The sequence below is a fragment of the Serratia grimesii genome, assembly GCF_900186025.1.
In the GTDB taxonomy this organism is placed as follows: Bacteria; Pseudomonadota; Gammaproteobacteria; order Enterobacterales; family Enterobacteriaceae; genus Serratia; species Serratia grimesii.
On the sequence record NZ_LT883155.1, the window covers coordinates 4,125,401 to 4,183,071 of the forward strand.

The window sequence follows — 57,671 nt, forward strand, 5'->3', positions numbered from 1 at the left end:
CGATGAATCCTAATATGCGGGATAGCTTGTCTCTGGCGATAAAATAGGACAGGATCAACCATTGACTCAAGCCAGTGACAATCAGGGTATGACACCTTTTAACCCCATCGTTTTTCGTAATCAGTTTCCTGCTTTGCAACAAGCAGGCATTTATCTCGATAGCGCCGCCACCGCGTTGAAACCGTTGGCGGTCATCAACGCTACGCAGCAGTTTTACCGTGACGACGCTGCCACCGTGCACCGCAGCCAACACCGCGCGGCGCAAGATCTGACCCTGCGTTTCGAACAGGCACGTCAGCAGGTCGCTAAACTTGTTAATGCTCCGTCAGCCGATGACATTATTTGGACCCGTGGTACGACTGAAGCCATCAACTTAGTGGCACAAAGTTATGCGCGTCCCCGCTTGCAACCGGGTGACGAAATCCTGGTGAGCGAGGCCGAGCACCACGCCAATCTGATCCCCTGGCTAATGGTGGCAGAACAAACCGGCGCACGCGTGGTGAAATTGCCGCTTGGTGCAGACCACCTGCCGGACCTGACACAGTTACCAAGCCTGCTGAGCGAGAAAACCCGCCTGCTGGCACTGGGACAAATGTCCAACGTCACTGGTGGTTGCCCAGATCTGGCGTACGCCATCGATTTGGCCCATCGCGTCGGGGCGCGCGTGATGATCGACGGCGCGCAGGGTATCGTGCACTGCCCGGCAGACGTTCAGCAGCTTAACATTGATTTTTACGCCTTCTCTGGGCATAAACTCTATGGTCCGACCGGCATTGGTGCACTGTACGGCAAAAGTGAATTATTGGCGCAGATGGCACCGTGGCAAGGTGGCGGCAAGATGTTGACTCAGGCGTCATTCGACGGTTTCACGCCGCAAAAACCCCCACACTGTTTTGAAGCCGGTACGCCAAATATTGCTGGCGTGTTAGGGCTGGCTGCTGCGCTGGAATGGCTGAGCAAACAGGATATGACGGCAGCAGAGCACTATAGCCGCGATCTGGCCGATCAGGCAGAGCAACGATTGGCGCAACTGCCAGGATTCCGCAGCTTCCGGTGTTCTGGCTCCAGCTTGTTGGCGTTTGATATTGCCGATATCCATCACAGCGATATCGTTACCCTGCTGGCAGAACAAGGCATCGCAGTACGTGCCGGTCAGCATTGTGCTCAGCCGCTCATGGCAGCATTGGGTGTCAGTGGTACGCTACGTGCCTCTTTCGCACCTTACAACACCCAGGAAGACGTCGATGCCCTGGTGGCCGCACTGCAGAGCGCCATCGACCTGCTGGCCGACTAGATGACTCCCGGAGAGACTATGCTTGCCCCCCACCCCTTTGGTCATGAAATAACTGCCGAGGCGTTGATCGAGAAATTTACCGCGCTGAAACAGTGGGAAGATCGCTATCGCCAACTGATCATGCTGGCGAAACAATTACCGCCACTGCCAGAAGCGTTACGTGCAGCAGAAATGGAGTTGAGTGGCTGTGAGAACCGGGTCTGGTTGGGGCATCAGTTATTGGCGGACGGCACGCTGCACTTTTATGGCGACAGCGAAGGCCGCATCGTACGCGGCCTGCTGGCGGTGTTGCTGACGGCAGTCGAAGGAAAAACGCCGCAGCAGGTTGTGGCAATGGATCCCTTGGCGCTGTTTGAAAAGCTCGCACTGCGTGCCCAGCTCAGCGCCACTCGCGCCAGCGGGTTGGAAGCCTTAGCGAGTGCAGTGAAGATGATAGCCGCTCGCTACGCCTGACGCGCGGCTTTCGCTACCATCTTCTTCAGAGCATGGGAAACAGCGACAAAGCCAAAGGTGGCGGTAACCATGGTTGCCGCGCCAAACCCCGCACTGCAATCCATTCTTTTTGGCCCTTCTGCGGTACTGCGTGATGCACAAACGCTGCCATCAGGCTGCGGATAAACCAGCGGTTCACTGGAAAATACGCAGTCAATACCCAGTTTACCTTTGCTGTTCTTCACCACGTTGAAATCATTTTTCAGCCGCTCCCGCAGCTTGGCGGCTAACGGATCCTGAATGGTTTTCGCCAGGTCGACCACCGCAATCTGGGTGGGATCTATCTGGCCACCAGCACCACCGGTAGTGACTACGGGGATCTTGTAACGGCGACAATAGGCCAGCAACGCCGCCTTCGGCCGTACGCTGTCAATCGCATCGATGACATAGCTAAAATTATTATTCAGTAGCTCTGCGACATTATCGGCAGTAATAAAGTCGTCAATGCACGTCACCCGGCACTCTGGGTTGATCGCCAGAATACGCTCCGCCATCACCTCAGTTTTTGACTGGCCAACATGTTGGCGTAGCGCATGGATCTGGCGGTTAGTGTTAGTGACGCAGACATCATCCATATCAATCAGCGTAATGGCACCGATTCCGGTACGCGCCAGTGCCTCAGCAGCCCAAGAACCCACGCCGCCGATGCCAATAACGCAAATATGCGCCTGGGAAAACAGCGCCAATGCTTGCTGACCGTACAAACGTGCTGTGCCGCCAAAACGTTGCAGGTAGGCTTCAGAATAGGCTGTGTTCATAACGCTTTAATACCTTAACATTGCAAATGATAAGGGCCGGAATGTCCGGCCCTTGCGGGTCAATATCGATATGACTATGGCCGTTAGCGGGTAACCAACAGCGAACCGCCGGACGTGGAATTATTCTGGCTGGTAAACAACGGCGCGTTAACGTTGGCGCCTTTCAATACCCAAACGCGACCATAGTGGTTGTAAAAACCTGCCGAGTGACCGGCATCCGGCCCAATGCCCTGGTACATGTCGAAGTGCTGGCCTTTAATCGCCCCACCCACATCCAGAGCCACCATCAGGCGCATCTCATATTTTCCCGTGAATTTACCCTTGTTGTCCAGCAGCGGCACTTCTGCCAGCAGCGTGGTACCCGCCGGGATCAACGAACGATCGGAAGCCACCGAGGCTTTGGCAATCAGTGGCACTGCACTGGCGCCCCGCACCGGTGCAAAGGACTCCGGACGGAAGAAGACAAAGGAAGGGTTTTGCTCCAGTAGCTCACGCACTTCTGCTGCGCTGTGGGTATCAGCCCACTGACGAATTGCCTGCATCGACATATCCGCCTTTGCCACTTCGCCACGGTCGATCAGCACTTTACCAATGCTACGGTAAGCATGGCCGTTCTTGCCACCATAGCCGAAGAACACCAACGGCTGACCATTGCCATAATCCACATAACCACTGCCCTGGACTTCCATCATAAAGTTGTCCATCAGTGAGTTGGTGTACGCCACAATATAGCGGTCATCCAGCGCACCGGAATAAATGCCTGCGCGATCGGGTAAACGACCTTTTCCTTTTGGCGGCATGCGGTACAGCGGGTAGCGGAACTCACCCTGTTGGGTATAACGCGCCTGCAACACCGGCGTGTAGTAACCGGTAAACTGCACATTGCCGTAGTTGTCCACGCCTTCCATTTGGTAGGCACTGAGGCCGTATTGATTCAGGTTGCGCGTGTCAGCGCCTGAGGCCATCCAACTTTGTACGGCCTGAAACGTCGTGTTGTTGCGATTAAAAAGTGAAGGAGAGGCGTTTTTAATCTCCATCAGTTGATCCGCGTAATCCCTGGCATTAACCGGTACGCCTTTGGCGTTAGGTTGGTTAACCAGCTCCAGCGACTGCTCCAGACGGCCATCTTTATATTGCTGTCCCCGGTCAGTCGGCTTAGATGAACAGCCTGCCAGTACCGCTACCACTAACCCGCCCAGCAGGTATTTGCCCCAACGTCCTTTCATCACGCACACTCTCAACTGATATGATCTACCGGCGAACGATAACAAACGCCCATAGATAAAGGAATCGCTGCAAATAAAAAAAGCCACAGGGCGGATAACGATGAAAAAGACCGCAAATTGCGGACTAATCCACCAGAAAGGCTGTTTTAGTTCAATTAAATGCAAAAAGGGTTGCAACAAAATGCACGGAGAGTATAGTGCGCTTCCATCGGACGCGGGGTGGAGCAGCCTGGTAGCTCGTCGGGCTCATAACCCGAAGGTCGTCGGTTCAAATCCGGCCTCCGCAACCAACCGATACTGCAAGAGCAGTATCAAGTAAGTGTTGGATTCGATGAAAAAGTATTATACGGACGCGGGGTGGAGCAGCCTGGTAGCTCGTCGGGCTCATAACCCGAAGGTCGTCGGTTCAAATCCGGCCCCCGCAACCAACAGATACTGTACCAGCGGTATCTTATGAAATGTTGGTTTCGATAATACAAGCATTAAGACGGACGCGGGGTGGAGCAGCCTGGTAGCTCGTCGGGCTCATAACCCGAAGGTCGTCGGTTCAAATCCGGCCTCCGCAACCAATCTTAATGGCTACAGATAAGCACCTTAACGGGTGTTTTTTTGTATCTAAAATCCGCCAAAAACCGACCGGGCATCTGCCCAGCCGCTTCTGTTGTTACATTATCCTCTGCGCGCTACCGCACCACCGTTGGCAAAATAGGCCTTGATACCCGCAAGAATAGATTCCGCCACCTGCTGCTGGAAATGGGTGGTACGTAATTTACGCTCTTCTTCTATGTTGCTGATAAACGCGGTCTCAACCAGAATCGATGGGATATCCGGTGCCTTTAATACGGCAAAACCGGCCTGATCGACACGATTCTTATGCAAACGGTTAATTTTCCCCATCCGGTTCAGCACTTCCTTGCCGAATTTCAAACTGTCATTGATGGTCGCGGTTTGTATCAGATCAAACATGGTGTGATCCAGATAACGGTCACCGCTTTTACTTACTCCACCGATTTGGTCCGATTCATTCTGGGTTTGTGCCAGGAACTTCGCCGCCGAGCTGGTTGCCCCCTTGGTCGACAGTGCAAAGACCGACGAGCCTCGCGCGGCGCGGCTCGTAAAGGCATCAGCGTGGATCGATACAAACAGGTCGGCACGTTGCTTACGCGCCTTCGCCACCCTCACCTTCAACGGAATAAAGACATCTTCATTGCGCGTCATATAGACTTTCATATTCGGTTCGCGCTTGATTAACGTGCTCAGCCGGCGCGCAATCTGCAACACGATGTCTTTTTCGCGCGTTTTAAATTTGCCAATGGCACCGGGATCTTCACCCCCGTGCCCAGGATCCAGCATGATGACAATCGGTCGGTCACGTCCTGCCTTACCGGCCTGTGGTGCCTCTGCCGGCAAAGTACGCTCAAGATCCCCCTTGTTGTAATCTTCCAGTAACGCCAGCAGTGGATCATAGTCTTCACCGCTCCCCCCCTTGCTCGGGTACAAATCCATCACCAGACGATTACGATATTCCGGTACCGGTGCCAGCGTAAACATATGTGGGCTTACACTCTGTTTGAGCTCCAGCACCAAGCGAACGGTATTTTGATCAAACTGACCAACACGCGCTTGCTTCAGGTAGGGATCGTCGTCCCGCACCTGGCCGACAATGCCCTTCAACACGCTGTTGAGTTGCACGCCTTCGATATCCACCACCACGCGATCGGGATTGGTCAGCGCAAATTGTTTGTATTTCAACTCAACGTTAGATTCGAGCGTCACCCGGGTATAGGTGGAGGAAGGCCAGACGCGGACGGCAATGACGTGCGATGAAGCAGCGACACCTACGCGACTCACACTCAGCAACCAGCTTGCGGCAACCCCCTGTAATAAACGACGGCGGCCCAGATTGTGATTTGAGTTTGGCATGCGACTCCAGCAGTCATAACAGATTAAAACAGATGAATAAAACACCAGTAAAACGGGAATGCCGAAAACTTTAACCAATCATTCCGGCGCTGTCATCAGAAAATCTTTTTATGGTTTTTCAATTTATTAACGATTCAGAGCCCTTAGCAAAGAAATAGAGACAATTTCGTACTTGCCATCAGGACCAGAAAAGAATAAAAATACAAAAATATCGTATAAATATGCAAAAGAGGTTTGGCCGTGAAGGAACGTAGTACAGAGCTGGTTCAAGGATTCCGTCACTCAGTTCCCTATATCAACGCCCACCGCGGCAAGACGTTTGTCGTTATGCTTGGCGGGGAAGCCATAGAACATGAGAACTTTGCCAACATCGTTAACGATATCGGGCTGCTGCATAGTCTGGGGATTCGTTTGGTGGTGGTCTATGGCGCGCGGCCACAGATTGATGTCAATCTGGCGCAGCATAATTACCAACCGATTTATCACAAGCACACCCGCGTCACCGATGCACATACGCTTGAACTGGTTAAGCAAGCTGCGGGTCTGCTGCAACTGGATATCACCGCCCGGCTGTCAATGAGCCTCAACAACACCCCATTGCAGGGCGCGCATATCAACGTCGTCAGCGGTAACTTTATCATTGCCCAACCGCTGGGTATTGATGATGGCGTGGATTACTGCCACAGCGGCCGCATCCGCCGTATTGATGAAGAAGCCATCCACCGTCAGCTCGACAGCAACGCCATCGTGCTAATTGGCCCGGTTGCCGTTTCCGTCACCGGCGAAAGCTTTAATCTGACGTCAGAAGAAGTGGCAACCCAGTTAGCCATCAAACTGAAGGCAGAGAAAATGATCGGCTTCTGTTCGTCACAAGGGGTTACCAATCAGGAAGGGACGATCATTTCTGAACTGTTCCCTAACGATGCACAGAAACGTATCGAGGAACTGGAAGAGCAAGGAGATTACCATTCCGGCACAGTGCGCTTCCTGCGTGGCGCAGTAAAAGCCTGCCGCAGCGGTGTGCGCCGCAGCCACCTGATCAGTTATCAGGAAGACGGTGCGCTGGTGCAAGAACTGTTCTCACGCGACGGTATCGGTACCCAGATAGTCATGGAGAGTGCTGAACAGGTGCGCCGGGCGACGATTAATGATATCGGCGGCATCCTCGAACTGATTCGTCCGCTTGAGCAGCAAGGTATTTTGGTACGTCGCTCGCGTGAGCAATTAGAGATGGAAATCGACAAGTTCACCATTATTGAGCGCGATAACCTGACCATCGCTTGCGCAGCACTGTATCCGTTCCCGGAAGAAAAAATCGGTGAGATGGCCTGCGTTGCGGTTCACCCCGATTATCGCAGCTCATCACGGGGTGAAATGTTACTACAGCGAGTAGAAAGCCAGGCGCGGCAAATGGGCTTACGCAAACTGTTTGTGCTGACCACTCGCAGTATTCACTGGTTCCAGGAGAGAGGCTTCACGCCGGCAGAGGTCGACGTGCTGCCCGTCGAGAAACAGGCGCTGTATAACTACCAGCGGCGCTCTAAAATTCTGCTGGCAGACCTGTAGCCCTTTGGGGGCGCAGCATGCTGCGCCCCGCTTACACAGTGATTTGCAACCGCTCTGCTAACCCACTGCGGCGCTGTGTTGGCGTACGGATCGCTCGTATCAAAACCGCATCAGTGGCATACAACGAAAGCTGCTTGCGTGCGCGGGTGATCGCGGTATAGACCAATTCGCGAGTCAATACCGGCATGAAGTGATTGGGCAGCACCAGCACTGTGTGGTCAAACTCTGAGCCCTGAGACTTATGCACCGTCATCGCATAAGCGGTTTCATGCGCCGGTAAACGGCTCGGTTGCACCGACTTAATACTGCCGTCTGGCAGTTGAAAGTGAACGCGCAGTTCGCCGCTCTCGTCCCGTAAGGCAATACCGATATCGCCGTTAAACAGCCCCAACGCACTGTCATTGCGACCAATCATCACCGGACGACCGGAATACCAGCGCCCCGCAGCACCAGGCTTACGACGGATAAGACCGGAACGTTGCAACCCCGTCTCAATACGCTCGTTCAACCCGGCAATACCAAATGGACCTTCTCGCAACGCGCACAGCACCTGAAAACGGCCAAATGCTGCAAGCACTGCCGTGGCATCCGCACCTTCGGCGACCTGCCGCAGGTAATCGCGATAACCCGTCACACAAGAATCCAATAACACTTGGTAGTCTTGCGTTTCCGCCAACGGATAGCCCGTAACATCGCTGAAACTGCCGTTGAGCGCCGCCAAGGCACGTTTAGCGTCACCAGCATTCACGGCAAAAGCCAATTGACCAATGCCTGAATTGGCATCAAAGCGATAGCTTTTGCGCAGCAGGCACAAGCTGTCGCGCACTGCCGCCTCCGCTTGAGCACGTTGTCCCTGTAATAAACAGCCGGTCAGACGCGAAAGTTGCTCGGCTCGCGGAACGCTGTAGCCTTGTTCGGCAAAGCGGCAAATATCCCCCAATACAGCCCCAGCCTCTACCGAAGCCAGTTGGTCACGGTCTCCCAGAAAAATCACCCGAGCCTGAGCAGGCAAAGCGGCTATCAAACGCGCCATCATTGGCAAGTCGACCATTGAGGCCTCATCGACTACCAGCACGTCCAGATGCAGCCGATTGCCACTGTGATAACGCATACGCTGACTGTTGGGCTGAGCGCCCAGCAGGCGATGCAACGTGGAAGCTTCTGTGGGGAACAGCGCACGCTGCTCCGGGGTTAACGCCAGTTGTTTGCTGGCACTGCCCAGAGATTCGGTTAAACGCGCCGCCGCTTTGCCGGTGGGCGCTGCCAGTTGAATACGCAACCGACGCCCCTCAGCAAGTTGCACCAGTGCCGCCAGCAATTTGGCGACCGTGGTGGTCTTACCGGTGCCCGGTCCGCCGGAAATGACCGCTATACGCCGCGTTGCCGCCACGGCTGCCGCAATTTTCTGCCAGTCCGCTTCATCTGTCGCCTCGCCGAATAGGCGGTCAAGAATAGCGCGTAGCTCCGCTTCTTCAACGGACTGATGGAGGCTATCGCTGCTGATAAATGCAGCAACCTCCCCTTCGTTCTGCCACATTCGCTGTAGGTACAAACGCTGCTGTTGCAAAACCATCGGCATTGCAGTCGTGCCATCACCCACTGCCCCGCAGGCAGAAAGGCGCCGTTGCCAACCGGCCACATCCAACTGCCCTGCAGCCAACCATGCAGCCTGTGCCAGCTCCGGCTGACGTCCGTCAAAAAGGTTTTCCGGCAGCAGCTGCTCCAACATCAGACAAACATGGCCAGCACCAGCCTCTGCGCTGAGACAGGCCGCAGCCAACAGAATATCCGGCTCATCGGCCCTTGCAACTACTCGTGCGAACTGTAGGTCAAGCGGGCGTAACACGCCGAGCGCCTGCGCCTGCTCCAATAGCGTGATCATGATGCATCCTCCGCCGCAATGGTTTCGCCGCGGAATAACAGGTCCATACCTTCCACCAATTTCGCTTCCGGGCGGCAGGCAAAAATGCCGTTGCCAGGATGCTGTGCATCCACTCCGCGCAGGAACAGATAAATCACTCCGCCGAAGTGCCGCTGATAATCATAATCTGGCAACCTATGACGCAGATAGCGGTGCAGGGCCAGTGTGTAGAGCTGGTACTGCAAATCGTAACGATGTTCTGCCATCGCCTGCTCCATCGCCGGTTGGGTATAAGCACTGCTGTCTTCGCCCAACCAGTTTGATTTATAGTCCAGCAGGTAATATTTCCCCTGCCAGCAGAACACCAGGTCGATAAATCCTTTCAGCATTCCCTGCACCTGCTGGAAATCCAACTCAGGGCAGCGGGCAGAAAGCGGATCGTAACGTTTTACCAGCTTATCCAACTCACGCGCCTGCAACAGCTGCTCGATCGGCAGATAAAACTGCAGTTCGGCCTGTTTATGCTGCAGCGCAAGCGACGACAGCGCGACACCGGCATCATTAAGTGGAGTGTTCAACAACACTTGCATCCACGCCAGCAGTACCGGCTGCCAATGCTCGGCAAAACCCTGCTGCTGCAACTGATCCAGTAACCACGCCTCATCGAGCGGTTGGGTAAAATCGATCGTTTCAAACAGGCTGTGCAGGAAAGTCCCCGGACCAGCGCCACGAGGAAAGGTATGCGGTGTAAGCGCTGGCTCACTGTCCTGCGCTAACTCGCCTGCGGCATCAACATCCAGCCGTGGTAACAAATCTTGCATCAGGCCCGCACCGTGCTGTTGCAGGCCTGTATAACTGGTCACACGCCAAAAATCCTGTACCTGACGCGAGAAATGTTTTACTGCCAGTTCGGTTAGCGCCGGGCTATGTGGTTGCCAGGGTTCTTCATCCAGCGTGTTAACTGGCGACAGCGCGATCCCCGCACCGACCAGCCGTTGCAAACATTGCTGTAAATAGTCCGCATCGCCGGTCTGGCCAGCTTGTACCAGATAGCCTAGCGCACTGCGGTGTAAATCGGTGTCACCCTGTTTCTTACGTGTACCCTGAATCAACGGTGCAATACCGATGCTACAGTGGTAGACCGAACGAGTCAGCGCTACATATAGCAAGCGCAAATCCTCCGCCAGCCGCTCTTCCTCCGCCCATTCGATACTTTCTTCGTTGGCATTGAGGTCAAGCAAGGCCTGGAAGCTTTGGCGATCGTGGTACAACACCTGCTGCTGTTGGCGAAAATTACCGACAAACGGCAACCACACCAAATCAAACTCTAACCCTTTAGACTTATGGATGGTGATCACTTGAACCAGGTGACGGTCGCTTTCCAGCCGCAACTGCTGGTTGTCGGATTGGCGATTGGGTTGAGCAATCTGCTGCGCCAGCCAGCGCACCAACGCATGCTCGCTGTCGAGCTGCGCTGAGGCTTCCTGCAACAGTTCCCCCAGATGCATAACGTCGGTCAACCGGCGCTCACCACCAAAGCTGGCCAGTAAGTTTTCTGCCAAATGACGCCGTTTCATCACCTCACGCAGCATCGGCAATACGCCACGGCGTAGCCAATGCGTACGGTACTCATCAAACTCGTCAACCAACATATCCCAGGCGCGCTCGTCATGGTTCAAACCGTCGAGCTCCGGAGCATCCAGCCCCATCAGCCCTGTCGCCATAGCGCTGCGCAGTGTACGCTCCTGTTCCGGAGCCAACACAGCTTGCAACAGCCACAGCAAATCTTTGGCCTCTGGTGTATCAAACACGCTGTCTCGATTGGACAAATAGACGGAGGGGATCGCCAGCGCACTGAGCGCATCACGTACTAACGCCGCCTCATTGCGGCTACGTACCAACACAGTAATATCCGATGCCTGCACCGCACGCCGTTTATCACCGTTCACCAACCAGGCCTGCTGGTTTTGCCCAGCGCTGAGCCAGTCACGGATTTGCGTAGCGCACAAGCGTGCCATCAATTGTTGGTACTCACTAACGCCCACACCTTCCCCCGGTTGCAACCAGAACTGCATCGCCGGTTGCAACTGGTTTTGTAGCTCAAATGCCAACCCCCTATTTTTCTCGGCGGCGGCAACCTCAATAAAGGGAATTTGGCCAAACAGGAAAGGTTTTTCCACCTGTGCAAACAGATGGTTAACACTGTTTACCATCGCCGGTGACGAGCGCCAGTTGGTTTCAAGCGTATAGTGGGCGCTTACCTCTGAACGAGCGCGCATATAGGTAAAAATGTCGGCGCCACGGAAGGCATAAATCGCCTGCTTGGGATCACCTATTAGCAGCAGGCCGCATTCCGGTCTGCCAACATAGAGTTTTTGGAAGATGCGGTATTGCTGTGGGTCTGTATCCTGGAACTCATCGATCATCGCTACCGGGTAACGCTGGCGGATTGCTTGCGCTAGCCGATCACCGCCTTCGCTGCACAATGCGCTATCCAGGCGGCTTAGCAAGTCGTCGAAACCCAGCTCCGCACGCTGGCGTTTTTCTTGCTGGATAGACTGGCGTATCTCACTCAGCGCCCGTGCCATGATCAAGTCACGCAGCGTCAAGGGTTCATCAAACAGTTCGTCGATCGCCACGAACAATGCATGGCGTGGCGGTTCGCCTTTTTTGGTTTTTTCCAGCAGTACCGACTGGCGGAATTTATCCAGCTCTTTCGGCAGTTGATAGTCCTGGGTTTCCAGCACGACCCATTCACCGACTTTGTGCAACCAGTTAGGCAGGTGTTTGCTGCTGTAACTGCGTTTATCAACCCCGGACTGGCTGATCAGCGTTTCCAGCTCGCCCGCGACCGCCAGCCACTGCGCTTTGATGGCATCAATACGCGCGACAATTTGTTCATGGCGCACCAGCACCGTTTCATCATCTTTCGGCGGTCGACGCAGCATTGGCGCTTCGCCATGCAAATAGCCGGAAAGATCGGCCAACAGCGCTTCCGGGCCGCTCCACTCCTGACTCACCGCACGGGCAACACCAATCGGCAATGGATAACAATGACGACGCCAGAAGTCCGCACAGGCCTGACGGCGTAGAGGCAGCTCATCCTGCACCAACGTCTGTTCAAACAGAATGCCAGATTCGAAGGCATTGTGAGTCAGCATCCGTTGGCAAAAACCGTGGATGGTATAAATCGCCGCTTCGTCCATCTGCCGTTCGGCGGCCAGCAATTGCGCGGCGGCATCCGGAAGATTTTCAATTTCTTCCATCAATGAGACAAACAATGGGTTGTCACATTTAGCGCCTTTACCGCGCACACAGGCTATACGCAGCCCATGAATGTTATTACGAATACGTCCGCGTAATTCCTCGGTGGCAGCCTCGGTAAAGGTCACCACCAGGATTTCTTCCACCGTCAGTGGCCGGGGAAAGGCCGCTGCCTGGCCAAGGCCAAGCAGCAGGCGCAGATACAGCGCACCAATGGTAAAGGTTTTGCCGGTCCCCGCCGACGCTTCTATCAGCCGCTCGCCAAACAGCGGCAATGTGAGTGGATCAAGCCGCTGCGGGGCCGTTTCTGTCATGGTGTCGCCACCTTACGCGGTAAGGTTTTCTGCAAAGCAGACGCATTGGGATAAGTTACCCAACCCGGTTGCACAGCGTAATCCGCTTTTTCTTGACCACTGCCGCTGACCTGCGACAGCACAGCCAGCCCTTGTGGCTGGATCACCGCCTGATGGAAATAATCTGCCAGTTTGGTCGGCGTCAACTGCTTGATCTGCTCAATTAGCTTGTGACGGGTATCAAATGCGAAGTTGCCACGGTCGAAGTCATTGGCAAAACGGCCAGCCTCTTCGCTCAGCGTTTGCGGGCGCTGCTTCAGTTCGTTGATCATCGCCTGCTTATACTGCTCGAAATCCGCTTCTTTCATCTCACGCAGACGTTTCTCCGTTTTCGGGTAGAAATCCTGGTAGCGCTGATACAAGTACGCCGGTTGCTTGCTGTTACTTTGCAGCAAGAAACCGATCCCCCATTGCCGGCCCACTGACGTTGGGAAAGCAAATACGGCATAACCCAGTTGCTCCTGAGTGCGCAGTTGGCTGTAGAACCAAGGTTGTATAATCTGGCCTAACAGTGAACTGTATGCCATGCCTGTCACTTCATCGTAGCCCGTCGGCACATACACCGCTGCCAGCGCTGAGTCGGTGCTGCTGCCCGCACGTTGCAGATTGGCCAACTGTTTTTTAGCCACTTCAACGTCTTCGCCATGCCACCACTCAATACCGGTACAGCCCAGACGGTGTTTCAGCGTGGAGGCCAGAGTATCCACCTGTTGTTTGCTCATGTTGCCCACCACCAACAGTTCTGGCGTCGCATCAGCCAACAGGCTGTCGCGGTAAGCCAATACGTCCTTCAGCGTTAGGGTTTTCAGCACTTCACGGCGCTCGCTGCGTTCGGAATAAGGCACGCGGGATATCATTTGCACCGGCTGGATCGCCAGTTCAAACGCTTTACCCTTCTCGGCAGAGTCCAACTGCTCCAGATACCAAGATTTGGCCTGCGTCAGTTGGTCTTCCGTCGGCGTAAAGCTTGAATACCCCTCAATCAATGAAGTCAGCAATTGTGGCAACCGCTGGGTAAAACCGTTGGCGTTGAATACCAGACCGTTGTTCGGGGACGTGGAAAAACTCAGCCCGCCAACCGAAGCCTGATAACTCAACTGATCCAGTGAAATCCCCGCCAGATAGTCGGTCAAAGAGAACAATACCTGATTGCGTGCAGAATCCATGGTTTTTGCATTGCGGAACGCCACTGTGACGTCAGCCTTTGGCTCGTCGGCAAAGTAACGACTCGGCATATACAACACACGCAAACCTGGTTGGTCGACGACCATCTCCGGTTTTTTAAACTCGTGCGAAGGTTTGGTCAGGCTGAAATCATCCGGAATATACGGATTGAGCGCAGGTAACGACAGGCTGATGCCTTTACCCAATTGCTGCCATTGTTCAAAACGCTGCGGGGTGATTTTATCAACCTGATATGGCGCATTGACGAAGTAAGCCATCTTGTTATGCGGCTCATTCGGGCTAACAAACCAGATGCGCGCATTTTGCGGCGTCATGGCGTCTAGACGCTCAGCTATCGCCTTGGCGTCATAGCGATCAGCCAAATAAGGGGCATCCAGCGTATGCTCTACCGGTACACGCAGCATGGTATCCACCAGCCATTCGATATAATCCATATCACGAGTGATCGACGGGTAGCGGAAGTCCAGGTTCAGTACGTGGGAGATCTCATCAAAATAGCTTTGCTTGATGCCTTCAGTACGCAACATTTTCAAGTAGTTGAAAATAGCGGCTACGACTTCGTCACGCTTGGCCAAGCCTTTATCCGTCAGCGAGACACTGATCGAGAATACACCGCCATTGCGATCCACCATCGGATCAGCCCCGGCGTTGATTGCATCCGCCAACCCCTGCTTTTGCAGCCAGTCGGACAAAGTATTCTGACTGCGGTTACCAATCAGATAGCTGATATAGGTGTCGGTCTTACTGCGGAATTCAGCGCTGTTATTGTCGATGCGGAATTCTACTTTCAACTGCTTACGCGGTTGAGCCGGCACATAGTGAATAATGATGCCCTGCTGTTCAGGGGTGACTGCCGGGACGTCTATCGGCGGTACAGTCGCATCACGGTCAGGCACGCGGCCAAAGGTTTTGGCGGCCAGCTCAGCCAACTCTGGCAATGGCTGGTTGCTGTAAAGCACCCCCATCATCAGGTTAGCGGAATAATAGCGTTGGTAGAATGCCGTCAGCTCATCGTGCAATTTGCTACCCGGCTTATCTTTCAAGGTATCGAGGTTACCACCGGAGAAACGCGCGCTCGGGTGAGCCGGGTTCAATGTCTCTGCCCCGACCTGTGCCATGCGCATGCCGTCGCGTGAACGTGCCATGGTCAACTCGGCATTGACTGCATTACGCTCGCGATCGGCATTGCCCGGATCCAGCAGCGGCTCAGCGATAGCGTCTGCCATGCGGTCTACCGCCGGGGCCAACGCGTCGTTTTCCACTTCCAGATAGAATGCGGTGCGATAAGATGCAGTGCTGGCGTTATGGCTGCCGCCATGCTTCTTCAGAAACTCCGAGAGGTTTTCTGGCTGCGGGTAACGCTTTGACCCCATGAGCACCATGTGCTCCAGGTAATGCGCTAACCCCAGCTGGCTATTCGGATCTTCCAACGATCCCACTGGCAATGCCAACGCCGCCAGCGATTTAGGTGCCTGAGGATCGGAAACCAGCAGCACGGTCATACCGTTCGCCAACTTGATCGCCTGATACTGGCGTGGATCGTGATCGCTTTTGTTGATCTTCTCCGCCAGCGGTTGCCATCCCTGTGCAGCCCAACTCAACGGTGCCCAAAACATAACCAATAATACTAACCCGGTGATGCGGGCCAACTGTCTGCGTATATCCAAAATGAACCCCTATTCTGACGCCGTCGCGCCACATCCCTGACGTTGACGGCGTACATCAAAACGACACAATCAAAATCTGTACCCTGTGAATTTCAAGCTGCAGCTTGAAAGGCAACGGGTCTATATGCCTGTACGTTATGTAAGACCGAGGCTAACCCCGATAGTTGAATATAACCCTGATTATTTTTACCACCACAAGGCCATCAGTACCACTGGGGGATTGTTACCCAAGGTTATGCCGTGCCACCGGCAACAGATAACGTTCTGTTTCGGCCAGAATTTGCGCTAAATAAATATTATCCAATTGGCGGAACACCCGCTGTATATAAGGATCCTCGCCTTCGCCAGGAATACGCTGATCGCCCTGCCAGGCTTGCAGCAGTTTAGCCCGAGCCTTGATTTGTACTTCGTCATCCCAATCAATCTGCTGCGTTTCAGGCTGGTAGCACTGGCTCAGCCACGCCCAACCACTTTTATTCAGCAAGAGTAACGGTTGGCACAGGCCACGCTGGTAACCCGTTACCAGCTCAGCCAAGTGGTCGCGAGCCTCTTCCGCGCTTAACGCGGCAAAACGCCAGGCGGCACCTTTGCGTCCATAAATGCGGCTTTCTCCAGTACCACCGACACAGCAGTACACCAGATGTTCCAGCCACAGCAATATCCCATCAACAGCCGACAACGTTGACGGCCGCCAGCGCAATAGCCCATCGTCTTGTACCTGATGCAACCACCCGCTGATGTTCACCCCAGCAATATCGATATCCAGTTCCAGGCTATGTCCTTCCCCTCGTTCAGCGCGCACCTGTTCGGCAAGTTCGGTCATCTCTTCCTGCTGCTTCTGCCAATAAATTTCGCCGAAGGGGCCAAAAGGCAAACCGCCAGCAGCACGTACCCGCTGAAACAGGCGCGTAGCGTCCTCGCCATCGATTAAAGTGTTCAGCAATTGGCTGTTGAACTGATAGCGGCTGAGATTATCTAGCGTGAAGGGTTCTTCATCCGGCAGTTCGGTTTCTTCCAGAATGAAACTGACGCCCAGCCTCAGTTGGAAGAAAGCACGGACAGGATGACGGTAGAAGCGCAGCAAATCATCCAGCGAGACCTGCGTTTGCGCCTCCGGCAATAATGGCTGATTAAACGGTGGATGTGCCGCACCACGCCTATCGGCAGCGGGCAACCATTCAGCCGCATAGCTTTGATCCTCGCGACCAGGCAGAAAATTCTCGGCAGCAAACGGCATGCGCGAATGCCAGTTAAGCAAGTGTTGGCCCACGCGGTGAGCACTGCCATCAGCGTCCAGATGTTCATCGCCCGGCAAACAATAGCTTTGTTCCAGGTACTCCAACAGTTCAGTCACCAAAACAGAAGGGTAACGCTCACTGTTATCCTGGATAGAGCGGCCAATAAAGCTGATATAGAGCCGTTTCTGTGCCGACAGAATCGCTTCAAGGAAAAGATAGCGGTCATCATCACGACGACTGCGATCGCCACGCTTCATCTGTTGTGCCATCAAATCAAAACCCAGCGGCGGCAAAGTACGCGGGTAAACCCCATCGTTCATGCCCAGCAGGCAAACCACGTCGAATGGAATGGAACGCATCGGCATCAGCGTACAGAAGTTGATTTGCCCAGCGAGGAAGCGTTGGCTGATACGTTCCTGATCCAGACGTGCCGCCAGCTCGTCACGCAAAATAGACAACGGCACCTCATCGGGATAGCGCGCCGCCAAGCCGTATTCGAACAGCTTGTTCCATTGCTGTTCAATCAGCGCCAACACGACTTCTGTTTCGACGTCCTGTTCAAAGAAGGTATCAAGTAGTTGACGACACAGTGGCTGCCATTCTGCCAGGGAGCGTGCCTGCCCCAGACGTTGCCGCCAACGACTCAGCGCCGCCAGCAGCTCCGCCAGTTGGCCAGCCAGTTCAGCAACTAACCCACTAGATTCGTCGTATGGCAATACGCCCTGCCAATCACCGGCGTTGCTGTCCATGGCGTAACCCAGCAGCATACGCGTAATACCGAATTGCCAGGTGTGCTGGCCGGTCGCGGGCAAATCCAATTCGCGTACGTTGTCGTCATCCAACCCCCAGCGAACACCAGACTCTCCAACCCAGTGGCGCAGCAGGCGCAACCCTTCCTCACGAATGGAGAAACGCGCAGCCAATGCAGGGACTTCCAACAGTGCCAGCACCTGTTCTGACGTAAAGCGACTCTGCGGTAGATCCAACAGCGAAATAAACGCCTGCAACGCCGGATGTGCCTGGCTGGCCTTTCGGTCAGAGATGGCAAACGGCAAATAGCGTTCAGGTGAAGCATTGCCGAATACCGCCTGAATATAAGGCGTGTAGCTGTCGATATCCGCCACCATCACGATGATGTCACGCGGCGTCAGCTCAGGATCGTTTGCCAGCATGCTCAACAACTGGTCGTGCAATATTTCAACTTCACGCTGTGGGCTGTGGCAGGCATGTAGACTAATTGAGCGATCGTCAGGATCGAGTTGGCGTTTAGTGGCGCTACTTTCCAACGTTTCTGGCGTGGTGCCGATCACTGCACTGTTCTTCAACTCCAGCATATCGTGCTGAATGCTATGCAGCAGATTGTCCGCAGGGACATCAACGAAAGCAAAAACCTCTTGAGAGGATTCGATCTGCGAAAGTAAAAAGTGATGGTCCCGTCCCAGCTTGCCCCATGAGGCCAACAACGGGTTCGGCAAGTCTTGTTCACCCTCTTCATTGAACAGTGAAGCGGCATTATCCGGATCCCTGAATAATGCATATTCCATTTTGTCGCGATAGTGCTGCCGTTTACGGCTCTGTAACTTCGCCAGGAATGATGGGCTCTGAATGTCGCCCCAATAGTAGCGACATGGATTGGTGAACATCAGGTGAATATCGATATGCTTCCCCAATGCCTGCAGCGCTTCCAGGTATACCGGCGGCAAGGCGGAAATGCCGCAGATAAATACCCGCGGCGGTAATCCCGCCGGCGGTTGTTCTGCTTTTTCCAGTGCGCTGATAAAGCGACGATACAGATTGGCACGGTGCCATTCCGGTTGCCCCAACTCCTGGGTGTATTCGACCAGTCGCGCCCATAGTGGAGCCTGCCATTGTTGTGCTTCCGCCAGTCCGTCAATGCGCTCGCCTTTCTGCCAGCTTTCCAGCCATTGCGGGCGATACACCAGATATTGGTCGAACAGGTCAGCTACCCGGCCGGCAAGCTGGTGAATTTTGCGTTTGTCGCCGTCGTCGGTGAGATAATGCTGCAACGGGGAAAATTCAGGTTGGGTGAGCAGATCGGGCAGCAGCCACATCAGCTTCCAGGTCATGGCGTCTTTGCTGAAGGCGCTCTCTTTTGGGATCCCCGGCAAAACTCGCGTAAACATGTCCCAGATGAAGGTGGCCGGCAGCGGGAAAGCGATGTTAGCAGCAATGCCAAACTGTTCAGCCAGTTGCATCTGTAGCCACTGCGCCATACCGGGGCTCTGCACCAATACCACTTCCTGTTGAAAAGGATCGGCCAATGGCTCTCTGGCTATCAACGCGCTGGTCAACGTTTTCAGCAAATCCAACTGGTTGGAATGATAAACCCTAAACATTGGGAGCTCCCTTAAAACAAAATTTCTGCCGGTTCACTGGCGTTTGCAGTACCAACGACTGAGTTTCGCCCACTGTCGCTGGGGCGTTTGTATTTTTACCGTCAGCCGTTGGCAGAAGGGCTGCGGGGTACTCAGCTCTGTATCAAGCAGCCACCCCAGCGTAGGTAACGATAGCCCTGCATCCACGCGTCCAGTTGCGGCGAAAACCTCTAATTGCTGATGCGCTAACGACCAAGCCTGTCGATACTGCCACTGACGCTGGAACGACTGCAACAGCACCTGATGATACTGTAACAATCCCAGCAGCGACACCGCGAACAGCAACGCAGCAATCATCACCTCCGGCAGACTGAAGCCTTGCTGCTTACTCTGCACAATCCACCTGTTTTTTTTCAGGGCAAAAATCCAGCCAGCCCCCCGCTTCTGCAACCAGTCCGATCGAACTTTCCGTCCCGTCAGGCTTCGTCCGTTGATATATCCGCAGCGGCTCCCCATGATTCATCTCGGCTTCACCGCGCACCAGCACAATGCCCGTCTGAGCAGACAATTTTGCGCAGGCACGCAATGCATCAGTTTTCTGACACCACCAATCAGTGGTGACAAGACGATCGCGCGGCCAGGATTGTGCCACGCCCCAACTGAGTGCCGAAACAGCCTGATTGTAGGCCTGTAGGTAGTGCTTCTCGTCGGACGACAGCAGTAAGGCACTGTCCAGTTGGCGATGCTGAGCATTCAGTAACATCAACCCTAGCACCAACAACATCATCACTGCTGCCAGGGTGCTGCCACCTCGTTGCTTGCCCAGACTCATGGTAGCGAAGCCATATTAATTGCCCAATGCAAACTGCGCCGTATACCGCTATTGGCTTTCGAGCGACCAGTCAATGCCAGCGCAACCCAGGTTTTACCTCTGTCGCCCGTGTTGACCTTGAGGTTAAAGGTTTCAATGCGTACCTCGTCGTTATCGAGTAGACGTTCCCAGCCCGTGCCGCTGCAGTGCTTTACACCACGTTGCCCTTCCAGCATGCCCTGTCGAAGACGGTAGCCGAAGTAGCTGGCATCAGCGCCGGAGGCTTCCCAGCGACCGTTGCGAGCGATGTCGTAGGCAACGATCACGCAACTGTCCGCAGCCTCACCGCTGGCATGACTAATCAGCATGGGCTTTCCCCGGCACTGACCCGCACAGAAACCGGCACGGCGTAGATCTTTCTCTATGCCAAAAGCCAGCTGCCGCAGCACCGATTCCAGCCGATAATGCCGGCCAACATCGACACTGTGCTGACGCAAGACCGGATAAGTTTTAGCCGCCGCCAACGCAATCAGGCTGCCGAATGTGAGTGCCAACATTACCTCTGGCAAGGTAAAACCGCGCTCTAAGGCTGACATGTGGCAATCCCTCTTATGCTCACGCCTTCACTGCATAACCGCAGTCGCCCCTTGGCAGATAACACCATCCGAAGGCTACCGGCACCGTTACTCAGTACGATATGCCCAGCTTGTGCATTGTTACGCAGACCATAGAAGCCCATCTCTTTTTGGGTATAACCTGCCAGCTGCACATCCGTGTAATGCGGAATGAAGACATCATCGCCGCTCGCTTTGCAATCCGACGGGGCAAGGCCGTTGCGAATGCACCAGCGCGCACCGGTTTTAACACCCAGCAACGCCGTGCGATTACGCCAGTTAGCGTCCGCTTGCATGCGTGTGAGAAAAGCCAGCAACTGTTGTGCGGTATGTTCCAACCGCAAGGCCTGCTGGTAATCACGCCAATGGCTGATTCCCCAACCGGTTAACAGACCTGCCAAGGTCATAACCACCAACAGTTCAATGAGCGTCATGCCACATTGGCCAGCAGAGTTAAACATCGTTTCGTTATTCATAGCGGCCAGTGTAAGCAAGCATGCCTCAGGAGAAAGGGTGCTTTAGCCGACATGAATTACGCCACGCAACCTTTTGATGTAACGGGAGGAAAAACATAGAAAAATGAGAAACAGAGCGCAGAGATAATCGAGGCGTATGCAGGAAAAAGTAAGGGCGCAACCAGTGCGCCCTTGGGGATAAATTATGCCGAGAAAATCAAATGGCAACCGGTGCCTTGATGGCTGGGTGCGGATCGTAACCTTCGATTTCAAAATCCTCGAAGCGGTAATCGAACAGCGATGCCGGTTTGCGTTTGATCACCAGCTTAGGCAACGCGCGCGGTTCGCGGGTCAATTGTAGTTGGGTTTGTTCCATATGATTGCTGTACAGATGTGTGTCGCCGCCCGTCCAAACGAAATCACCCACTTCCAGATCGCATTGCTGCGCCATCATATGCACCAGCAACGCATAGCTGGCAATGTTGAACGGCAAGCCGAGGAACACATCGCAGGAACGCTGGTACAGCTGGCAGGACAATTTGCCGTCTGCCACATAGAACTGGAAGAACGCGTGGCATGGTGCCAACGCCATCTGATCCAGCTCACCTACATTCCAGGCAGAAACGATGATACGACGCGAGTCCGGATCCTGTTTCAGTTGGTTCAGCACGGTGGTCAACTGGTCGATCTGACGACCGTCCGCAGCCCCCCAGGCGCGCCATTGTTTGCCGTACACCGGGCCAAGATCGCCGTTTTCGTCAGCCCATTCGTCCCAGATGCTGACGTTGTTTTCCCGCAAGTAAGCCACGTTGGTGTCACCGTTCAAGAACCACAGCAATTCATGAATAATTGAACGCAGGTGGCATTTTTTGGTGGTGACCAGCGGGAACCCTTCCTGCAAATTGAAACGCATCTGGTGGCCGAAAATCGACAACGTGCCAGTGCCGGTACGGTCGGCTTTAGGGGTGCCCTCGGCGAGCACTTTGTTCATCAAATCCAGATACTGTTTCATTTGTTCCTCACGACAGTTGTTGCTGCGGGCGACGACGGTACGCCCAAATCATCATAATAATACCGGCCACCACCATTGGAACGGACAGGATCTGCCCCATGCTGACGACGCCGTCGAACAGGCCGAGCTGAGCATCCGGCTGGCGGAAAGCTTCGACGATAATGCGGAATGCGCCATAACCAATCAGGAACAGGCCGGAGACAGCCCCCATCGGCCGTGGTTTGCGGATAAACAGGTTCAGAATGATAAACAGCACCACACCTTCCAACAGCAATTCATACAGCTGGGATGGGTGACGCGGCAGCACACCGTATTGATTCAGGATTGGCAACAGCTGCGGGTCGGCGGCGGCAATCGCCACGTCCTCGCTGCGCGAACCAGGGAACAGCATGGCCCATGGAGTGTCCGTGGTGACACGCCCCCAGAGCTCGCCGTTGATAAAGTTGCCTAAACGGCCAGCACCCAAACCGAATGGGATCAGCGGGGCAATAAAATCAGAAACCTGGAAGAAGGTGCGTTTGGTGCGACGAGCGAACCAGAACATCACCAGGATCACCCCCATCAAACCGCCGTGGAACGACATGCCGCCATCCCAGACCTTAAACAAATAGAGCGGGTTATCCAGGAACAGCGGCAGGTTGTAAAACAGCACATAGCCAACGCGGCCACCGACGAACACACCGAGGAAACCGGCATACAGCAGGTTCTCTACTTCATCCTTGGTCCAACCGCTGCCCGGCTTGTTAGCACGGCGTACCGCCAACCACATGGCAAATACAAAGCCAACCAGGTACATCAGACCGTACCAATGCAGAGAGACCGGGCCGATAGAGAAAATCACCGGATCAAATTTAGGAAACGCCAGATAGCTATTGGTCATCTATCACCACAACATGTCTATTATTCTTCCCCATCCGGGGGCGGCAGGTGCCAAACGCGGTAAAACACAGCAGAAACACTACTTTTCCGCTGCTTTCAACGCAGTTGAGGAGGCGGATAATAGCATAAGCTTAACCCCCTCCGGGCTGGCCTGCTGGGAAAAGTTCTGTAAAAAAATCAGTCAGTCCGTGACCTTACTTACCGCCGCGGATCAAACCGCCCATGCCACGCCGTTCCATAAACGCCGCGACCTGATGGCGCACTTCGGTGGTCATTTGCGCGTTCAGTACCCGTTGCGTCAGCACTTCGGCGTCAGATAACTCAATATGTCGCAGCAGATATTTGATGCGTGCCACGCTGCGGCCGTTCATGCTCAGATTACGATAACCCATGCCCACCAGCAGCAATGCGCCCATAGGGTCACCGGCCAATTCACCACACAAGCTGACCTGCAGCCCGACGGCCTTGGCTTGAACGGCGATCAATTTAAGCACCTGCAACATGGAAGGATGCAGGCTGTCATACAGCGATGCCACCCGGGTATTGTTGCGATCTACCGCCAACAGGTATTGGGTCAGATCGTTGGTGCCCACCGAAATAAACTCAACACGCCTGGCCAGATGCGGGATCATGAAGATCATCGACGGCACTTCTAGCATGATGCCAAGTTTCGGTTTCGGGATTTCATACCCGAGTACCTCTTCAACCTCCCGTCCTGCGCGGTCGATCAAACGTCGAGCCTCGTCGATCTCTTCCAGGCTGGTGATCATCGGCAGAAGAATACCCAGATTGCCCGTGCCTGCATTGGCACGCAGCATGGCCCGCACCTGAATCAAGAATATTTCCGGCTGATCCAGTGTGATACGGATACCGCGCCAGCCCAAACATGGGTTTTCTTCGCTGATCGGCATATACGGCAGTTGCTTATCGGCGCCGATATCCAGCGTACGCAGCGTCACTGGCTTGTTCGGATACAGCTGGAGCATGCCTTGATACTGCGCGACTTGTTCTTCCTCTGAAGGAAAACCGCTTTGCAGCATGAATGGTATTTCAGTGCGATACAGGCCAACGCCGTCGACCCGCCCACCCAGCAATTGTTCGTGTTCCGGGCTAAGACCCGCGTTAAGCATTACCTGAACTCGTTCACCACTTTTGAGTTGGGCCGGCTGCTCAACGTCGTCTTCAGCCAGCTTGCTTAATTCCTGCTCTTCGCTGATCAGCCGCTGGTATTCCTGAACAAGTACCGGTTCAGGATCAACCAGCAGTTCACCGCGATAACCATCGACAATCAGCAGCCGCTGGCTGAGCAGCGCAGGCTGAATATCGGCCCCCATCACCGTCGGCACGCCCATCGCGCGAACCAATATCGCCGCATGGGAGTTGGCAGCACCGTCACGCACGACGACACCTACCAGTCTGTCCTGCGGCATTTCGGCCAACAGGGTGGCGGTCAGTTCATCTGCCACCAACACAAAACGCGCAGGCCACTGAGTGGCGCCTTGGGTGGTGTCGTCGAGGTGGAACAATAGGCGTTGGCCAAGTGCACGCAGATCGCTCGCACGCTCGCGCATGTAGGTGTCTTGTAAACTGGCGAACTGCGCAGCAAAGACTTCAATCACCTGTTTAACCGCCCATTCAGCCACAGAGCCGGCATCAATTTCGGCAAAGAGTTCGCGCTTAAGACGGGCGTCGTTCAACAGGTGAGAGTAAAGATCGAAGATCGCCGCGCTCTCTTTTTGCGAGCTGGCGGCAAAGCGCTTGCTGAAGCGACGGAATTCCGCCCCAGCTTCTTCAAGCGCCTGAGTCAGACGTTCCCGTTCGCTCGCGGTATCGAGTGTCGAGGCCTTATAAACTTGATCGAGAGATGGCTGGCTGCTGTCTTGCCAGCCTTCCGCTACCGCCACGCCCGGCGATGCCGCCAGTGCACGAATACGCGTCTGACGATATTGACCAAAAATAGCGTTAAGCTGTGACTGCGAGAGGATCCCGGCCATCTGCGTGGCAAGCGTCACCATGAAGGATTCTTCGCTTTCGTCAAACTGACGTAGCTCACGCTGCTGCACTACCAGCACGCCCAGCAACTGACGGCGATGAATGATAGGCACGCCGAGGAAGGATCGGAAACGATCCTCCTTCACCTGAGGAATGTATTTGAAGCTGGGGTGACTTTGCGCGTCTGCCAGGTTAATCGGCTCCGCACGACGCCCGACCAACCCGACTATACCTTCATCAAATGCCAACGCGATGGCACGCCCACGCGGTTTTTTTAACCCGCGTGTCGCCATCAGGTAATAGCAACGGCGGTCGTTGTCCGCCAGATAGATGGAACAGACTTCCGTATCCATTGCCAGACAGGTTTCATTAACCAAAAGATCCAGCGCATCTGTCAGACTGGCCGCCGCGGCCACCTTCTCAACAATTTCTCGCAAGCGCGTGAGCATAGTCGGCTTAACTTAACCTCTCTTCCGGCGATAAGCGGGGGTCTGCCGCTGTGCTGCCTGCTCCTGCATTGGCATCACGGTCACGGCGAATTCTTTCATCACCCGGCGGTATACGTCACGTTTGAACGACACCACCTGGCGCACCGGATACCAAAAACTCACCCAGCGCCAGCCGTCAAACTCCGGCGTGCTGCTGCGTTGCATATTGATATCAGCGTCATTGCACATTAACTGCAACAGAAACCATTTCTGCTTTTGGCCGATACAAACCGGCTTTGTGTCCCAACGCACCAAACGTTTTGGCAATTTATAGCGCAACCAGTTGCGGGTTGAGGCCAGGATACGCACATCCTTTTTACTCAGCCCCACTTCTTCGAACAGCTCACGGTACATTGCCTGTTCTGCGGTTTCACCAGGGTTAATCCCACCTTGGGGAAACTGCCAGGAGTGTTGACCGTAACGGCGAGCCCACAGGACTTGCCCCTGACGATTACAGATTACGATACCAACATTCGGGCGGTAGCCATCATCATCGATCACCGGACTACCTCGATAAGCTTAAATTCGCATAGATACCCTGATTGTTTCACACAAGCTACAGGCGGTAAACCACTGCTTTGCGGCCCTGCAAACCGGATAACATTGGGATAACTCACAGATAATGGCAAAGTTATAAACATGTGGGGCCATTTCACCCCGGTTTTATTCACTTTTTCTGTGGATAGGTGTGTGAAGAACTCAAGGGATAAGCCGGTAAAACTCTGGGGAGCTCAAAAACCAAGAAAAAATAAAAATCACATTAATCGTTTTAAAATAAGCAATTACAGCCTTATCAACAGACATGTATAGAGTAAAAATGTGATCTATGTCCGCTTAGGATCCGACGCTGGCGAAAGATCCACCAACGTCGTTTTTATCCACAGATTATTCGCGTAAGTTACGCACAAAACGGACAATTTCGCAAAAAAGTGCCCACGTCAAGGCTGTAAATCGAACCAGTGATCGGCAAAAATTTGGGTTATCCCATAAATCTGTGGATAAATAGGTGTAAGATCCTGTTTATTGTCGGTGGCTTCTGGTGCACAAGCGTCGTCAGGAATTTTTCCCCCGCCATGCGTCAGAAAAAAAGTCATGAAAAATCATGCTACTATTATTCTTTTCCCCAGCCGTTTCCGACAAAAGTTATCTGTGTACAAATGCAGTACGTTTTTCAACCAAATCTAACAGGCTTGTATTATGGCGTTTTTATCTCCTCTGCCCCCTCCTCCAGAAAATGAGCAACAGCTGTTTGAACGGGCGCAGCAGCTAGCCGGTTGTAGTCTGGGTGAACTGGCCGAGCGTGCACAGCTGGCTATCCCCAATGACCTAAAGCGTGATAAAGGTTGGGTTGGCATGCTATTGGAGCAATACCTTGGTGCCATGGCTGGCAGCAAACCAGAGCAGGATTTCCCCGAGTTGGGTATTGAGTTAAAAACGATCCCGATAGATGCCACCGGTAAACCACTGGAGACCACCTTCGTCTGCGTTGCCCCTTTAACCGGCAATAGCGGTGTAACCTGGGCCAGCAGCCACGTACGCTATAAACTGGCGCGCGTATTGTGGATCCCGGTTGAAGGTGAACGGCAAATCCCGCTGGCACAACGTCGCATCGGTTCACCCTTGTTATGGAGCCCGAATGCTGCTGAAGAAGAGATGCTACGCCGTGACTGGGAAGAACTGATGGATTTGATCGTGCTCGGCCACGTTGAACGGATCACGGCCCGGCACGGGGAAGTACTGCAACTGCGGCCCAAGGCAGCCAACAGTAAAGCGCTAACCGAAGCCATCGGCGAGCACGGTCAGCCGATCCTCACCTTGCCGCGCGGCTTTTATCTGAAAAAAAGCTTTACCGGCGCATTATTGGCAAGACATTTTTTCATCTGATCACTTTTGTTTAGACCGCGTTTAGCTAACGGTGTCGCCGTATCAATAAACGGGTATAATTCAGCCTTGGCTTTTTATTAAGGTGTGCTGGGCAATGTTCGAGTGGATTGTGGATCCCAATGCCTGGTTAGCGTTAGGTACGCTGACCATTCTTGAGATCGTTCTGGGTATTGATAACATTATTTTCCTTTCCCTGGTGGTGTCCAAACTGCCTAAAGCGCAACAGAACAAAGCGCGCCGTATCGGCTTGGCGGGTGCAATGTTAATGCGACTGGGGCTGCTGGCCTCTATCGCTTGGGTGATCCGTCTGACCCATCCGCTGTTTACCGTGATGGAACACAGTATCTCGGCACGCGATCTGATCCTGCTTCTGGGCGGGCTGTTCCTGATTTGGAAAGCCAGTAAAGAGATTCATGAAACCATCGAAGGCTCAGAGGAAGAACACAACACGAAAGTGCACGGTTTCCTCGGTGCCATCGTACAAATTATGCTGTTGGATATCATTTTCAGTCTGGACTCGGTGATCACCGCAGTGGGTCTGTCTGACCACCTGTTTATCATGATGGCGGCAGTGGTCATTGCTGTTGGCGTCATGATGTTTGCCGCCCGCCCGATTGGCGAGTTTGTTAACCGCCACCCTTCGGTGAAAATGCTGGCGCTGGCATTCCTGATCCTGGTCGGCTTCACGCTGATGCTGGAAAGTTTCCAGATACATGTGCCTAAAGGCTACATTTACTTTGCGATGTTCTTCTCAATGTCGGTCGAAGCGCTCAATTTGATGCGCAGCAAGAAAAAGCAGGTATCTGAGTAATTCCTCTGCGGGAGCGTGCAAAAGCCGCTCCCGCAATACTGTCTGCCTTCCTCCCTACCGTTCCACCCTACTTTCTCTTACAGAGATAAGGACTTATCCGAAACACGGCACATCTATAGTTTGCTAATCTAAGAAGAGACTTCTTTTCTGCATACATAAACGAGGATCGGCAGGATGAAAAAGTGGGTAATGGCAGTTTCTGCACTGGTTATCGCCGCCGGGTTGGCGGGATGTTCCAGCGATTACGTCATGGCAACTAAAGACGGCAATATGATCCTGACCCAGGGTAAACCGGAAATCGACAAAGATACCGGCCTGATCAGCTATAAAGATGAAAAAGGTAACCACCGCCAAATCAACGGTGATCAGGTTTCACAGGTTATTGAGCGTTAATTCCCTCGCTATCTCTTAAATTATTGGCGCTGCATCAAGGCTGCCAACAGCCAATACAGATGCAGCGTCAAGAATGTACGGTCTGTCCCCCTATGGTGCGCGATAGCCTCCCCTCGCGCTGAATCCACTTCCCCCATCTTCTCCGCTTGGTTATAGTCGAGAAAGGCGGTATACCGCCTTGCAGGTTGTTTGCCACAGCCTGCCCTTTGGCTCCTGTTTCACCGGGCGGTACAGCCCGTAAGCGCTAACATGAAAGGAAGGCCGTTAATGCAATACCACCGTATTCCCCACAGTTCTTTAGAAGTGAGCGTGCTGGGACTGGGCACCATGACCTTTGGCGAACAGAACAGTGAAGCCGATGCCCATGCGCAACTCGACTATGCATTAGCCGCTGGCGTCAACCTGATCGACACCGCAGAGATGTATCCGGTACCGCCCCGTCCAGAAACCCAGGGGCTGACTGAGCAATATATCGGCAGTTGGATCAAGGCACGCGGCAATCGTGAGAAAATCGTGCTGGCCAGCAAGATCGCCGGGCCGGTGCGTGGCACCGATAGCAGCATTCGCCCACAGCAGGCATTAGACCGAAAAAACATCCGCGCCGCGCTGGATGCCAGCCTGAAGCGACTAAACACCGATTATCTCGATCTCTACCAATTACATTGGCCGCAACGTGCGACCAATTTCTTCGGTAAGCTCAATTACCAATACACCGACGATAAAGCCAGCGTTACCTTGCTGGAAACGCTGGAAGCCCTGACCGAACAGGTGCGTGCCGGTAAAATCCGCTATATCGGGGTGTCTAATGAAACGCCATGGGGCGTGATGCGTTATCTGCAATTGGCTGAAAAGCACGAGTTACCGCGCATCGTCTCTATTCAGAACCCCTACAGCTTGCTGAACCGCAGTTTTGAGATAGCCCTGGCCGAGATCAGCCAGCATGAGGGCGTCGAACTGCTGGCCTATTCCAGCCTGGCGTTCGGTACACTCAGCGGCAAATATCTGAACGGCGCCAAGCCGGCTGGAGCGCGTAATACGCTATTTAGTCGCTTTAACCGCTATTCTGCGCCGCAAACGCAGGGGGCAATTGCCGAGTATGTCGCATTAGCCAAAAAGCATGGGCTGGATCCGTCGCAAATGGCGCTGGCATTTGTACGTCAGCAACCCTTTGTTGCCAGCACCCTGCTGGGTGCCACCACGCTGGAACAATTGAAAACCAACATCGACAGTTTCGACGTGGTGTTGAATGAAGACGTTCTTCAAGGGCTGGAAGAAATCCATACCCGCTTTACTATTCCTGCACCATAAATCATGTGGGGCGCGTAAACCGCGCCCCATCTGTTATTTTGCCCGCCGTTGCGACAACCACAACGCACTTATCGCCAGCGCAAACACCACGCCAAAACCTATTCCTACGCCAACCACCGGCACACTAACTTTCACCGCCAGAGAATACAGGCCGAGCATCAGCAACATTGCGGTGTTTTCCCCTAAATTCTGTACCGCGATCGCATTGCCTGCGCCCACCGAGTTTTTGCCCCGCTCCTGTAATAGCGCATTCAGCGGCACCACAAAGAAGCCGCCCAAAACGCCGATAATCAACAGTACCGCATAGGCGTTAAACAGCGTCGTTTGCAGTGCAAATATCGCTACAGCGACACCGATCAGGATCCCGGCAGGCATGCAGCGTTTCACCGTTTCCAGTGTGACAAAGCGTGCAGCCGCACCGGCCCCTATCACTATCCCGACCGCCACCATCGCATTGAGCAACGTCGGCGTAGCGTTGTCGGCGATACCGAGTGCCACCGGCACCCACAGCACTAACAGGAAGCGCAGCGTGACGCCGGCCCCCCAAAACAGGCTGGTACCGATCAAAGAGAAACGTGTCTGACCGTCGCGCCACAACACCACACAGGCGTTGAAGAAAGCCTGTGTCATGGCACGCGGCGTCCAGGAAACCGCCGGATGTGCCGCCGGCAAGCGAGGAATATACAGATTGGCGATCACCGCCGCCGCGTAGACCACCGCACACACCGCCAGCGCCGCCACAATGTGCCAGTCGGCCAATATGCCGCCGGCCACTGAGCCAGTCAGGATGGCTGCGATGGTAGAAGCCTCCATCAGGCCGTTGGCCTTGACCAACTTTTCGCCGCTGGTGATCTCCCCCAGAATGCCGTATTTGGCCGGCGAATAAGCTGCGGCACCTACACCCACCAGGGTATAGCCGAGGAACGGATTAAGCCCAAAACAGATGACCAGTGCGCCGGCCAGCTTCAATCCATTGGCCACCATCATCACCCGGCCCTTGGCGAAACTGTCTGCGACTTGACCAACAAAAGGAGCCAAGACGATGTAGGTCGCGACAAATGCCATCTGCAAAATCGGCTGGCTCCAGTCGGGGTAAAGCTGTTGCTTGATCAACGCCAGCGTGGCGAACAGCAACGCATTGTCGCCAAAAGCGGACAGAAACTGGGCGCAAATCACAGCAATCATACTGCGCGAAAGCAAGGGTGAATCAGTATTCAACGTCGGGTTCATCAGACAGTCTCCGGCTGTTCAGCCATGTTACGCAGAGTCACAAAATCCGGCTTACCGCTGCCCAGCACCGGTAAGGTTTTCAAAATACGGATATCACGCGGTACCGTCAGTTCAGGGCTGCCCAATTCACGTGCCACCCGCAGCAAAGCTTCGCGGGTCATGCCAGTTGCTGTGGTAAACAGAACCAGCGCTTCACCCTTGCTGCTGTCGCTTTTCACCGTGGCAGCGTGCTGCCCTTCTGGCGCGACGCGTTGTGCCAACAGTTCAACGCTCTCTAGCGAAACCATTTCGCCCGCCAGTTTGGCAAAACGCTTCACCCGGCCACGGATCACGCAGTAACCTTGGTCGTCTAATGTGACGATATCGCCGGTATCGTACCAACCCGGTTGCAGGTTACCCTGTTCATCTTCTGCCGCTGGCGGCTCCAACTCACCCGGACGCTCCACCCGCAGATAGCCTTTCATGATATTCGGCCCCTTCAACTGTAGACGCCCGCCGTTATCAATACCTGGCACCTTTATCAGCCGCGCCTCCATGTTCGGCATAATGCGACCCACAGTACCTACCTTGGCCGCCAGCGGTACGTTGATCGACACCACAGGTGCGCATTCCGTCACGCCATAGCCTTCCAGAATGCGGATGCCGTACTTGTCCTGATAAATCTGTTTGGTGCTGTCCGCCAGCTTTTCCGCACCGGCAACCACATAGCGCAAACGAGCAAAATCATACGGGTGAGCGAAACGCGCATAGTTATTGAGGAAGGTCGCCGTACCGAACAACACGGTGCAGTTGCGGTCATACACCAACTCAGGAACCACGCGGTAATGCAGCGGGCTGGGATAGAGGAAAATACGGCTGCCGGTCATCAGCGGCGTCAACAGCCCAACCGTCAGGCCAAATGAGTGGAACAACGGCAACGATGACATAAAACGGTCACGCGGTGTGAAATCAGCGATGGTGCGGATCTGCTCAACGTTGGCCAATAAACTGGCGTGAGAATGCACCACGCCTTTTGGATTGCCTTCCGACCCCGAGGTAAACAGGATCAGCGCTGCATCATTCGGTTGCTGCGGCAGCATGGCCCGTGCCGGTTGGAACAGATGACGCAGGATCCACAGCTTGTCTGTCAGAGTAACGGTGTCTTTCAGATCCTCCAGGTACACCCAGTTAGCTTCAGGTACCTGCTGCGGCAAATGTGTCAGTTTGCCCTTCTCCAGAAACTGGCGCGAAGTGACAATAGTTTTGATATTGGCGGCGGTCATGGCGCTTTTCAGGCCATTGGATCCGGCGGTGTAATTGAGCATCGCCGGAATGCGGTTACGCAGCGAAGCGCCAAAAATCGCCGCGACGGTGATAGTGGCATTCGGCAATAACATGCCGACATGCTCAGCCTCGGCTGTAAAGCGTTGCAGGATACGGCTGACACCCAGTGCCTTTTTGATCAAAGTCTGGTAGCTGTCTTCCTTAAAGTTAATATCCTCGATGCACGGCTTGCCCCTACCGTAGCGGTGTTGTGCCGCCAGCAGGGCCTGAAACAAAGTCTGTGGTTCACGGGTATCCATGCGCGCCTGCATCATAATCTGATGCAAACGGTCTCCAGCTAGCGCACGGCGATCGCGGGCACGTGGTGCAACCGGCATCGGCAGCGACGTTGGGGGTAAGATACGGATGCTTATCTGTGGGAACCAACGAATCTTAAACACCCCAGCCATACGACCAAAGGGGCTGAACTCAGCGCCATCGAGCCGAATGGGCACCAGGGTCGCCCCCGATTTGGCGGCAATAAAGGCCGCACCATCGTAAACCTTCATCAACGAGCCGGTAACGGTAATTCGCCCTTCAGGAAAAACCACAATCGGCCGTCCCTGTTCCACCATGCGCACCAACTGTTTGATAGCCATAGGTTTGGTAGGATCGAGCGAGACAAAATCGATATAAGGTCGCAGCCAGCGCATAAACCAGCGATCGCCAATGCTGGCATAAACAGCAAACACCGGTTTGATCGGTAAGAACAACGCCAACAAAATGCCATCAAGGAAGGAGATATGATTGGGCGTAATCAGCAGTTTTTGCTGATCAAAATGCCGGACGTCACCCTCGACGCGTACCCGGTACAACAGGCGGAACAACACCCGCAGCATAGAAAAAATCATGCCCTTCTCCCTTTGGCCAAGATGAGCGTAAATGGTTGTAGGGAAAAGAATACTATATGGCAGGCAAAAAAAAACCTACGCATCCGCGTAGGTTGGTGCAATTGAAAATGGCTTCAACATACAGAGTATGCTGATTTCTCACCAATCAATACCTCTGGGATCACCTACTCTAGAGAGGTGCCGATTAAGAAACTACCGATCAATCGCAAGAGTTTTGCTCTAAATGCAACCAGCTGTAAATTTCCCGCGTTCAGTGGAAATAACTCAATGAAAGCTAAACAATCCTGTGCGAGAAAAATACAAAATAGGATTTTGTGTAGGTGGGTGGGTTGAGCTTCAGGCAAAAAAAAACCTACGCATCTGCGTAGGTTGGTGCAAATTAATATGGGTTCAACAAACAAGTTGCTGAGACTCACCAATCAATACCTCTGGGACGTTCAATTTACCCTGTGCTGCCAAATACCAGCCAGCAGGCAATCGCAACATTAAGGCGCAAAGTGTAAGCAGCTGTTTATACCCGTCGCCTTTCAAGCCGCAGCGTTGTTATCTGCTTTACAAGATCCATCCATGGGTCTTGCCCCTTCGGGGCCACTGCAAGCAGCGTTCAAATCTGTTCCCGACAGATTTGTCGCTCATCCCCAGTTACTTACTCAAGTAAGCGCCTGGGAATGAGCGAGCTGGTCGCCTAGCTGTGCTGTACAGGGATGTACAAATGCCGCGAGCGCATGGACGCGCTAAAGCGGCCAACTCGAAATTCATAGAGTATATTGCCTAACGAACGCTCACCTCGACCAGGCAGCTCATGGCATTCGGCCCCTGAGTTAACGGCGAGGTGCCGATATCCAGCGTTAATACGTTGGGATTGCCAGACTGTTCTACCTGCAACTGTTGGGCACCAAACCCCGGATCAAACCAGGCACCCGTAGCCATCAATACCACGCCACGCGTGACACCATCAGTAATAGCAACACCCGCCAGACAACTGCCACGCGCATTGCTGACCTGCACTTCAGTGCCATTGGCAATACCTCGTTTTTCTGCATCCTCAGGGTGCATATACAGTGTCTCGCGGCCGGCGGTTTTATTGCCCTGAGCCAGTGGTGCAGGATCCATCTGGCTATGCAAGCGGTCGCTCGGCTGGATAGAAATCAGGTGCAGTGGCCACTCTTTGGCCTGCGGCGACCCCAGCCATTCAACCGGTGGTTGCCACTGTGGATGCGGTGCAAAATCAGCATAGCGATAACCGGCGATTTTCTCGCTGAACAGCTCGATCTTGCCGCTCGGCGTTTGCAGCGGGTTAGCTTTTGGATCGGCACGGAAGTCGTCAAAGAACACAAATTCCTTCGCCGGTGCCGGCAGCTCGACGTAACCTTTATGCCAGAAATCGTCGAATTCGGGCCATTCCACACCGGTCCCTGCCTGTGCCTGCCCGCACTGTTGATAAATAGATTCGATCCAGGCCCGTTCATCACGATTTTCAGTAAATTGCTCGCGATAACCTAATCGCTCCGCCAAATCGGCAAAAATATCAAAATCGTTGCGCGCCTGATGCTGTGGTGCAATGGCCTGATGCATCGCCAACACGTAGCGATCGCGCGATGAACCGCCAATATCGTTACGTTCCAGCGAAGTCGTGACCGGCAGGACGATATCTGCCATCTTTGCCGCTGGCGTCCACCAGATATCTTGTACAATCACCGTATCCGGCTTCTGCCAGCCCTCCACCAGTCGGTTTAACTGCTGGTGGTGATGGAACGGATTGCCACCGGCCCAGTGCACCAAATGAATATCCGGATAGTGCAACGTTTCACCACGGAACTGATAGGATTCGCCGGGTTGCAACAGCATGTCGCAGATACGCGCAACCGGGATCGCCAACCCGCAGGGATTCGCCCCCACCGGCATCATTGGCCCCGGCGTATCCACTCGCGGGTTGCCAACGCCGTTCATGGAGCCATGCCCAAACGAGAAGCCACCGCCGGGCAGCCCAACCTGACCAAGCATCGCCGACAGCGCTATCATCATCCAGTAGGGCTGTTCGCCGCGGTGGGCTCGCTGCACTGAATAAGAACAAGTGATAAAACTGCGCACACCAATCAATTGCTGCGCCAGCAACGCTATGCGCGCCGCCGGAATGCCGGTGATGGCGCTGGCCCATTCTGGCGTTTTCGCCACGCCGTCATCCACGCCCCGCAGATAATTCGCCAGTTGGTCGTAACCGGCACAGTGGCTATAAAGGAATGCTTCATCCTGCGCCCCTCGACGCTGAATTTCATACGCCAACGCCAACATTAACGCCACGTCAGTGTTCGGGCGGATAGGGATCCACTCGGCATTAACAAATGCTGGGCAGTCATCACGCATCGGGCTGATGTTGATCACTGGGGTACCTTTCTGTACCAGCTTCTGCAACCACGGTTTGAGTGAATGTTCCGCAGCGCCGCCAGAGGACACTTGGGCATTCTTTAACGCCAGCCCGCCGAAGGCGACAAACAGCTCGCAGTGCTCGACCACACTGGGCCAACTGGTCACACGCCCGGTCAATGGGGTGAAGGTGCCAATCACATACGGCAGGAAAAACTGCGCCGAACCCCAGCTGTAATTACCCAACTGATCAACGCCACCACCGCCGCTGAAATAAAAGCGCCGCACCAACGAACGCGCATGATGCAAACGACCGGCGGATGACCAACCGTAGGAACCGGTAAACAGGCCTGAAGGGCCATAGCGATCGCGCACACGGCGATTTTCTTCCGCCACCAGATCGAGTGCCAGATCCCAGTCAACCTCAACAAAATCCTCACGACCACGCAACGTGCGATCACTGCCTTCACGCTTTTGCAGCCAGGAACGGCGCACTGCCGGCTTGCGGATACGTTTATCGGAATAGGCCATTGGCGCAATGGAGTCGAGCAGCGGGGAAGGATCCGGATCATCGGCAAAAGGCTCACAACGGATAAGCCTGCCGTCTTCAACCACGGCGGTATATGCCCCCCAATGCGCAAGTTGCGGATAACGTTTAATCGACATGCGGTTCTCAAACAAGAATAGATGCACAAAAGTAACATTAGCCGGTACGCGGATCCAAAGCACAAATTGCGCTATTAATGCGCCCCGTAAGCCTAAGCGCACGATAAATCGCACATATCTGCAACAGCCACCACAAGTTGCGATCGCCAGCGCTTGCAGCACCGGACTTTTTCCGCAAAACTGAGGAATGTAAGCGATTACCCAGGATGTATGACAGATATGGCTACCATAAAGGATGTTGCCAGGCTGGCGGGTGTTTCCGTGGCCACGGTATCCCGTGTAATAAACAATTCCCCAAAAGCCAGCGAAGGCTCACGCACTGCCGTGCAAGCCGCGATGGAACAATTGCAATACCACCCAAACGCTAACGCCCGTGCACTGGCGCAGCAATCGACAGAAACGCTCGGGTTGATTGTCTCTGATGTATCGGATCCTTTCTTTGGCGCCATGGTCAAAGCGGTAGAACAGGTGGCCTACGCGACCCACAATTTCCTGCTGATAGGCAACGGCTATCACGATGCTGAAAAAGAACGTCAGGCGATCGAACAACTGGTGCGCCATCGCTGTGCTGCGCTGGTGGTACATGCGAAAAAACTGACCGATCGTGAATTAAGCGGTTGGATGCAGCAAATCCCGGGCATGGTGCTGATTAACCGTACACTCCCGGGTTTTGAAGCCCGTTGCGTCGCACTCGACGACCGCTACGGTGCCTGGCTGGCAACCCGCCACTTGATCCAGCAGGGGCATCAGCGTATTGCCATCATTTGTTCCACCCACCAGATTTCTGACGCAGCCGACCGTCTGCAAGGCTATCTCGATGCATTGCAGGAACATGGCATCCCGGTGGATGAAAAGCTGATTGCCTACGGTGAACCTGACGAAATTGGTGGTGAGCAAGCCATGACCGAGTTGCTTGGTCGGGGTAAAAACTTTACCGCGGTGACCTGCTATAACGATTCGATGGCTGCGGGTGCGCTATCGGTGCTCAGCGACAACAGCGTCGACGTGCCGGGCCAGATGTCATTGATTGGCTTTGATGACGTGCTGATTTCACGCTACCTGCGACCACGCCTGACCACCATTCGCTACCCTGTCGTGGCCATGGCGACCCAGGCGGCTGAATTAGCCCTGGCGCTGGCCAATAATCTGCCGCTGCCGGAGATTACCAACATGTTTAGTCCGACGCTGGTGCGCCGCCACTCGGTGTCCAGCATCAATAACGTGTACGAGCAAAACTAACCCAACGCCCGGTGATACAACCGTACCGGGCGGTCGGGATAATCCAGCGCGTCGCCGATATAATGCCAGCCGTGGCGTTCGTAATAACCGCTGAAGTCACTGTAGAGATACAGCTTGCTGAAACCGAGCTGCTGGCTGTAATCCTGCACGTGTTGCTGTAACCGCAGACCCAGACCACTGCCGCGCTGGTTTTCGTCTACGTACAACGCCGCCAGCCAAGGCGTTAAATCTTGGCGGCTAATCAGATCGCAGCGCCATAAACCGACAGTGCCAACCAGTTTCCCCTCCAGCAGAGCGATAAAAGTGACGGGCAAATCTGCCCCACGCAGGCTGCTGTCTACCACACTGGCGAAAAATGCTCGACTGCTCTCACTGCCGAACGCCCGCCATTGCCAGTCAATCACCTGCTCACGGTACTGAGGAAAGTCAGCCAAAAGCACAATACTCGTCATTGCGTCCGCTTTTTTCATTGCCTGATTCTCATTTACACACGTTTAACTGCCACACTATCACCACGATAAAAAGCCACACAGCCAACAGCTAACCCTATGCTAGACTGAGCATTATTTGCCGCCAGCGGATGTTGAAAGGGGTAAGCCACTGATGATCACCATGTTGGATGTTTCCATTCGCGCGGGGGTATCTAAAGCCACAGTTTCACGCGTGTTAAATGGCACCGGCCAGGTGAAAGGGAGTACCCGAGAAGCCGTGTTCAAAGCGATGGACGAATTGGGTTACCGCCCAAATTTTCTCGCCCAGTCGTTGGCGAATAAAAGCTCTAATAGCATCGGGTTGGTCGTGTCCAACTTCGATGGCCCCTACTTCGGCCGCCTGCTCCGTCGTGCCGCTAAGTTGATTGAAGCCAGCGGCAAGCACCTGATTGTCACCGACGGCCACGATACACCGGAAGATGAACTCCAGGCAGTGCAGTTGCTGGCCGATCGGCGCTGTGATGCCATTATTCTCTATACCCGCTTTATGTCCGAATCTGCACTGATGGATTTACTGGACAGGCTGCCAGTCCCGATCATGGTGATCAACCGCGATTTGCCGCAAGCACGAGCACGCTGCGTGTTCTTCGAACAACAAAAAGCCGCCTTTCATGCTGTTGATTATCTGATTCAACAAGGGCATCGCGAGATCGCCTGTATTACCGGCCCCATCAGAACACCTACCGCTCAAGCGCGACTGGCAGGTTATCAACAGGCGCTTGAGCATCACAAGATTGCCTTCGATGCCTCTCGTGTCGCCTATGGCGACAGCAGCGTACAAAGTGGTTATCAAGGGGTGCGCCGGTTACTGGATGAAAATAGCAATTTCAGTGCGCTGTTTGCCTGTAACGATGACATGGCGGTGGGGGCGATGAAAGCATTGCACGATGCGGGCAAACGCCTGCCGCAGGATGTCTCACTGTTCGGCTTCGACGACGAACCCAGCGCCGCTTATTTACAACCTGCGTTATCTACCGTTTATCTGCCGATCGACGTCATGATTGAAGCCGCTATCAGCCAGGCTTTCCGCTTGATTAACAGAGAAAACATTCAGCCGCTCTCACCTTTTACCGGTGAACTTCGGCTGCGGGAATCCGTGGTACCCGGCCCCTACGCCAACTGACTTATCTGGGCGCAGCACTGAACTGCGCCCAAGTCATCAGATCAATTCCAGCGCAATCAACTCTTCAATAGTCTGGCGACGGCGAATCAAGCGCGGCTCACCGTTCTCAAACAGCACTTCCGGCAACAGCGGACGGCTATTGTAGTTCGAAGACATTGATGCGCCATAAGCCCCCGTATCATGGAATACCAGATAGTCGCCGACCTGTACCGGCGGCAGTTCACGGGTTTCAATCCCCCCCCCGGCCTGCTGGGTAAAGACGTCGCCGGACTCACAGAGCGGCCCGGCAATCACAGTATCGCGTAGCGGCTGGTTGGCAGTATCGCGGCCATCAGCCGGCAACAGAGAAATATGGTGGTAGCTGCCGTACATCGCCGGGCGCATCAAGTCGTTAAAACCGGCGTCTACCAGCACGAAGTGACGGCTGCCCATGTCTTTCACCGCCCGTACTTCAGCGACCAGCACCCCAGCTTCCGCCATCAAGAAACGGCCAGGCTCAATCTCTAGGCTTATCGGGTGACCAAGATGGGCGGCAATACGCTCACGGGCGCGGTTCCACAGGCCAAAATAGTGTTCGGTATCAATCGCCTCTTCGCCGTATTGATACGGGATCGACAGACCGCCGCCAGCGGAAATAGCGCTGATATCCTGACCGAGATCGACCACCTGCTGCACCATGGCGTCACACACGCGTTCCAGATGTTGATAATCTACGCCAGAGCCAATATGCATATGCACGCCGATCAGTTTCAGGCCGTACTGTTGAATTTTTGCCACTGCCTGCGGTAAATCGGCATACCAAATGCCGTGCTTGCTGTTCTCTCCGCCGGTATTGGTTTTCTGGCTATGACCATGCCCAAAGCCTGGGTTGATACGCAGCCACACCGGGTGCTCTACAGACACCTGACCTAGTTGCTCCAACATGTCGATCGAACCGACATTGACTGGGATTTTCAATTCACTGACGCGCGCCAGCGTCGCATGATCCAGCACGTCAGCAGTAAACACGATCTCACTTGGCTCACCACCCGGCTGAAAACCGGCCTGCAATGCACGCTCAATCTCTCCCAATGACACCGAGTCCACCTTGACGCCCTGCTCACGCATCAGACGCAGAATATGAATATTCGAGCAGGCCTTCTGGGCAAAACGAATCACATCAAAATGACGCAATTGGCCAATGCGTTCGCTAATGATAGTGGCGTCATAGGCCCATACCGGGCAACCAAAACGCCCAGGCAAGGCCAATAGGTTAGCGGCATTAAGGGCGGTCGTTGTGTCGTGTAAAGCGCGTGGCATGGTGGTATCCCCGAATCAAAATTTGCTTACCTGTCGTATTTCAAGTCGCAGATTTGTCGCTCACCCCAGCTACTTAAGTAAGCGCCTGGGGATGAGCGAGCTGGTCGCCTAGCTGCAACTTGAAATCCATAGGGTATGGTTGAATACCCCAATATTGCCGCACGCTTTCTTGGATGGAAAATATCTATTTAGTCTTAGTCTATTCATCTATGATATGGATTTGCTCATTATGGAACCTGTCGATGCACGCAATAACCCTGCGCCAGATTGAAATCTTCTATGCGGTGATGACTACCGGCAATCTGACCGAGGCCGCTGCGCTGTTGCAGACCTCGCAACCCACCGTCAGCCGCGAGCTGGCACGCTTCGAAAAACTGATTCAATTGCAATTATTCGAGCGGGTGCGAGGTCGTTTATCCCCGACGGTTCAAGGCTTGAGGTTGTTGGAGGAAGTTCAGCGTTCTTATTATGGCCTGGAGCGCATCGTCAACGCCGCCGCAGGCATCCGCCAGTTTCAGCAAGCACAGCTTTCGATCGCCTGCCTGCCGGTGTTCTCGCAGTCACTGCTGCCCGCCGTGTGCAAACCCTTTATTGATCGCTATCCAGAAGTGAGCTTCAGCGTAATCCCGCAGGAATCACCGTTACTGGAAGAGTGGTTATCGGCACAGCGTCACGATTTAGGCCTGACGGAAAATACGCTGACACCGGCGGGAACCGAGCGCATGACGTTGATGACGTTGAACGAAGTGTGCGTGCTACCGGCGGGGCATCCCTTGTTGGCAAAATCGGTGCTGACACCGCAGGACTTTGCTGGGCAACACTTTATCAGCCTGTCAAATACCGACAGTTATCGCCAACTGCTGGACTCGCTGTTCAGTGAGGAGGGTGTTAATCGCCGTCTGGTGATGGAAACCCACAGCGCCGCATCGGTCTGCGCTATGGTTAAAGCAGGTGTAGGCGTGTCGATCGTGAACCCGCTAACGGCGCTTGATTATGCCCACAACGGCGTTCACGTTCGCCCATTCAGCGTTGAAGTCCCCTTCACCGTCAGTTTGATCCGGCCGCTGCATCGTCCTGCCTCGGCGCTGGTCACCGCCTTTACCGAGCATTTGCAACAGCAGGCGGAGTCTCTCCCCGCCCGCTTGGCCGCGGTAATTACACGCTAGCCGGGCGCTTGGCACGGCTAAAGGTGACCAGACACAGTACCAACCCCAGTAGTGCGATCCCCGCAGCAGCCAGAGGGACACTGGTCAAGCCTAGTCCTTGAGCGATCACCACGCCTCCCACCCAGGCACCAATGGCATTGCCGACGTTAAACGCGGCAATATTCAACGTAGACACCAGGTTGGGGGCTTTTTTACCGTAAGTCACTACGTTGATCTGCAATGCAGGCACTGCGGCAAATGCCGCCGCCGCCCACAGGAACAGCGTGATTTCTGCCTGCACCATCGAATGGCTGGTCCAGCTAAATAGCGCAGCGAAGCAAGCAATCACCAGGAAAGTACAGGTCAGCGTCAACGGCAAACGCCAGTCTGCCAGACGGCCGCCCAAGATATTGCCCAGCGTCAGACCCACGCCCATCAACAGCAGCGTCCAACTCACGCCGTGCGACGAAACGCCGGTCACTTCAGTCAACAACGGCGCAATATAGGTAAACAGCGCGAACATCGATGCGGCAAAGGCCACAGTCATCAGTAGCGAAAGCCAGATACCGCCGCCGCGCAGTGCCGCCAACTCTTTTTTCAGATCGGTGGGTGTTTCATCCTTCACCGTTGGCAACTTGCTGTACAGCGCCATCAGAGATAACACACCGATCACCGCCACCGCCCAGAACGTTGAGCGCCAGCCCAACGCCTGCCCCAAGGCAGTACCTAGCGGCACACCCAACACGTTAGCCAACGTCAGGCCGGTGAACATCAGTGCGACAGCAGAGGCACGGCGATTGGGTGCCACCAGATTAGCCGCCACAACCGCCCCGATACCGAAGAACGCACCGTGGCACAATGCAGTGATAATGCGCGCCAGCATCAGGAAATCGTAGCTGTAACCCAAGGCGCACATAATATTGCCGAAGATGAAAATCACCATCAGCAGCAACAAGGTCTTTTTACGCGGCAACCTGGCGGTCAGCAATGCCATAATCGGCGCGCCGATAGCCACGCCAAGCGCATAACCACTGATCAACCAGCCAGCAGAAGGAATAGAGACCTGCAGATCCCTGGCAACTTCTGGCAGCAACCCCATAATAACGAATTCGGTCGTGCCGATAGCAAATGCACTTAATGCCAGTGCGAGCAGAGAAACAGGCATGTGTAACGCTCCCAATCAACAAAGCCCCGGCGGCAGTCGCACGAGGCAGATAAAAACACAAAAAATCGCCGGGCAACCTGGCAGGCTACCCGTGAAAAATCAGAAGTGGAGTGCAAAGAGCCAGGGAATCTGCTTAACCCTATAATTATTAAGTCTTATTCACCCTTCTCACAGGACAGAAATAACATGACGTTCAGTATAAGAACCAGTGACAAGGCCGTGACAGCGCACAAAAAGATCCCATGAACCGTCTAACCGCTTGAATGCGCTGACGATGAAAAATGTGTACAAATATTACGGCCGTGTTAACGATATCAGCGCAGCGTCGCTCGCCAACCGACATCGTTGGCAAACCACTCCACCAGAAAGTCCAACATGGTGCGTAAAGTGGCAGGCATCTGTCGGCGTGAGGTGTAAATACCGTAAATCCCCATGGATTGGGGCTGATAATCTGGCATCAGCTCAATCAGCTCACCACTGGCCAGCAACGGCGCTGCTGAATAGTAAGGCTGCATGGAAATACCGGCACCCTGTACGGTACCCGCCATTAACACCACAGACTCGTTTGCGCTGAGGTTGCCGCTGACCGCAACCGCCGATTTCACCCCTTGGTGATCAAAATGCCACAGGCTTTTACCGAAGTAGGAATACGTCAGGCAGTTGTGCAATGCCAAATCTTGTGGATGACGTGGTGTACCGTGCGCCGCCAGATAAGCCGGTGATGCACAGACTACAGATGCACACGATGACAAGGGCCGAGCGATTAAATTGGGATCCAGTTCATTCGTGATACGCAGCGCCAAATCAATACGTTCCTCCACCAAATTCACCGTGCGATTATTCATTTGCAGATCCACTGCAACCTGCGGATGGCGCTTTAGGTATTGCGCTACCGCCCCCACCAATGCCGTCTGGCCCAAAGACTGCGAACAAGTGATACGCAACAGACCACGCAGTTCGTCGCTCTGTTCACCTTCAACCAAATCAATCTCACCTGCCAGCGCCAACATCTGTCGGCAACGCTCCAATGTGCGCTCTCCAGCGTCAGTCAGACTAAGCTTACGGGTAGTACGGTGCAGTAAACGTGCGCCGGCCCATTGCTCCATTTGGGCCAGATAACGCGTCACCATAGCTCGCGACATTTCCAACGTTTCCGCTGCGGCAATCATGCTGCCACGGTCAACAATGGTGATAAAAACCTCAGCTGCGGTAATGCGATCCATGATTCGTCCGATTTACGCAATGAATAATTGCTTATTATCCGGTTTTTCTATCGCTTTATGCAACCTAACATCTATACAACATTAATCGCTACTCAAGGACCTCTACCCATGTTTAACAAATCATTATTGACTCTGGCCTTCGCCGGCATCACTACCTTCAGCGCTTACGCCACTGCGGCCAATACCCTGACCATGGAAGTGTACAATCCAGGCGAGAAAAGCGTGTTCCCGGTGTCATCTGAGATCATCAGTGGCAAACACGAAGTAGCGTTGATCGATGCTCAGTTCCAGCGCAATGACGCTGAAGAACTGGTGAAAAAGATTAAAGCAACCGGCAAAAAGCTGACCACCGTCTACATCAGCCATTCAGACCCTGATTTCTACTTCGGTCTGGACGTCATTAAAGCCGCTTTCCCACAGGCGAAAATCATCGCGTCACCAGGCACTATCGAAGAAATCAATGCAACCAAAGACGGCAAAGTCGCGTACTGGGGCCCGATCCTGAAAGATAACGCACCAAAAGCGGTCGTTGTACCTCAGGCGCTACAGGGTGACAGCTTCACCGTTGACGGTCAGAAAGTGGAAGTGAAAGGTTTGACGGGTCCAACACCAGAACGCACCTATGTGTGGATCCCAGCACTGAAAGCCGTCGTGGGCGGTGTTCCAGTGGCCGGTGACAATATCCATCCGTGGGTAGCCGATAACCAGACCGTTGAATCACGCGCACACTGGCAACAAACGCTGGAAGGCATCAAGGCATTGAAGCCAAAAGTCGTTGTTCCGGGTCACTTCCTGCCAGGTGCCGATCAGACGCTTAAGTCCGTCACCTTTACCCAGAATTATCTGACCACGCTGGAAGCCGAGCTGCCGAAGACCAAAAATTCTGCAGAACTGATTGCGGCAATGAAAAAGCATTACCCGAACCTGAAAGACGAATCGAGCCTGGAACTGAGCGCCAAGGTGCTGAAGGGCGAAATGAAGTGGCCTCAATAAGCGTGCAGCAAAAAGCAGGCTAAGGCGTTACTGAGATTGCACAGTGAAGTACCCAAACTCCTTCAGGCGGCAATGCTGTCGCCTGAAGGACAGTAGGTATAACGAGGAATAAACATGACCGGCACGACTCTGCATTACATTTTCGATCCGCTGTGTGGCTGGTGCTATGGCGCTGCCCCACTGGTAAAAGCGGCCAAAACTATTCCAGGGCTGACCATCGCCCTGCACGCTGGCGGCATGATGACCGGCAACAATCGCCGTCAGATCACGGATGAATGGCGCAACTATGTCATTCCGCACGATAAACGTATTGCGGAGTTAACCGGGCAGACTTTTGGTGAAGCCTATTTCAATGGGCTACTGCGTGATACCACCGCAGTCATGGATTCTGAGCCGCCAATCACTGCAATACTGGCAGCCCAGGCACTGGGTGGTCGTGGGCTGGATATGCTGCACCGCATTCAAGAGGCGCATTATAAGGAAGGCCGCCGCATTGCCGATACGCCAGTACTGGAAGCATTGGCAAAAGAGCTGGGCCTGCCTTCTGCCCCATTCATCGCCGAAATGCGCTTTAATGCTGGCGCACCGACCGCACAGCACATTGCTCAAAGCCGGGCACTTCTTGCCAAAATTCACGGGCAAGGGTTCCCAACCTTTGCGTTGGAAGACAGCGAAGGCCACCTGCGCCAGATTCCTGCGGGTAACTATCTGGGTAACGTTGAGGCCTGGAAAGAGTTGCTGAGTGGTGCCGCCACCTGGGCTTAAACCTGCAACAGCACCGGGCATTCATTCTGTTGAATGCCCGAGGCTAACTATTCAACCCGCACAAAGCGCCCTTCAGCCCGTACGTTAAAACCAAAACCGCAGTCACCATGGGTGTGCATGTCCAACGAGTCAGCCCTGAACTGCATAGACACATCACATGCCATTGCGTCCTCCGGTTCCCGCTGATGGTATACCGCTTTGCCATGCTCAATCGGCAGCACCTCGGCGAATTCCCCCATATTCGGTCCGTAATACAGCCCCATCTGTGGCATGTAATACCCGGAATAGTTAATCAACCAGTGTCCATCCTGCGGTTTGATGTCCACTTCACTCCAGACGCCACGCCCGGCGTATTGCCAGTAGACACCACCAGGCCCATCCAACGGCGGCTGCTTCGCTAACCGCTGTTGCAACAGCTTTAGGTTATGTTGGGATTTACTGTCTTGCGGTGCCAGTTCTAAATAAGCGCGGGCCTTGAGCAGTTCACCGGCATGCATCAGTGCCAATGCCACGTTATTGTAGGCCGTGGCCGTCGCCTGATCGTCCAGACCACAAAACTCGCTCCAGGCAGCCTGATCGCGGAAAATATCAGCGGCACGCGAATAATCGCCACGCTTATACGCGCTTTTCCCAAGTTCAGCGTAGCTCGCCACCTTGTGACAATCGGCATTAATATCCGGCTCATCAATCTGTGCCATAGCCTGATCGCTGGCAAGCACGCCATAGGCCAATAGCAGGGGAACCAACGCCTTCATCACTTATCCTTTCCGCAATAAACAACCCAAATTTCGGCGCCAGTATAACCGTCATCGTGCATGGCATCACCCTTGACGATTCAGTCGCAATATTTCAAACGGTTAGCTGCGTTAAAACTGCTTACAGTCCAGGTTTGTTTGTTACTTGCCCCCGGCCCATGCTGAAGAAAATGCATAATTTATGGGATCCCATGAACACTACCCCTACCTCTAAACATGCCGTCTGGCAATTGATAAAGCCATTCTGGATTTCGGAAGAAAAATGGCGGGCCTGGTCGATGCTGATCGCCATCATCGTCCTGTCGCTCGGGTTGGTGTATATCAGCGTATTGATCAACCAATGGAACCAAGTGTTCTATGACGCGCTTCAAAACAAAAACTACCCGGTGTTCAAGGCACAGCTTTGGCGCTTTACCTATCTGGCGCTCATTTTCATCGTACTGGCGGTGTATAAAATTTATCTGACGCAAGGCCTGCAAATGCGCTGGCGGCGCTGGATGACAGAGAAGTTCATGGGAAAATGGTTGGCACATCAGGCCTATTACCATACCGAGCAACAGCAGATCGTTGATAACCCCGACCAGCGTATCGCCGAGGATCTCAACGTCCTGACACAATACACACTGTCGTTGTCTCTCGGGCTGCTTTCCAGTCTGGTGACCCTGTTTTCTTTTATCACCATTCTCTGGCATGTCAGTGGGCCAATGACCTTTATCATTCACCAGCATGCCATTACCCTGCCTGGTTACATGGTGTGGTTTGCCCTCTTGTATGCGGTGCTGGGTTCACTATTAATCTGGTGGGTCGGCAAACCATTGGTCCAACTCGGATTTAATCAGGAGCGTTATGAGGCAAACTTTCGTTTCGGCCTGATCCGCATCCGTGAAAACAACGATGCGATTGCACTGTATCAGGGTGAACCGCGCGAAGCACAGCAGCTGGGCGACCGCTTTGACACCATCCGTGCCAACTGGTGGTCAATTATGCGCATCACCCGACGGCTCAATATCGCCTCTAACTTCTACAGCCAATTCGCCATTGTTTTCCCTATGTTAGTAGCCGCTCCGCGCTATTTCTCCGGGGCCATCCAAATGGGTGGCATGATGCAGATCGCCTCCGCCTTTGGTCAGGTCCAGGGAGCGTTGTCGTGGTTTATTGATGCCTTCAGCGATTTGGCAACCTGGAAAGCCTGTGTTAACCGTCTTGCTGGTTTTAACGCTGCGGTGGAACAGGTGCACCATCAGCAACGTGGCATCCAATTGCAGCAGGAAAACGGTCAACCGGTGATCCTCGATCGTCTCAGTCTACAGTTGCCAGACGGCCAGAGTTTACTGGAGCCAACCTCGATGACACTGAAACGCGGCGAGCGCGTACTGATCGTCGGTCCATCGGGCTGCGGTAAATCCACGCTGCTGCGCGCTATCGCCGGTATCTGGCCATATGGCTCCGGTGCGATTGGTCGCGACGCCGCCAGTAGTACCCTATTTCTGCCACAGCGCAGTTATATTCCGATCGGTACGCTGCGGGAAGCACTGAGTTATCCGCACCTTGCAGCCGAATACAGTGATGAGCAATTGTTGAAAGTCTTGGAAAATTGCCGTCTGAAGCATCTGCAACGCTGGCTGGATACCAGCGCTAACTGGAGTCACCGCCTGTCGCCGGGTGAACAACAACGGCTGGCATTCGCCCGCGCCATTCTGACTCGTCCAAACATTTTATTCCTCGACGAAGCCACCAGCGCGCTAGACGATGAGACAGAACAACTGATGTATTGTTTACTGGTGGATGAGTTACCGCAGGTGACACTGGTCAGCGTGGCGCACCGCAACAGCGTGGCGAAATATCATCAAAGCTGTTGGCGTTTTAGCCGCGCAGAAGAAAACCAACCGGCCCGCATGTCACTGAGCCCACTGCCTGTGGCGGGTTAACCTACGGGACGCCGCCCACTGGCGGCGTCCCGTTTTCCTCAGATGCCGTCGGTTTGCACGTCTTCGCATTTTACCCGGCGTCTTTCATGCCATAGGCTGGTCAGGCCGCGCTTGCCGCATGCCAGTGCCACTTCACGAAACTCATCCAGACTCAACCCTTCCCGTTCCAGCATCATTTCTGCCGCCAACTGCATATTCACTCCCGTCAACACCTCACAATCCCCGTGCACGTCAGCCAGTTCACTGGCACAGCGGAATGGTGAACCGCCGAGCATGTCAGTGAGAAATACCACACCGTCCGGTTGCATCACCTCAGCCAGCGCGGCGCTCAGCGCCGCTTTTAACTGGGTGGTGTTCATCTGTTCGGGAAAATTGACCGCGACGCAGTTCTCCTGCGGCCCCACCACTTGCTCAACCGCCTGCAACAGCCCGCTGGCGAAGCCGCCATGGCCGGTAATCACAATGCCTGGCATAACCCTTTCCTCACAATAAACCGATAAACTTGCCCACAACCCCAATCACCACCGTCACACCAATCAATTTGACGGGTGAAAAACCACGTTTCATCAGGAAGAAAATCAGCAGCGTAAAGCACAGAGGCAACAGGTTGGGCATCAGCTTGTCCAGCACGTCAGTCTGTAACGCCACACTGGCCTTGCCGGCATGCATCACCAGCGGGGTGGAAAGATGAACGTATGAGGCCACCAACGCACCGATCACCGTCATGCCGACAATCGAAGCGGCGTGGGATATTCGTCGGGTGTGCGTTTTCAGCAGCGCCAACGCACTGGTACCAGCCTGATAACCGTAATGCGCAAGCCCGAAGCGCAAACCGAAATGGAAAACGTTAAACAACAGGAGGAATACGATCGGCCCGAACAGGCTCCCCTCCAGCGCCAGTGAGGCACCAATCCCGGCACAGATCGGCAGTAGCGTCAGCCAAAACAGCGCGTCGCCAATGCCCCCCAGTGGCCCCATCAGCGCCACTTTTACTGCGCGAATGGTGGAAATTTTCTCCTTATTTTGTTCCATTGCCAACACCAATCCGGAGAGAAAGGTGACGTCAAACGGGTGCACATTGATAAACTCCATGTGCATTTTCATCGAGTTGGACAGATCCTGCGGATTGCGGTGAATCTTGCGCAACGCCGGGATCAACTGATACAGCCAGCCACCGGCCTGCATACGTTCATAGTTAAACGACGCCTGCAACAGCAACGAACGCCAAGCCATGCGGTTGATATCTCCACGGGTCAACGCCTCCGCGGGTTGACTATCGACGTAGTCATCCTGCTCGACCTGGCTGGTGGCCAGTGCCTGTGCTAAACGCTTCTCCGCTTTTTGTGCCAGCACGTCGTCGGAATCATTAAATGCCATCTTCAGCATCCTCCTGTTGTACAGGCTGTTTGGGCGAATCCGCACCGGCCCGTTGACTGTTAAAGAAATCGATCAATGCGATCGCCAGCGCGCCCAGCGCTACTGCCAGAATGGGCAATTTCAGGAAGGTGACGGAAATAAAACCAAGGATGAAGTAGGCCACGTAGGTTTTTTTCATCATCACTTTCATCAGTAATGAGAAACCAATCGCCGGCATCATACCGCCCGCTACCGCCAGGCCATCCAACAGCCAAACCGGCGCCTTTTGCACCATGGCGCTGGCCGCGTCGGCACCGAAATAAATCGGCAAAAACGCCACCACAAAATAGAACGTAAACAGGATGGCAATACCGAGATAATTCACCCGTTCGATACCGCGCCAGTTCAGTTCTTTCACCATACGGTCGCAACGGTGCATCATTGGCGAAAACAAGGTGAACAACAGCGTAATACAGCCCTGTACTGCAATCGAAAACGGCACTGCAACGCCGATCGCTACCTTAGGGTCTGCCTTGGTCAGAATGGCGAATGCTGTGCCAATCACCCCGCCAATCACCACATTCGGGGGCTGAGCTCCCGCCAGCGGCACCATACCCATCCACACCAATTCCAACGTGCCCCCGACCAACAGGCCGGTGTAAACGTCCCCCAGAATCAGACCGACCAGCGGCCCCAGCACTACCGGACGATGGAAGTGGGTCAGACCATCAAACAGATCGACCCCTGCCAATCCTGCCAATAGCGCAATCAATAATGCATCAGTCAACATGATTACCCCCGACCTCAAAACAACAGTTTGCCGATCGCCTCACCCGCTTCATCCGGCACCCGGCGTACCTCACACTCGACACCAAGCGCAGCCAACTCGCGAAAAGCGGCAACGTCATCGTCATCCAGTGAGACCGTTTTATGCACCTGTCGCTTACCCTCGGCGAAATGCATGTTGCCGACGTTCACGAAACGGATCGGCACCCCACCCTGCACCAGTTGCAAAACATCCTGCGGCGTTTTACATACCAAAAAGATTTTCTGCCGATCTGCCGCTTTGTGGATCACGTCGATGGTTTTCTGCAGCGTGAAATAGCGCGTCTGCACCCCTTCAGCCACCACCATGTCCATCAGGTTTTGTTGCACGGGATCGGCGGCAGCTTCATCGTTGGCGACAACCACCAGATTGGCACCCAAGGTATTGGTCCAGGTCACGCCGACCTGGCCGTGCACCAGGCGGTTATCGATACGCGTCATCAGGATATTTGGCATTTCAATGCACCTCCGGATAACAGGCGGCATGGTAATCAACGAGCACCTGCGTCACCTTGTGCATCACCCAATCCTGGGGATCCTCGCTTAGCTCACCTGCATTCATTGCACGGGCCTGATCGGGTAGATATTGACTCAACAGCGCCAACGGGACGGGATGACTACGCAAATTGTCTACCAGCTTTTCCACTGCCTGCTGGACCTGCGGTTGCGGCCAGTAGTAACGTACCCGGTCACTCAGACTGTAGTGGCGATCGAGATATTGTTGATGCGGATTGCCGTGGTAATAACGGCTCCACTGCTGTGGTTGCTCGCGCATCACCTGTTCCAGCGTGGCACACAGCTGTGCCGACTGATGCTCGCCCAACCATTCACGTTCAATATGATCCAGGGCGAACAGCGCCTCGCGCAGGGCAAAAGTCAGCGCAGGGCCGACTTTCAGGATGGCGAAATGGTCGCTCACCAGCTGCCGGTAGGCCTGTGGGGGTTGGTAATCCGTTGAGTGTGCCTCGTAAACCATACCCGGTTGCCGTTCGATAAAACGGCTTAGCGCATGGGCACGCTGCGGTTGGTAGTGTTCCACGCTGTGATGATCAAACTCGACACCCGGCTGCACCACCAGCGCAATGGTTCGCGTCCAGGCATCGACCAATTCTGCCTGTTGCCAAGCCTGCCGGTGAACGTCAAGCGTTTGCTGTACGGCTTGTGGCGTAGTGACCTGCATACCTTCCAGCGCTTCCTGTGCGCCACCTGGCACCGGTACTTCAGTGCCGATGACATACACCGGTGCCTCACCGCCGCTTTCCTGCCAGGCACGTTCTGCGACGGCACACAATCGCGCTGCGCGAGTGGCCACCGTTTCATCATTCAAAGGGAAAGGATCGCCAGCGCAAGACATGGAGCAATCAAGGTGAATTTTACGAAAGCCGGCACGGACATAATCATCGATTAGTGTTTCTGCCAGCATCATCGCCTCTTCTGCCGGGCGATCCTGCCAGGCATTCGGGCCGAGATGGTCGCCCCCTAACCAGAGACGATCACGCGCCAGCCCTACATCATCTGCCAACAGCCACAGGGCATCGCGGAATTGCTCCGCGGTTTGGCCAGTGTAGCCGCCAAATTGATTCACCTGATTCGATGTGGCCTCAACCAGCACTGGCGTACCACGCTCTTTGGCCTGCCGCAGGGCTGCTTTCAGCACCCAGGGGTGAGCGGAACAAACGGAAAATATCCCAACCGGTTTTCCGGCCTTGTGCTGCTCAATAAGCTGTAACAACTGCTGCATGAATCCCCCACGCAGGCGCCGTACTACCGATCGGCGATGACAACCTCCACGCCCAACTCGGTTAACGCCCGCTCGTAATCGTCCGGAAGAAGGCTGTCGGTAATCAGCCGATGAATTTGTCCAGCTTCACGAATCATGCAAAAGCTCTTGCGACCAAACTTGCTGGCATCCGCCACGGCGATGATCTCGCGCGCCACCTCACACATCACACGGTTAAGGTGTGCCTCACCGGGGTGAGGCGTGGTAATACCGGCAGCCAGATCGAAACCGTCGACCCCCAAAAACAATTTGTCGAAACGGTACTGGCGCAATTGCTGCTCGGCAGCTGGACCGTAGAGCGAGTAGGAGTTACGGCGCACACTGCCACCCAGCACCATCACCTCCACCCCATCGTTACCTGAAAGCTCATAAGCAATGTTCAGCGCATTGGTCATCACCACCAAATCGCGTCGCCCTTTCAGGAACGGCACTATCTGAGTGGTGGTGGAACCGGAATCGAGGATCAGCGCATCACCATCACGCACATAGCTTGCTGCTACGCTCGCGATCTGCGACTTCACGTCGCGGTTTAACCGCCCCTTGTCATGTAACGGACGATCGAAGGCGAATTGTTGATTGAGCATCGCGCCGCCGTAAGCCCGTAGCGCACACCCTTTTCGTTCCAGAAAGCGCAGATCGTTGCGGATCGTCACCGTGGATACTGCAAATTGTTTGCTGAGCTGCTCCACGCGCACGCTTCCGTGTTCGCATAACAGATCAATAATGTGTTCACGTCGTTTTGCGGTATTCACTGGCATGAGCTGCGGTCCTCAGGTTTCCGGCCGGGCCGGGGAGAAGATGGCTTTCGCTCTACTGCGCTGGCATTACAGCAAAGCGAAAGCAATGAAATTGTGATCGGGGCTACAGCGCTGTTTTAGCAGAAAAATTGGCTAAAAACCTTTCGAATCGAAATGAAGTGAAAATTTTTAAGGACAGAGAAAGGCAAAGTGAAATATCAGAGCGGGCGCAGTTGCCGGGATGAAGAGCCCGATGATATGCAGAAAACGAAAGCGGTGGTGTAGCCGTCTACCTGGCTGACTTTTAATTCATCAGGTGATCGGGATCACATAATAGCAATTATGCTTCCTTAACCTTTCCTCGCAAACACCAGAATTGCGTCTCTGCCGTTTCAGCGCCCCCTTGTCAGGCCGGGGGATCTTCCCCTACACTTGCGCGCAGATATCGGCCAACTGTCGGTACGTAAGCGTTAACGTCAATCAACGCATCATGCCGTGCAGCATTGATTGACTGCATGCCCTGGTGCGAGGAACTCATGCCCCATTCTGCCTTACCCCAAACGTCTGCCGCTATAAAACGCAGCCGGTTACGCCATCCCTTATTACTGATCTGCGGCATTATGTTGGTTGCGGCCAACCTGCGGGCCGCACTGACCAGCGTTGGCCCATTACTGGAACAAATCCAACAGCAGCTGGCCCTATCCGCTACCTCGGCTGGCCTGCTTAACTCATTGCCGCTGATCCTGTTCGCTGTGTTATCACCAGTGACACCCGGTCTGGCCAAACGTATGGGTATTGAACGCACTCTGGGTATGGCGCTATTACTGTTGGTTACCGGCATTGTGCTACGTTCCCTGCCGCAAACCGGCATGCTGTGGCTGGGCAGTGTTTTGATTGGCGCCGCTATCGCATTTGCCAACGTGGTGTTGCCGACACTGGTGAAACGCGACTTCCCGCAACGGGCCGCCGCGATGATTGCAGGCTATGCCGCCGTGATGTCGCTGGTCGCGGCTACCGCTTCTGGCCTGGCCGTACCGCTGGCAGCACTGAACAATCTAGGCTGGCGTTTTTCCTTGCTGTGTTGGAGCCTACCGGCTTTATTGGCGTTGATTGTCTGGCTGCCGCAACTGCGCCGCCCCGCCACGTCCATGCGCAGCACCACTCCCGTCGTTCAACCTGTGCCATCCCGCTCCCCTTGGGGCAGTGCGCTTGGTTGGCAAGTCGCGCTGTTTATGGGCTTACAGTCCATTACCTTCTACACCATTATCGGTTGGTTCAGTGCCTTTGCCGCCAGCCACGGCACCTCGCCGCAACAGGCGGGTTTTGAGCTGTTTATTTATCAACTGGTGGCGATCGTCGCTAACTTCGTCATGGTATTTATTCTGCCGCGTGCACGGGATCAGCGGGCTATCGCACTGTGCAGTTCGCTGCTGATTTTTATCGGCGTTGCCGGTCTGTTATTGAGGCCGGAAAATTCGCTGGTGTGGTTGATTTTTGCCGGATTGGGGGCGGGAAGCTCTCTGGTGCTGGCACTGTCCTTCTTTGGCCTACGCAGTAGCCATCATCACCAGGCCACACAATTGTCGGGTATGGCGCAATCGGTAGGCTATCTTCTGGCGGCACTGGGGCCAACGTTGTTCGGTCTGCTGCACGATCTAACACAAGGCTGGCGGTTACCGCTGGCCATTTTGCTGGGGTTGACGCTGCTGCAAATGCTGTTCGGCATGTTGGCCGGACGCAATCGGGTTATTCATTAACATCGGGCCGTGCAGGCTGCTCCGATGTAGACTCTACGGCGTCGTCTTGCCATAGGTCGTTGATAAACGCCCGTTGCTCACGAGTCAACTGCCAGGAAGGGGGGATCTTGGCCGGGCTATCATCCCGGGCGCCCCCCGTATTCTTTACGCGTTTTTTGTCCATCGACACATTTCCTAAATAAGCAGCCAATAAATCACAGCGGCGACGGCCAACCAAAACACCCCGCAGCCGATAAACACGCACAGCCAAGCTTTACGTTTGATATCCGCGTCATCCTTGCTTATCACAGCCGCCTCGCATAATAGATTAAATCAATTAAAATCCAATTATTGATCTATTTAAACGATCGATAAAGTGTTTTGTTACCCTAGTAATTTAAAAAATAACTGCTACCCAGACACCTGAGGCGAGGTAGCTACAGAGAAACAGTCTGGACGGTGCGTCATAGGCGATGAATGCATGCTGTATTGGTGAACGATGGCGCAGTGTGACACAACACAACAGATCAAAATTAAACCACCAGTAAATAAATCAATACTCAATTAATTGACTTTAGGTAAGAGGAATTGGCGGCAGGTTTGACTGGAGATTTGCGGGAGAGGTGACGTGATATGTTGTATTTATCGGATAGTACCCTGCGCTCACACACAGTTATTCGGACCGCCGATGCGGCCCGAATGACAAGGGTCAGTCAATCTGCGAAATCGAGTCCCGACTGGCACGCTCACGGTCATTGCCGGTCAATTCGCTCAGATGCCCATCACGCATTTGCAACAGCCTATCGGCATGTTCAAAGTAATGGTCATCATGGCTGATGGCGAAAACCGTTTTTCCCAGTGCGCGTAGCTGCGGTAGCAACTCACGATAGAAGATACGCCGAAATTGCGGATCCTGATCCGCCGCCCATTCGTCCAATAGCAGGACATCCCGCTTTTCAGCCACTGCCAGCAGTAACGCCAGACGTTTACGCTGTCCTTGCGATAGCTGCGGATTGGTCACTCGTAGGCCATCGAACTTCAGCTTGTCTTTCATGTTCAATCGGTTAAGCCAGCTTTCTACCAGCGCAGTATCTGGCTGCTCCCCCTCAGGCCCTTGCAGATGGTGGAACGGGTGAAAATCGGTAAAAATAGCGGAGAACAAACGGCGATAATCATGCATATCTGCCGGAGTCTGTGGCACACCATCCAGCATAATTTGCCCACTAACCGGCTGATATAACCCAGTTAACAGCATCGCGAGCGTTGATTTTCCACTGCCGTTGCCGCCAATCAGGAAGACCAGTTCACCACGGCGCAGCGTCAGGTTAATAGGCCCAACTGCGAACCCGGCTTTTTGCTCCGCCGCGCCATAGTGGAACATCACATCACGCAGCTCCAGGGTTTGCCAGGCTTTGGCGCTTACCGCAGGAAACGTGGGTTGATAATCTGCAAGCTGCAACGCTTTGACCTTGCCGAAAGCCACCTCAGCGCTAATCAGCGTCGGGAATGCCCCTACCGCCTGCAACAATGGCGTACGCAGGAACAACAACGTCAGTGAATACGTCGCCGCAACAGCGGTATCGGCCCAGCCCAGGCTATTTGCCATATAAAACACCAAACCAATCGCACCCAACATCATGATATTCGACCAATTGACGGCACTGAGATGGTAGGTATCCGCGCGGATAATGTGATGTCGATAATCTTCAGCATCGGGTTGGTAGGCCTGCTGGTACAACGCCTTGGCACGATCGCGGTTCAGCGCTAACTCTTTACGGCCATCAATCGCAGATTGGTAATGTTCATACAGACGTTCTTCCGCTTCACGCACACGGGTCAGATGGCGATAAACACGAGACACCAAACAACCGCTACCCACCACTGTGATGGCAACCCAAATCGCGGTTACCACCAGCATCTGCGGTGACAGCCAACCCAGATAGGCCGCCGATCCTACAGTTAATATCACCCCTTGCACCAGCTCCGGCAAGCGCACAAAAGCAACCGTGATATTACGAATATCACTGGACAGACTTGCCAGCAGCGAAGCGCTGCCCAATTGTTCTATTCGCTCAATATGCGTATCCAGGATGCGCTTAACCAGTTGGCCACGTAGCCGGAACACAAAATGATGGCCGAGCGTGGTCAGCGCTAACTGTGAGCCCAGCGTTACCGCCATCAGCAATGCCAACAGCCCGAGGAATTCGGGTAATACGGCCAGAGGGTTGCCCGCTACCGTCATCAGCCGCAAATTTATAAAGGCGATGATACCTATGCCCAACGCCGCGCTGGCCATGGTTAACGCCATTACCGCCAAAAACGGCCAGCGATACTGGTGGTACACCACCCGTAGCAACTCCATGAAGAACCCTTACCCTAAATCTTGAGATGGCAGGCATTGTAAGCGGCCTAAAAGTGATATCAATAACAATTCTCATTTTGGCACTGGTGATGGCTCTCTGGCCGCGAAATTTTCGCCCAACCGCAGCGGATGAGTTTCAGGGGCATAGATAGCGCGTCGACCAAGGCGCACAAACTTGCCAACAAAGATGCAGCTTGCAGTATGACGGGTATACACTGACGGTTGCTCTGGGACGAGGAAAACACCAACTGATGCTGCCCACACATGAATATGCCAACGACCTGATCCTGTTTGCCCTGATTGTTGATTGCGGTTCCTTCAGCAAAGCCGCTGAAACAGCCGGAATTACCAGTTCGGTGGTCAGTAAACGTATCGGCCGACTGGAGAAATCCCTTGGCGCACGCCTGCTGTACCGCACCACCCGTAGCCTGACGCTGACTGAAAACGGCCAAAGCCTATACCACCAGGCCAAGGAGATTGGCGCTCAAATTCAGCAAGCCCTGAACGTTGTCAGTGAAAAAAGCGA

General features: G+C 54.2%; 48 protein-coding genes and 3 tRNA genes (1 of these 51 cut by a window edge). 18 read left to right on the top strand and 33 right to left on the bottom strand.

Annotation, left to right across the window (positions count from 1 at the left end):
• Window positions 1-88 precede the first annotated feature (88 nt).
• Together csdA and csdE are read left to right on the top strand one after the other, a co-directional pair.
• Window positions 89-1,294, top strand: coding sequence for a cysteine desulfurase CsdA (gene csdA / locus SGBXF1_RS19400; RefSeq protein ID WP_130383070.1), 1,206 nt, complete (start codon window positions 89-91; stop codon window positions 1,292-1,294).
• Window positions 1,295-1,312: 18 nt separating this feature from the next.
• On the top strand, window positions 1,313-1,747 hold the full coding sequence (csdE, locus tag SGBXF1_RS19405) for a cysteine desulfurase sulfur acceptor subunit CsdE (protein WP_061808456.1): 435 nt from the start codon (window positions 1,313-1,315) through the stop codon (window positions 1,745-1,747).
• Here csdE and tcdA read toward each other — a convergent pair.
• Together tcdA and mltA are read right to left on the bottom strand one after the other, a co-directional pair.
• The gene (gene tcdA / locus SGBXF1_RS19410) at window positions 1,738-2,544 is read right to left on the bottom strand and encodes a tRNA cyclic N6-threonylcarbamoyladenosine(37) synthase TcdA (RefSeq protein WP_037418435.1); all 807 of its coding nucleotides are present in this window, start codon (window positions 2,542-2,544) and stop codon (window positions 1,738-1,740) included. The genes csdE and tcdA overlap by 10 nt on opposite strands.
• Before the next feature lie 83 nt (window positions 2,545-2,627).
• On the bottom strand, window positions 2,628-3,770 hold the full coding sequence (gene mltA / locus SGBXF1_RS19415; RefSeq protein ID WP_037418496.1) for a murein transglycosylase A: 1,143 nt from the start codon (window positions 3,768-3,770) through the stop codon (window positions 2,628-2,630).
• A gap of 213 nt (window positions 3,771-3,983) precedes the next feature.
• On the opposite strand from mltA, the gene SGBXF1_RS19420 reads away from it, so the two are divergent.
• The 3 genes from SGBXF1_RS19420 (at window position 3,984) to SGBXF1_RS19430 (ending at window position 4,339) form a co-directional block, all read left to right on the top strand.
• A tRNA-Met gene (locus tag SGBXF1_RS19420) sits at window positions 3,984-4,060 on the top strand.
• Between the two features lie 61 nt (window positions 4,061-4,121).
• Window positions 4,122-4,198: transfer RNA gene (locus SGBXF1_RS19425), tRNA-Met, on the top strand.
• 64 nt (window positions 4,199-4,262) lie between these two features.
• Window positions 4,263-4,339: transfer RNA gene (locus SGBXF1_RS19430), tRNA-Met, on the top strand.
• Window positions 4,340-4,439: 100 nt separating this feature from the next.
• On the opposite strand, the gene amiC is transcribed toward SGBXF1_RS19430, so the two are convergent.
• Window positions 4,440-5,693 (bottom strand): N-acetylmuramoyl-L-alanine amidase AmiC, encoded by a 1,254-nt coding sequence (amiC, locus tag SGBXF1_RS19435; protein ID WP_037418432.1) that lies wholly within the window; start codon window positions 5,691-5,693, stop codon window positions 4,440-4,442.
• A 240-nt stretch (window positions 5,694-5,933) separates the two neighbouring features.
• On the opposite strand from amiC, the gene argA reads away from it, so the two are divergent.
• Window positions 5,934-7,259 (top strand): amino-acid N-acetyltransferase, encoded by a 1,326-nt coding sequence (gene argA, locus SGBXF1_RS19440; RefSeq protein ID WP_037418429.1) that lies wholly within the window; start codon window positions 5,934-5,936, stop codon window positions 7,257-7,259.
• 31 nt (window positions 7,260-7,290) lie between these two features.
• On the opposite strand, the gene recD is transcribed toward argA, so the two are convergent.
• The 12 genes from recD to rppH all read right to left on the bottom strand — a co-directional run bounded on the left by recD (window position 7,291) and on the right by rppH (window position 25,915).
• On the bottom strand, window positions 7,291-9,141 hold the full coding sequence (recD, locus tag SGBXF1_RS19445) for an exodeoxyribonuclease V subunit alpha (protein WP_186427387.1): 1,851 nt from the start codon (window positions 9,139-9,141) through the stop codon (window positions 7,291-7,293).
• Window positions 9,138-12,698 carry an exodeoxyribonuclease V subunit beta gene (gene recB, locus SGBXF1_RS19450; RefSeq protein ID WP_186427388.1) on the bottom strand — a complete coding sequence of 1,187 codons (3,561 nt, stop codon included), beginning with the start codon at window positions 12,696-12,698 and terminating at the stop codon, window positions 9,138-9,140. Before recB ends, recD begins: the two co-directional genes overlap by 4 nt.
• Window positions 12,695-15,583: a pitrilysin gene (ptrA, locus tag SGBXF1_RS19455; protein WP_186428539.1), complete on the bottom strand. Its 2,889-nt coding sequence runs from the start codon at window positions 15,581-15,583 to the stop codon at window positions 12,695-12,697. Before ptrA ends, recB begins: the two co-directional genes overlap by 4 nt.
• A 229-nt stretch (window positions 15,584-15,812) precedes the next feature.
• A complete protein-coding gene (recC, locus tag SGBXF1_RS19460) occupies window positions 15,813-19,184 on the bottom strand; it encodes an exodeoxyribonuclease V subunit gamma (RefSeq protein WP_186427389.1) in 3,372 nt (1,123 codons plus the stop codon).
• A gap of 33 nt (window positions 19,185-19,217) precedes the next feature.
• On the bottom strand, window positions 19,218-19,520 hold the full coding sequence (locus SGBXF1_RS19465; RefSeq protein WP_420329908.1) for a prepilin-type N-terminal cleavage/methylation domain-containing protein: 303 nt from the start codon (window positions 19,518-19,520) through the stop codon (window positions 19,218-19,220).
• 28 nt (window positions 19,521-19,548) lie between these two features.
• Window positions 19,549-19,995 (bottom strand): YgdB family protein, encoded by a 447-nt coding sequence (locus SGBXF1_RS19470; protein WP_238320986.1) that lies wholly within the window; start codon window positions 19,993-19,995, stop codon window positions 19,549-19,551.
• On the bottom strand, window positions 19,992-20,570 hold the full coding sequence (locus tag SGBXF1_RS19475; protein ID WP_186427391.1) for a prepilin peptidase-dependent protein: 579 nt from the start codon (window positions 20,568-20,570) through the stop codon (window positions 19,992-19,994). The genes SGBXF1_RS19470 and SGBXF1_RS19475 overlap by 4 nt, the downstream gene beginning before the upstream one ends.
• On the bottom strand, window positions 20,558-21,064 hold the full coding sequence (locus tag SGBXF1_RS19480) for a prepilin peptidase-dependent protein (RefSeq protein WP_186427392.1): 507 nt from the start codon (window positions 21,062-21,064) through the stop codon (window positions 20,558-20,560). Before SGBXF1_RS19480 ends, SGBXF1_RS19475 begins: the two co-directional genes overlap by 13 nt.
• Before the next feature lie 196 nt (window positions 21,065-21,260).
• Window positions 21,261-22,055 carry a thymidylate synthase gene (thyA, locus tag SGBXF1_RS19485; RefSeq protein ID WP_061808448.1) on the bottom strand — a complete coding sequence of 265 codons (795 nt, stop codon included), beginning with the start codon at window positions 22,053-22,055 and terminating at the stop codon, window positions 21,261-21,263.
• Between the two features lie 7 nt (window positions 22,056-22,062).
• Window positions 22,063-22,935: a prolipoprotein diacylglyceryl transferase gene (gene lgt, locus SGBXF1_RS19490; protein ID WP_037418414.1), complete on the bottom strand. Its 873-nt coding sequence runs from the start codon at window positions 22,933-22,935 to the stop codon at window positions 22,063-22,065.
• Window positions 22,936-23,128: 193 nt separating this feature from the next.
• The gene (ptsP, locus tag SGBXF1_RS19495) at window positions 23,129-25,375 is read right to left on the bottom strand and encodes a phosphoenolpyruvate--protein phosphotransferase (RefSeq protein ID WP_037418411.1); all 2,247 of its coding nucleotides are present in this window, start codon (window positions 25,373-25,375) and stop codon (window positions 23,129-23,131) included.
• A 12-nt stretch (window positions 25,376-25,387) separates the two neighbouring features.
• The gene (rppH, locus tag SGBXF1_RS19500) at window positions 25,388-25,915 is read right to left on the bottom strand and encodes an RNA pyrophosphohydrolase (RefSeq protein WP_012146527.1); all 528 of its coding nucleotides are present in this window, start codon (window positions 25,913-25,915) and stop codon (window positions 25,388-25,390) included.
• Between the two features lie 696 nt (window positions 25,916-26,611).
• On the opposite strand from rppH, the gene mutH reads away from it, so the two are divergent.
• From mutH to SGBXF1_RS19520, 4 genes are all read left to right on the top strand, one after another.
• Complete coding sequence (gene mutH / locus SGBXF1_RS19505; protein WP_037418409.1) at window positions 26,612-27,298, top strand: DNA mismatch repair endonuclease MutH; 687 nt, start codon at window positions 26,612-26,614, stop codon at window positions 27,296-27,298.
• 94 nt (window positions 27,299-27,392) lie between these two features.
• Window positions 27,393-28,109 carry a TerC family protein gene (locus tag SGBXF1_RS19510; RefSeq protein WP_130381891.1) on the top strand — a complete coding sequence of 239 codons (717 nt, stop codon included), beginning with the start codon at window positions 27,393-27,395 and terminating at the stop codon, window positions 28,107-28,109.
• A gap of 174 nt (window positions 28,110-28,283) precedes the next feature.
• Entirely contained in the window at window positions 28,284-28,502 is a 219-nt protein-coding gene (locus SGBXF1_RS19515) for a YgdI/YgdR family lipoprotein (protein WP_037418405.1), read from the top strand.
• Window positions 28,503-28,769: 267 nt separating this feature from the next.
• On the top strand, window positions 28,770-29,810 hold the full coding sequence (locus SGBXF1_RS19520) for an NADP(H)-dependent aldo-keto reductase (RefSeq protein WP_186427393.1): 1,041 nt from the start codon (window positions 28,770-28,772) through the stop codon (window positions 29,808-29,810).
• A gap of 33 nt (window positions 29,811-29,843) precedes the next feature.
• Here the strand turns inward: SGBXF1_RS19520 and lplT are convergent, their stop codons facing one another.
• From lplT to SGBXF1_RS19535, 3 genes are all read right to left on the bottom strand, one after another.
• On the bottom strand, window positions 29,844-31,040 hold the full coding sequence (gene lplT, locus SGBXF1_RS19525; RefSeq protein ID WP_186427394.1) for a lysophospholipid transporter LplT: 1,197 nt from the start codon (window positions 31,038-31,040) through the stop codon (window positions 29,844-29,846).
• Window positions 31,040-33,193, bottom strand: coding sequence for a bifunctional acyl-ACP--phospholipid O-acyltransferase/long-chain-fatty-acid--ACP ligase (gene aas / locus SGBXF1_RS19530; RefSeq protein WP_186427395.1), 2,154 nt, complete (start codon window positions 33,191-33,193; stop codon window positions 31,040-31,042). Before aas ends, lplT begins: the two co-directional genes overlap by 1 nt.
• A 771-nt stretch (window positions 33,194-33,964) precedes the next feature.
• A complete protein-coding gene (locus tag SGBXF1_RS19535) occupies window positions 33,965-36,223 on the bottom strand; it encodes a molybdopterin guanine dinucleotide-containing S/N-oxide reductase (protein ID WP_186427396.1) in 2,259 nt (752 codons plus the stop codon).
• 219 nt (window positions 36,224-36,442) lie between these two features.
• Between SGBXF1_RS19535 and galR the strand changes: the two genes are divergently transcribed.
• Complete coding sequence (gene galR / locus SGBXF1_RS19540; protein ID WP_037418395.1) at window positions 36,443-37,462, top strand: HTH-type transcriptional regulator GalR; 1,020 nt, start codon at window positions 36,443-36,445, stop codon at window positions 37,460-37,462.
• Here the strand turns inward: galR and SGBXF1_RS19545 are convergent.
• Window positions 37,459-37,914, bottom strand: coding sequence for a GNAT family N-acetyltransferase (locus SGBXF1_RS19545; protein WP_186427397.1), 456 nt, complete (start codon window positions 37,912-37,914; stop codon window positions 37,459-37,461). The two genes, galR and SGBXF1_RS19545, sit on opposite strands and share 4 nt — an antisense overlap.
• 151 nt (window positions 37,915-38,065) lie before the next feature.
• On the opposite strand from SGBXF1_RS19545, the gene SGBXF1_RS19550 reads away from it, so the two are divergent.
• Window positions 38,066-39,076, top strand: coding sequence for a LacI family DNA-binding transcriptional regulator (locus SGBXF1_RS19550; protein ID WP_186427398.1), 1,011 nt, complete (start codon window positions 38,066-38,068; stop codon window positions 39,074-39,076).
• A 36-nt stretch (window positions 39,077-39,112) separates the two neighbouring features.
• On the opposite strand, the gene lysA is transcribed toward SGBXF1_RS19550, so the two are convergent.
• Window positions 39,113-40,375: a diaminopimelate decarboxylase gene (gene lysA / locus SGBXF1_RS19555; RefSeq protein ID WP_186427399.1), complete on the bottom strand. Its 1,263-nt coding sequence runs from the start codon at window positions 40,373-40,375 to the stop codon at window positions 39,113-39,115.
• Between the two features lie 242 nt (window positions 40,376-40,617).
• On the opposite strand from lysA, the gene SGBXF1_RS19560 reads away from it, so the two are divergent.
• Window positions 40,618-41,541 (top strand): LysR family transcriptional regulator, encoded by a 924-nt coding sequence (locus SGBXF1_RS19560; RefSeq protein WP_061808440.1) that lies wholly within the window; start codon window positions 40,618-40,620, stop codon window positions 41,539-41,541.
• On the opposite strand, the gene SGBXF1_RS19565 is transcribed toward SGBXF1_RS19560, so the two are convergent.
• A complete protein-coding gene (locus tag SGBXF1_RS19565) occupies window positions 41,531-42,685 on the bottom strand; it encodes an MFS transporter (RefSeq protein WP_037418389.1) in 1,155 nt (384 codons plus the stop codon). The genes SGBXF1_RS19560 and SGBXF1_RS19565 overlap by 11 nt on opposite strands.
• A gap of 314 nt (window positions 42,686-42,999) precedes the next feature.
• On the bottom strand, window positions 43,000-43,908 hold the full coding sequence (locus tag SGBXF1_RS19570; protein WP_186427400.1) for a LysR family transcriptional regulator: 909 nt from the start codon (window positions 43,906-43,908) through the stop codon (window positions 43,000-43,002).
• Window positions 43,909-44,016: 108 nt separating this feature from the next.
• On the opposite strand from SGBXF1_RS19570, the gene SGBXF1_RS19575 reads away from it, so the two are divergent.
• Both SGBXF1_RS19575 and SGBXF1_RS19580 read left to right on the top strand, forming a co-directional pair.
• Window positions 44,017-44,901, top strand: a complete 885-nt coding sequence (locus SGBXF1_RS19575) for an MBL fold metallo-hydrolase (protein WP_061808438.1) — start codon at window positions 44,017-44,019, stop codon at window positions 44,899-44,901.
• Window positions 44,902-45,015: 114 nt separating this feature from the next.
• Window positions 45,016-45,666: a DsbA family protein gene (locus tag SGBXF1_RS19580; RefSeq protein ID WP_037418381.1), complete on the top strand. Its 651-nt coding sequence runs from the start codon at window positions 45,016-45,018 to the stop codon at window positions 45,664-45,666.
• Between the two features lie 47 nt (window positions 45,667-45,713).
• Here SGBXF1_RS19580 and SGBXF1_RS19585 read toward each other — a convergent pair whose 3' ends face one another.
• Window positions 45,714-46,421 carry a tetratricopeptide repeat protein gene (locus SGBXF1_RS19585; protein WP_186427401.1) on the bottom strand — a complete coding sequence of 236 codons (708 nt, stop codon included), beginning with the start codon at window positions 46,419-46,421 and terminating at the stop codon, window positions 45,714-45,716.
• A 191-nt stretch (window positions 46,422-46,612) separates the two neighbouring features.
• Between SGBXF1_RS19585 and SGBXF1_RS19590 the strand changes: the two genes are divergently transcribed.
• Entirely contained in the window at window positions 46,613-48,349 is a 1,737-nt protein-coding gene (locus SGBXF1_RS19590; RefSeq protein WP_186427402.1) for an ABC transporter ATP-binding protein/permease, read from the top strand.
• A 38-nt stretch (window positions 48,350-48,387) separates the two neighbouring features.
• On the opposite strand, the gene agaF is transcribed toward SGBXF1_RS19590, so the two are convergent.
• The 7 genes from agaF to SGBXF1_RS23970 all read right to left on the bottom strand — a co-directional run bounded on the left by agaF (window position 48,388) and on the right by SGBXF1_RS23970 (window position 53,585).
• On the bottom strand, window positions 48,388-48,822 hold the full coding sequence (gene agaF / locus SGBXF1_RS19595; RefSeq protein WP_186427403.1) for a PTS galactosamine/N-acetylgalactosamine transporter subunit IIA: 435 nt from the start codon (window positions 48,820-48,822) through the stop codon (window positions 48,388-48,390).
• 10 nt (window positions 48,823-48,832) lie between these two features.
• Window positions 48,833-49,726 carry a PTS system mannose/fructose/sorbose family transporter subunit IID gene (locus tag SGBXF1_RS19600; protein ID WP_061808435.1) on the bottom strand — a complete coding sequence of 298 codons (894 nt, stop codon included), beginning with the start codon at window positions 49,724-49,726 and terminating at the stop codon, window positions 48,833-48,835.
• The gene (gene agaW, locus SGBXF1_RS19605) at window positions 49,716-50,495 is read right to left on the bottom strand and encodes a PTS N-acetylgalactosamine transporter subunit IIC (RefSeq protein ID WP_061808434.1); all 780 of its coding nucleotides are present in this window, start codon (window positions 50,493-50,495) and stop codon (window positions 49,716-49,718) included. The genes SGBXF1_RS19600 and agaW overlap by 11 nt, the downstream gene beginning before the upstream one ends.
• Window positions 50,496-50,509: 14 nt before the next feature.
• On the bottom strand, window positions 50,510-50,986 hold the full coding sequence (gene agaV, locus SGBXF1_RS19610; RefSeq protein WP_037418370.1) for a PTS N-acetylgalactosamine transporter subunit IIB: 477 nt from the start codon (window positions 50,984-50,986) through the stop codon (window positions 50,510-50,512).
• A gap of 1 nt (window position 50,987) precedes the next feature.
• Window positions 50,988-52,271 carry a D-tagatose-bisphosphate aldolase, class II, non-catalytic subunit gene (locus SGBXF1_RS19615; protein ID WP_186427404.1) on the bottom strand — a complete coding sequence of 428 codons (1,284 nt, stop codon included), beginning with the start codon at window positions 52,269-52,271 and terminating at the stop codon, window positions 50,988-50,990.
• Between the two features lie 23 nt (window positions 52,272-52,294).
• On the bottom strand, window positions 52,295-53,068 hold the full coding sequence (gene agaR / locus SGBXF1_RS19620; protein WP_037418365.1) for a transcriptional repressor AgaR: 774 nt from the start codon (window positions 53,066-53,068) through the stop codon (window positions 52,295-52,297).
• Between the two features lie 385 nt (window positions 53,069-53,453).
• Window positions 53,454-53,585 (bottom strand): hypothetical protein, encoded by a 132-nt coding sequence (locus SGBXF1_RS23970; protein WP_255212244.1) that lies wholly within the window; start codon window positions 53,583-53,585, stop codon window positions 53,454-53,456.
• Between SGBXF1_RS23970 and SGBXF1_RS19625 the strand changes: the two genes are divergently transcribed.
• The gene (locus SGBXF1_RS19625; RefSeq protein ID WP_061808431.1) at window positions 53,584-54,804 is read left to right on the top strand and encodes a CynX/NimT family MFS transporter; all 1,221 of its coding nucleotides are present in this window, start codon (window positions 53,584-53,586) and stop codon (window positions 54,802-54,804) included. The two genes, SGBXF1_RS23970 and SGBXF1_RS19625, sit on opposite strands and share 2 nt — an antisense overlap.
• Here the strand turns inward: SGBXF1_RS19625 and SGBXF1_RS19630 are convergent.
• The 3 genes from SGBXF1_RS19630 to SGBXF1_RS19640 form a co-directional block, all read right to left on the bottom strand.
• Window positions 54,794-54,967 (bottom strand): hypothetical protein, encoded by a 174-nt coding sequence (locus tag SGBXF1_RS19630; protein ID WP_165392874.1) that lies wholly within the window; start codon window positions 54,965-54,967, stop codon window positions 54,794-54,796. The genes SGBXF1_RS19625 and SGBXF1_RS19630 overlap by 11 nt on opposite strands.
• A gap of 11 nt (window positions 54,968-54,978) precedes the next feature.
• Entirely contained in the window at window positions 54,979-55,092 is a 114-nt protein-coding gene (locus SGBXF1_RS19635; protein WP_017893837.1) for a YmiA family putative membrane protein, read from the bottom strand.
• Window positions 55,093-55,492: 400 nt separating this feature from the next.
• Window positions 55,493-57,145, bottom strand: a complete 1,653-nt coding sequence (locus SGBXF1_RS19640) for a multidrug ABC transporter permease/ATP-binding protein (protein ID WP_186427405.1) — start codon at window positions 57,143-57,145, stop codon at window positions 55,493-55,495.
• A gap of 251 nt (window positions 57,146-57,396) precedes the next feature.
• Here SGBXF1_RS19640 and SGBXF1_RS19645 point away from each other — a divergent pair, with 251 nt between their 5' ends.
• Window positions 57,397-57,671 carry the 5' end (the start) of a LysR family transcriptional regulator gene (locus SGBXF1_RS19645; RefSeq protein ID WP_037418357.1) on the top strand. The gene runs 646 nt beyond the window's last position, so the window shows 275 of its 921 coding nt (coding positions 1-275); its start codon is at window positions 57,397-57,399; its stop codon lies off the right edge, out of view.

Bases quoted from the DNA above. Each gene is read 5' to 3' on its own strand.
- SGBXF1_RS19545 (WP_186427397.1), bottom strand. From the start codon at position 37,914: ATGACGAGTATTGTGCTTTTGGCTGACTTTCCTCAGTACCGTGAGCAG.
- SGBXF1_RS19565 (WP_037418389.1), bottom strand. From the start codon at position 42,685: ATGCCTGTTTCTCTGCTCGCACTGGCATTAAGTGCATTTGCTATCGGC.
- SGBXF1_RS19590 (WP_186427402.1), top strand. From the start codon at position 46,613: ATGAACACTACCCCTACCTCTAAACATGCCGTCTGGCAATTGATAAAG.
- mltA (WP_037418496.1), bottom strand. From the start codon at position 3,770: ATGAAAGGACGTTGGGGCAAATACCTGCTGGGCGGGTTAGTGGTAGCG.
- SGBXF1_RS19470 (WP_238320986.1), bottom strand. From the start codon at position 19,995: ATGAGTCTGGGCAAGCAACGAGGTGGCAGCACCCTGGCAGCAGTGATG.
- csdA (WP_130383070.1), top strand. From the start codon at position 89: ATGACACCTTTTAACCCCATCGTTTTTCGTAATCAGTTTCCTGCTTTG.
- SGBXF1_RS19585 (WP_186427401.1), bottom strand. From the start codon at position 46,421: ATGAAGGCGTTGGTTCCCCTGCTATTGGCCTATGGCGTGCTTGCCAGC.
- thyA (WP_061808448.1), bottom strand. From the start codon at position 22,055: ATGAAACAGTATCTGGATTTGATGAACAAAGTGCTCGCCGAGGGCACC.
- SGBXF1_RS19600 (WP_061808435.1), bottom strand. From the start codon at position 49,726: ATGGCATTTAATGATTCCGACGACGTGCTGGCACAAAAAGCGGAGAAG.
- tcdA (WP_037418435.1), bottom strand. From the start codon at position 2,544: ATGAACACAGCCTATTCTGAAGCCTACCTGCAACGTTTTGGCGGCACA.
- galR (WP_037418395.1), top strand. From the start codon at position 36,443: ATGGCTACCATAAAGGATGTTGCCAGGCTGGCGGGTGTTTCCGTGGCC.
- SGBXF1_RS19640 (WP_186427405.1), bottom strand. From the start codon at position 57,145: ATGGAGTTGCTACGGGTGGTGTACCACCAGTATCGCTGGCCGTTTTTG.
- SGBXF1_RS19625 (WP_061808431.1), top strand. From the start codon at position 53,584: ATGCCCCATTCTGCCTTACCCCAAACGTCTGCCGCTATAAAACGCAGC.
- SGBXF1_RS19560 (WP_061808440.1), top strand. From the start codon at position 40,618: ATGCACGCAATAACCCTGCGCCAGATTGAAATCTTCTATGCGGTGATG.
- SGBXF1_RS19615 (WP_186427404.1), bottom strand. From the start codon at position 52,271: ATGCAGCAGTTGTTACAGCTTATTGAGCAGCACAAGGCCGGAAAACCG.
- recD (WP_186427387.1), bottom strand. From the start codon at position 9,141: ATGATCACGCTATTGGAGCAGGCGCAGGCGCTCGGCGTGTTACGCCCG.
- agaF (WP_186427403.1), bottom strand. From the start codon at position 48,822: ATGCCAGGCATTGTGATTACCGGCCATGGCGGCTTCGCCAGCGGGCTG.
- SGBXF1_RS19465 (WP_420329908.1), bottom strand. From the start codon at position 19,520: ATGATTGCTGCGTTGCTGTTCGCGGTGTCGCTGCTGGGATTGTTACAG.
- lgt (WP_037418414.1), bottom strand. From the start codon at position 22,935: ATGACCAATAGCTATCTGGCGTTTCCTAAATTTGATCCGGTGATTTTC.
- SGBXF1_RS23970 (WP_255212244.1), bottom strand. From the start codon at position 53,585: ATGAGTTCCTCGCACCAGGGCATGCAGTCAATCAATGCTGCACGGCAT.
- mutH (WP_037418409.1), top strand. From the start codon at position 26,612: ATGGCGTTTTTATCTCCTCTGCCCCCTCCTCCAGAAAATGAGCAACAG.
- ptsP (WP_037418411.1), bottom strand. From the start codon at position 25,375: ATGCTCACGCGCTTGCGAGAAATTGTTGAGAAGGTGGCCGCGGCGGCC.
- SGBXF1_RS19580 (WP_037418381.1), top strand. From the start codon at position 45,016: ATGACCGGCACGACTCTGCATTACATTTTCGATCCGCTGTGTGGCTGG.
- agaW (WP_061808434.1), bottom strand. From the start codon at position 50,495: ATGTTGACTGATGCATTATTGATTGCGCTATTGGCAGGATTGGCAGGG.
- lysA (WP_186427399.1), bottom strand. From the start codon at position 40,375: ATGCCACGCGCTTTACACGACACAACGACCGCCCTTAATGCCGCTAAC.
- SGBXF1_RS19475 (WP_186427391.1), bottom strand. From the start codon at position 20,570: ATGTCAGCCTTAGAGCGCGGTTTTACCTTGCCAGAGGTAATGTTGGCA.
- agaR (WP_037418365.1), bottom strand. From the start codon at position 53,068: ATGCCAGTGAATACCGCAAAACGACGTGAACACATTATTGATCTGTTA.
- SGBXF1_RS19535 (WP_186427396.1), bottom strand. From the start codon at position 36,223: ATGTCGATTAAACGTTATCCGCAACTTGCGCATTGGGGGGCATATACC.
- agaV (WP_037418370.1), bottom strand. From the start codon at position 50,986: ATGCCAAATATCCTGATGACGCGTATCGATAACCGCCTGGTGCACGGC.
- SGBXF1_RS19550 (WP_186427398.1), top strand. From the start codon at position 38,066: ATGATCACCATGTTGGATGTTTCCATTCGCGCGGGGGTATCTAAAGCC.
- SGBXF1_RS19480 (WP_186427392.1), bottom strand. From the start codon at position 21,064: ATGAATAACGAAACGATGTTTAACTCTGCTGGCCAATGTGGCATGACG.
- lplT (WP_186427394.1), bottom strand. From the start codon at position 31,040: ATGAACCCGACGTTGAATACTGATTCACCCTTGCTTTCGCGCAGTATG.
- amiC (WP_037418432.1), bottom strand. From the start codon at position 5,693: ATGCCAAACTCAAATCACAATCTGGGCCGCCGTCGTTTATTACAGGGG.
- SGBXF1_RS19630 (WP_165392874.1), bottom strand. From the start codon at position 54,967: ATGGACAAAAAACGCGTAAAGAATACGGGGGGCGCCCGGGATGATAGC.
- recC (WP_186427389.1), bottom strand. From the start codon at position 19,184: ATGTTTAGGGTTTATCATTCCAACCAGTTGGATTTGCTGAAAACGTTG.
- SGBXF1_RS19570 (WP_186427400.1), bottom strand. From the start codon at position 43,908: ATGGATCGCATTACCGCAGCTGAGGTTTTTATCACCATTGTTGACCGT.
- recB (WP_186427388.1), bottom strand. From the start codon at position 12,698: ATGACAGAAACGGCCCCGCAGCGGCTTGATCCACTCACATTGCCGCTG.
- SGBXF1_RS19575 (WP_061808438.1), top strand. From the start codon at position 44,017: ATGTTTAACAAATCATTATTGACTCTGGCCTTCGCCGGCATCACTACC.
- aas (WP_186427395.1), bottom strand. From the start codon at position 33,193: ATGATTTTTTCTATGCTGCGGGTGTTGTTCCGCCTGTTGTACCGGGTA.
- SGBXF1_RS19510 (WP_130381891.1), top strand. From the start codon at position 27,393: ATGTTCGAGTGGATTGTGGATCCCAATGCCTGGTTAGCGTTAGGTACG.
- SGBXF1_RS19520 (WP_186427393.1), top strand. From the start codon at position 28,770: ATGCAATACCACCGTATTCCCCACAGTTCTTTAGAAGTGAGCGTGCTG.
- SGBXF1_RS19515 (WP_037418405.1), top strand. From the start codon at position 28,284: ATGAAAAAGTGGGTAATGGCAGTTTCTGCACTGGTTATCGCCGCCGGG.
- csdE (WP_061808456.1), top strand. From the start codon at position 1,313: ATGCTTGCCCCCCACCCCTTTGGTCATGAAATAACTGCCGAGGCGTTG.